Origin of the sequence: Emticicia fluvialis, assembly GCF_024793945.1 — a bacterium.
GTDB lineage: Bacteria > Bacteroidota > Bacteroidia > Cytophagales > Spirosomataceae > Emticicia > Emticicia fluvialis.
In genome coordinates this window covers 1-57,671 of the sequence record NZ_JANUSD010000016.1, presented here as the reverse complement: position 1 = coordinate 57,671, position 57,671 = coordinate 1, and the positions used below count along the sequence as shown (strand labels likewise).

The window sequence follows — 57,671 nt, the reverse complement described above, 5'->3', positions numbered from 1 at the left end:
ACCGCTCCGTTTTTGCCAATGGCGGTCAATACGGTTTTGTCAATTTCAGTACCCAGGCCAATGGTAAACATTGATATCTTCGGGTTGGCTCCGTTTACTTTGTTGATTGCCGCCTGCTTGCTGTACCGCGCGGCCTGGTCGGTGCCGTCGGTGAAAATCACTATCGAAAAGGCTGATATATAACTTTCTTTCTGCAGGTCTTTCAGGCGTTGTTCGGCTTTGTCGACCGACTTGATAACGGCTCCGTAGAGGTCGGTCGAGGGGTCGTTCGTGATACCGGCATTGATGTTCTGCACGGCATTGATGAGCTTGTTTTTGTCTGACGTAAAGTCAACCAGGGTGTTCAGCTTGTCTTCGCCGTCAAACCACGACACGCCCACCAGATACGAGTTGTCGCCGTTGCTGGTGATAATATTGTTAATAAAACTGGTGGTTGAGCTTTTCAGCTGCGACAACGTGCTGCTGGTTACGCTGGCGCTGAGGTCTAGTACGATGAGGGTGTTGTGGCGGAATTTCTGCGGACTGGGCGAAAACTGCTTGTTGGCCTCGCTCTCCGAAATCGGGTTGGGGCAGTCGTCGTTGGGGCCTTTTTCGTAAACCTTAAAGTTGCCGGTGGTAAGGCCAGATACCGGCAGAAACTTGTTAAAGTTTTCGTCTACCTTGAGTATCATGCTTAGTTTGCTGCTGCCGGGTATAATTTTCGGCTCTTGCACAACGCTGATTTTCAGGTCGCTGTATGATATATTGGGGCAGTTGTTTTCAATGCTGCTTCCGCAGGAATTAAAAAACAATACAATCAGCATCAGCGTTACGTTTAAAAATGTCTTACGGGTCATGTTAAATATGGATTTTTTAAAGTACTTGCACGTTTGGGGCTGCAAATTAACCAATCATTCAGTTTACCATCTGCATTTGTAACGAAAAAAAATCCCGAATCTGATTCAGTGCGCACAAAAATCATTTTTTAAGGCGGCGCAGGCTGGGTTGCGTATAGGCCAGCCGTTATTTCGGCAGGTGGGTACAGGCTTGCTATTAATGTTTTTTTAATTGGTTTTGTGGGCCTGATTGAATAAGTTTGAAAAACAATAGCGTAGAAATGCGCCATCTGAGGCAAAATGCAAGCCCCGCAGGGGTTAGAATATAGATGTGGCGTAAGACCAGCCACCCGGCAAAAATCTTAATAAACGTATGCTTATTAGGGCTGTTCCATAGGACAGTTAAATTGTTAATTGTTTGATTAAGGAAATACCTCTGCTGATGGCGGAGGTATTTTTAGTTTAAACGGTATTAAACGTAAAGCCCGGCATTGCGATATAACTTACGCAACAACCGGGCTAAAAATACGATTTTATTAAATTTAATTCTTCTACCGCCTCAGCTTATTAACCGGATTGCTTTTTTGGGCGGCTTCGTTTACTACTACGTTCTGGCCTGCGGTCAGCAGCCATTTGCCGTTCTTTTTCACATACAGTAGCATCAGCAGGTTTTGTGCTTTGGGGTAAACCGTGCCAGAAGGGCTTTTATAGGCTCCTATGGTTTTGTAAACCCGGGCCAGTATCACGTCAGGGGTTATTACACGGGTTTTCACGCTGTCCAGCTTCAGGGTTACGTCTCTGAACATCCCCTTATGAAAAACCTCATGCGCATATTCTACCTCTTTGCGGTTTTGCCACCACATACCTACAATATTCACCCAGTCGCAGTCTTCGGTGGCATAGGTGGGCATATCGCTGTAATCGTGGCGATTCCAGCTGTTAATAATGGCCTCCACCTGTTTTTCAACGGCGGCCTGGTCTTTGGTTCTGGTTTGGGCTGCAAGGGTGCAGGGCAGCCATAAGCCCAGCATTAAAATCATGTATTTCATTGTTTGCCTTATGTTTGGTTGCTGGCAAAACTATAAACTGCGGCAGGGCATAAATAGTACAAATCCGACATTGTCAGCCGGGCAGGCGGTTTTTCAGCAAAAAAGGTGTCTGCCTGAACTCCTCTTCTATCATGCGCGGCGACACCCCGCAGAAAGCCTTGAAGTCGCGGATGAGGTGCATCTGGTCAAAATACCCGCATTGGTGGGCAATGGTGGTCCAGTTCAGGTACTGTTGGTTTTCTTTCAGCACCCAGGCGTTGGCAAAGCGGGTCAGGCGAGCAAAAAACTTGGGCCCCAGCCCCACCCGCTGCATAAACTGCCTTTCCAGCTGGCGCGTGCTGACACAGGCCAGGTGCGCCATGGTATCAACGTTCATCAGCCCTCCCTGCCTGATGAGCAGCGGCAAGGCGCGGTCTATCGGTAGGGCAGGCCGTAGCAGCCTCAATTTTTGAAGCAGAAATTGTTCTACCAGCGCAATGGCATCTGCCGCATCGGGCGTTTCGGCCAGTTGGTCGGCCAGCGAGCCGGTGTAGGCATCCAATACGTAGGTACTGTCGAGCGACTCATCCATCGGAAACTCACTCATCGGAATCCCCAGCAGCCTGTAAAGTCCGCCGGGTTGAAAACCCACCTTTACTGTGTAGTTCGACTGCCGCATGTGTAGCCTGATACGCGTTGCCTGCGGCCCCACTACAATGCTGCGGGGCAGGTTGACAGATTTTTGCAGATGGGGGTATTCGCCCACAGGCGCGCCAAACGGATAAAAATACAGGCATTGCTCGGGCAGGGGTGGGAACGACAAAACCGGTGCAGGCACAGAGCCGGGGAGGTGGAGCCTGAAAACCATGATATTGTTCACAAATGCCCGTAGGGCAGGGTGAGGCTGATGGTAAATGTGTATCATGGCTGATTAACAGGTTGGTACGGCAAACGCAGAGCAATATATTAAAAAAATTAACAGCTTAAAGCGGTATTATGAGTTTTATCATTGATTTTGATGGCGGCGGGGCATAATTTGTGGCCTATGTATTACCTGATGAAGAAATACCTGCTCAACTGTGTGCTGTTCCTGCTGCCTGTGATGCTATGGGACGGCCTGTTTACCAGTCGACTTCCTGCGGCTTTTCAGCCCGGTGTTTTCAGGAGCCATATTCCCGTCTGGTTGCAATACGCCGAAAACGCTACAAGAATACTGGTATTTGCACTACCCTTGTTCATGCCGCTGCCCATCAGTAAGCTACACCGGAAAGCCGGTTTTAAAATCTATCTGGCAGGGCTGGCGCTCTATTTTGCAGCTTGGATAGCCCAGATTGACTACCCCCAAAGCCCCTGGAGCCAAAGCCTGTGGGGTTTCATGGCCCCGGCCTACACGCCCATTATCTGGCTGGCAGGCATAGCCCTTATAGCTGATTCTTTCTATTTCAACCTGCCTTACCGTCGGGTTTATTACTTACTCATTTCGGCATTGTTTGTAGGCTTCCATTGCTGGCATGCTTGGCTTGTTTGGGGTAGGGTGGGGTGAGAGGAGAAAAAGATGTATGTTCCTAAAATGGGTTTACACAAATCAGTTAAACTCAAAATTCAAAATACCGTTCAAAGAACGCTTTACGCACCTGCTAATTATGCTACATTTAACGGGCAGAGTGAATATCCATTTCCTTATTTAAGTATCTCTAGTGTTCGGGTTCTATAAAGCTTAATATAATCTTTGTGTCATGAATTTTCTGAAGTAAAGGGGGATCGGCATTGGTTTTGAATGAATTAATTATTTGATACACACTCGAAATCTGGTGTTTTTCAATAAAACTATTTCTTGCTAGTGTATCATATCCAATTAGAATTGAATAGTGTGTATACAATTGTTTTGCGTATTGTGCAATTTGATTGAGCATATTTACACCGTCTTTTTCCGGTTGAAGTTGAACGGAATATGTAATAGCCATTAACATGCCTTCAGATTTATTTTCAAGCAATAGTTGTTCTTTGGATAAATTATTTCTAATTATAATCTCACCCATTTTACGCCCAAGCTCGGCTTTTAGCTTTATTCTTTCCGAATAAATAGGAATACTGGTTTTTTCCACATAACTGTTCGCAAATTCTTCAAGTGTAATTTTAGATGAAGCATCTGAAGGGGTAGCTGTTGTGTTTTTGAGGTCAAGCGCGAGTTTTACATCTTCAATTCTTTCCTTAGCAGAAGTTAATTCAAGATGAGTACTCTCTATTTTTAGTTTATTTTCGTTTGCAGTAATTTGTGCATTTTTAGCGGCCTCGAGAATCTTATCGCCAATTGTTAATATAAATCGTCTTGAAAAAATTGCTGCAATAATGCAGAAACCTGCAAAAATTAAATAATCTTCATTGTTTTTGTTGGTAATCAGATTGCTTGAAATCATTTTTAAAAAAGCTGGAACCAAAAGAGAAGCCCCAATACCTAATAAAATATACTTCATTGCAACCTTCTTGTCTAATTCGCTTTCATTTTTGGTTGTATCAAAGTTATGAAGGTAATTTAGGAAACCACCAAAAGCTCCGCATAATATCATTATACAGATGATAATAGAAATATGATAATCCACCATACAGTACATATAGTTTTATAAAATCAAGATTTTTGGAAGATATACAATTAAGGGTTTAAGAGTTTTGATTACTTAAAGCAAACAATTTTATAATAATCATATTATGACTATGTATTACCAAAGATTATATAAAGTTACTTCCGAAGCAAAAAAAGTTATTTTAAGGTATCTTTAAGACTGCAGTCACATTAAATGATAGTATAATATGTAAGATATTATCACCCTTATCAACAAATTTTTAGGCACAAAAAGAGTCTCCCATGTGCATTGGCCTTGCCAAAAAGCTAAGGAACTCTGCGTTGGATAAATCGGTTATATCAATCCATATAAAACCGAAAAATCAAATATGCTTTCTAATAAAATATTACGCAATGACTAAACATTGAACATTTAACCGAACCAGAGAGTAGGATTTTAGTAAGAACTTAAAGAGTCGTAGCATGTAGCATACAGAGCCGTTATTTCATTTCATAGATACTTAATAATATCGAATTTTTCAATATTAATCGGTGGGTTTAGTTGCTTTGTTCTTTTAGTTGTTTTCTCCGGTTCATGAATGTAATTGGTAAGCTTTAAAGTAGTGAGATAAAACCTTTTATCCTTAAACGTAAAGTAAAATTCTCTTTCAAAAAAATAGTTTCCGCCGCCCCAGTCTACCACTATTTTAAAACCACTATTGATTTCTTCTATCTTGCTCACAGAAAAATTTCTAACTTCTACATCCGCCACAGGAAACTTAATTGATGCTATGGTTTTATGTTGCTGAGTTAATTCAATTCTACAAGTTGATTTTATATGGTATCCATCGTTATCCGCGGTACCAGCAAAGTCTCCTGCGCGCTGGCCTTGTGAAATGCGAGGGGACTCTGCGTTGGATAAATTGGTTAAATTATATCAATCCAATAAAACCAAAAATCAAAAATGCGTTCAGAGAACGCCTGACACACCGACTAAATTTAGATATTTAGCCGAACAGGGGGGCATATCATGTCCTGAAATACATTATAACCCTAAGAAATAATGGACAGTTAGCCGGATACTGGATTATTTACTTCTCTTAAATATATACTTTTTAGCCAACTGCGCGTTAGGCTTTATCCATTTGCCATTGACTAGTTCTTCATTGCTAATAGGATATAATTCATTATCACCAAGATGATATTTCAATCTTGCATATTCTGGTTTACCTTCGCGAGACTCATCTTTCACGGAAATTGTTACTACGTTTTTAGAGATATCAAAAGTACTCTTGAAAGTATAATTCATTTGACAACTATAGTGTGTTACACGATTATTACTTTCAAATTTTAATGTGTCTGTACATCTATCATCGATGGTGCATATCCAAACGGAATTAGTCAGGTCAGGACTAGCGCAACTTGCTGTTAAAAGAAATAAAATAGAGATTAAAAGTGCTTTCATGAATTGTTTATTGGTAAAATTGGTATTTGAAAATTAATTGATGGTCTTTACTAAAATCTCGTTTAGATCAATATCCAGTTGCGATTTCAAGGTATTCGATAAATTACCTATATATTCTTTAAATCCTTGGCCTTGCAAAAAGCGAGGAGACTCTGCTTGCGGTGGGTGGAATTAATTTACTCCATTATAGGATATTATTTTTTCAAAAAAGCATAGATACTGGGAAAGATATCTTGTAATTCCGTACCCATTACTTTTGGATTATTTCCATAGCTTAAACCAATATCTAAATAGGTCTTTATTAAATATTTTTGCTCTTGATTTGTTGATAAAATAGATCCTAAATACTTTTGTTCCCCTATCTGGAGAATTAAATCTACAATAACAGCTCCGTGAACATATCTAACAGCATCATCAAATTCTAATAATGATAATTTTTTAATTGAATCTATATCTCCCGATAAAGCAGATTCCAATAATTCACAATAATCTATTCACTGATCTTTAGCTACTGTACTTAATAATTCACTAACTTCTATATCGGCAACAACGCATTTATTAGTACAGGAATTTATAAATATTTGTAGACTTATAAAGGTAATTGTCTTTAAAATATATATCATTACTTTTCTTCTTTTTTATTTAGCCGAACAGAGGTGAGTGCGTTACCAATCTAACTAATTTCAGAAAGTGGCAGGAAGAAGCCTTTGACTTGAAAACTTTCAGAATCATTCATTCGGAATAAATCCTTGTAATTTTCATGAGTGCTTTGTAAAATATGTGCAGAGGTATCAGCAGAGTCTCCCGTGTGTGATGGCCTTGTGAAATGCGAGGGGACTCTGCGTTGGATAAATTGGTTAAATCATATCAATTCAATAAAACCAAAAATGCGTTCAGAGAACGCCTGACCCACCGACTAAATTTAGATATTTAGCCGAACAGAGGTGAGTGCGTTACCAATCTAACGAATTTCAGAAAGTGGCAGGAAAAAGCCTTTGACTTGAAAACTTTCAGAATCTTTCATTCGGAATAAATCCTTGTAATTTTCATGAGTGCTATGTAAAATATGTGCAGAGGTATCAGCAGAGTCTCCCGTGCGCGCTGGCCTTGTGAAATGCGAGGGGACTCTGCGTTGGAAAAATTGGTTAAATTATATCAATCCAATAAAACCAAAAATCAGAAATGCGTTTTAAAAGCAATTATGCAACTAATAAATGATGAACATTCAGTCGAATGTATTTTATTTTTATCCAACTTACTTGTCCCAAATTTCCATAAGTTGAGTAATATAGGCCATCGGATATATCAACTTTTGGCGCATAAAGTCAAAAGCTGTTAACATCATTTCTTGCAATTTTTGCCCGGTCTCATTTTCAGGGATGAACTTTCTTTTAAAGACAGCCACCTGAATATTTGTCATATAGTGAAAAATTATCAAAGCGATACTGAAAAAAGACAGGTTGAAAAAATCCTCGAAGCTTTTAAGAAAGCCTTTATTTAAAATCTCTATATGAGCCAGTGAAATTATGACGATTAAAATATATATTAATTTTGGAAACTTTAACTTAAACTTCTTTTCAAGCTTTAAATAAATCAGCAAGTTTACCATGCCGAAGAATACGCTGTAAAATAAATTCAATATCATTTTGTAAGCAGTGTTTTTAATAGTAAAACTTTTGAGTGAGGTAGTTTATACAACAATTTCAAGAATCACACTCATACTGTATATAAGGTTTGTTTCATAGATACTTAATAATATCGAATTTTTCAATATTAATCGGTGGGTTTAGTTGCTGTGTTCTTTTAGTTGTTTTCTCCGGTTCATGAATGTAATTGGTAAGCTTTAAAGTAGTGAGATAAAACCTTTTATCCTTAAACGTAAAGTAAAATTCTCTTTCGAAAAAATAGTTTCCGCCGCCCCAGTCTACCACTATTTTAAAACCACTATTGATTTCTTCTATCTTGCTCACAGAAAAATTTCTAACTTCTACATCCGCCACAGGCAACTTAATTGATGCTATGGTTTTATGTTGCTGAGTTAATTCAATTCTACAAGTCGATTTTATATGATATCCTTCGTTATCCAAATCACATACTTTCAAAACCTTGTAATTAAGACTTGTATATTGTTTATTACGGAGTGATAATACCGACAATGTATCTTTTAGCGGCAACTCTTTAGTATTAGAATGTTGCTTCCTCATGGTTTGGCTAAAGCAATGCAGGCTTATAAAAAAGAGTAGGAAGTAAAGTATTGCTTTCATTTTCAGTCTGTAGCAAAAAGTAATTTATATTAATCCGATTAAAGTAAAAATTCAAATAAACGTTCTAAGAACTCTATAAACACGATTGAATAAAGAACATATAGTCTTACGGTGATTTATATAGAATCAAATTAATTACTTTCCTCGGCTGGAAGCTCATTTAGGTCAATATCCAATTTCGATTTTAAGGTATTTGATAAATTACCTAAATATTCTTCAAATCCATTAATTATCTCTTCTTTGGGTAATTGCTCTATTATTTCTAAATCCTGCCAAATCGACTTAATTTGAAAAGATCCCGACTTTAGATGAATCATTTCTAAAAGAGGTTCGTCATGGTCCATTGTATTATAGATATAATCAACGTTATTCCCACCTTCTGCTGAATTTAACCACTCTTTGATAGAGATAGCTAACTCGATTAATAGAATGTATGGTTGATTAAAAAACAATTTACCCCCAATGTAGATTTGAAGAACACCTTCTAAGTAGGCAATTAAAGAAGTTTTATCTTTCTTTTGTGGTATGTCAGTTATTTCAAAACGAAAGGTCATATAAAATTTATCTTATACAATTTTTTGCTTATTTAGTATTGTGACTTATATGGTATTGAATAGTTAACGTAACATTGAAGTAATCTCAGAGTTATTTCACTTGATTGTTACCATTCGGCCGTCCATACATTTAACTATGAAATAGCTCTCACTTTCTTCTTCAATACCTGTATAAATATCAGGAAGAGCGAAGGTTTCAACGACATCCAGATTTTTAATATTGATTTTGAAAATATCAAACTCTGAAATGACGTACAAAAAACCATTGAATATTCTAGTAAAATAGAAGTAATTGCTCAGTGAGAGTTTTAGCCTTATCCTGCCTGTGTTAAATTCAAATATAATGAATACCAAATCTATACCAATCGTACAAATATTTATGTCAATCAGTTTTATCTCTGGTTGTGTATAACCATCAGTCCACCAACCTATTTTGTACTCATTTTCACCGTTTGATACTACACCAAAAGCTCGGTCATATACAATATCTTCAAATAGGGTAGGGGTCTTTATATTTTTAAACTCCGCTTTTGATATTTTTCTTAATTCTATGTTCATGAATTTTTCACATTACTTAAATGGACATACAGCCGAGTATTAATAAAAATCTAGTTTCCATCACCCCAACAAACATAACACATCACTCCCTTTACCGATGCGCTACTTTATAAAAGAAAAAACCCAACGTAATAGCAAAATAAATAGTGGTAATCAGCAAAGTTGTTCGCTTTGACAGTGGGGGGTAGTCAGAATAAATACTCTCCCGAATGTCAAAAATGTAGGTATTAATAAGCCATATAATTGAACCTGCCACCATTCTTACTATCCATTCGTATTTCGTTCCAAAGACATCAGTAGTCGGAATCCTGAAATTAAAAATGATGGATATATCCAGTGCCAAAAAAATTTGCATAACCATTATGCAAAACATTACTCCTATATCAGGGTCAGGGTTACCGATGTGGTGAAAAAGATTATATAGCCCATGCAAATATCTGTTGCGGAGTTCTTTCATTTTTGTTTGGCTGAAACCAATGTAGCCTCTTTGGGTATCTTAAGTCAGCCGCGCCTAAATTACTACATTTCATGCGCTAAGTAATAGGGTTGCTATAAAATTATTCTCCGGTATCGGTTATCTTCAAGAAATCTTTTGCATGGCAAATGCATCTTCTACACAACAAGCCTATATAGGTTAACGTTTATTAACTTTAGCTACACAGGCAGCTTTCTGCCGGCACTCAATTAATTGTTTATAAACTAAACGTATCCACCATGACAAAATCCAGATTTATCGCAACGCTTGCCTTGTTTTTTGTGGCTTCTGCCGGCTTCGCTCAATCCATAGACGACATCCCCCTGAAAGACCTTAAGGCTGAGTACATGACCATCACGGGCTTTAACCGGGTTCCGCAAACCAGAATGGTAATTGACTTTGACTACGGACAAAAGAGCCGTGTCATTGACCCCAAACAGGCCGTGGTACGCGACGAAAACGACAAAAAAATCAAGTTCGAGTCGATGGTAGATGCCCTCAATTTCATGAGCCGGAACGGCTATGATTTTGTACAGGCGTATGCTTTTACACTTGGAGAGCAAGGCGTGCAGCATTACCTGCTCCGGAAACGCAAGCCTTCTGCCAATAACCAGTAGTCTGGCCGGTTCTGCTGCCCCAAATACCCAGCCCGGCTTGCCTGCCGCCTGTATGCAGAGGCCAACCGGGCGTGTTAGTGTCAGCCCGGGTGTATGGCCTATTGTACTTCGGGCTTTTTGATACGTGCCAGGAGGGGGTCTGAAAAATCCGAAATTTTTTCAAACAGCCTTGAATGGGTAGCGGCGTCTGCAATCCGCGATATAACGGGGCTCAGCACCTTGTCAATCAGCACACAAGCCAAAATAACCACCACGCCCAGCAGTACCAATACCAGCATCAGCAGTGCCGGTTGCTGTATGTACGCTTTCAGGCTACCTACAAAGTCGTAAAGATAATGGCTCAGGTACTTGTTTTCGTGGAGCAGATAAACCGGAAAAACCGAAGCAGCCACGCGGTTCACAAAGCCTGAATTGAATTGAAAACTAAGAAAACAAAGAAAAAACAATATACCGCTTATAATAAGCCCGGGGCTGTTGTAAGAGAAAAACAGGCTGCGAAACACCTGGTCGCGCAGGGTAGGGTAGGCGTTCAGGGCCAGCACCGAGAAGAAAACCGCCACATTATAAGCCAGATAAATGAGTACTATGCGGCGCGGAATAACCCGCAGATGATGTCTGATATAATGCCCCACGTAATAGAGAAATATAAAATTGACCACGTTTTTTCCGTCGGCCAGCACACCCGTAAACTGCCCCAGTATGCACGATACCACACCCAACAGGGCAATGTAAAGCAGTTTTCGGCGTCTGGTAGCCGTCTGGAGCGGTATATTAATGAGCGGCGCCAGCAGGTACAGGCCTACATATACCCGCACGTACCACCATTGCAGCGGCAGCAACGAAAACGGCAGACTTCTGAAACCGAATAAATCGGGCTTGATGAGGCACGCCACCAGATAAATAAGCGTAGAGTAAACCGAGCAAAGAATCAGGAGTTTCACGAGGTTTTTCAGCGAAAAGCTGATGCCCGCATAGCCGGAAATGAGCACAAAACAGATAACCCCAATGTGCAGCACCCCAATTATGGGCCTGATGAGGTAGTCGAGTTCTGGAGAAGTAGGGATAACCGAGTGTAGAATAAAGTGATAAACTACAATGTACAGCATGGCGAATAGTCGCAGCAGCTCAATATTAGATGAGCGATTGGTCTTTTTTAGCATTTTTGGGTTTCGTAATGTTGCAAAATCGGGATTAACAAATGTATCTAATAAACCTATACAATGCTAGTAGTCAGCAGGTTGCGGGTAGCTCAAAAGGGCAGGCAGCAGAAGTAATAAGTAGGCAGAAAACGCCTTAAAGGCCCATCCGGAGCCAATAAAACACCTCAAAAGCGCCGATTAAAAAAATGTAACCGTTAAATAAGTTTTTTTGAAAGTGGGGGGGATAATAATGAAATTGGGGGGATTAAATGAAATTCGCCATTTAAAAAACATGATACCCAAAAGCAGGAAAGTGTTATTACCGTTAATTTTATTGCTGGCAATGGCGGCATGCAACGACCCGGCCAGGCTGAATAGTAAAGGAAACAAGGCAACCCCGGTTAATACCTTAACCGCAAACAAGGTTGTAGAAAATGACTCAATTATCTTTGACGATTTTCATTATCCTGTTGATAGCGCTTTTACAACCAAAGTGCTGCCAACCGGAATTTTTCATGGTGACGAAGTATGGAATAATGCAAGCGTGCTGCAATGGTTTGGCTTGTTTAAAGGTCAGGATGGTTACTATTTAAAACAGACAGAAATCAAGACAGAAAGAGTTAACGATGCTATTGTTGACGAAAATGAAAGTGATAAAACAGGATGGCGCGTGCAGGCATTAAACAAGGATAGCTGCCTTATTTTGATTGAATCATTACCGTTTCTTACAGACAGAAACATTCAATCAGTAAAGCTTTCAAATGAATTTATTTATCCTGGCGATACTGTCTCTATAAAATATTCAGGAATTAATTACAAAATATATGCTAAAGGAGGCAAAAAGCAAATTCCGAACCAGCCTGATTGGTTCGAGGTCTGGAATTACAGGCTTTATATAACAGCAACAATTAAGGGCCAGGAACGTAAAACCCTGCTTATAGCCCAACCAAATGGCGATGACAGGATGATAAACATCATTTTTGCAGGAGACATTGACGGTGACGGTATTCTGGATTTGTTAATAGATACTACAGACGATTACAACGTATCAATACCAACCATTTACCTGTCAAAACCAGCTGCGAACGGAGAGGTTGTAAAACCCATTGGAGGGCATAAGAGTGTTGGGTGTTGATGGGTCGTAGCCTCTAATAAACAGTCTTACAATTAAGTTTCAGTCAATTCCAAAATTGACTAACACAAATGTGTTTAATAATTTATTTATCAAGAACAATTAATTGTTTTCAATAGGTTTCTGTTCCATAGGTTTTTGTGGTATCATAGGTAGTGGTATTATCATTACGTAATACTTATTCATAGCATTTAGACAAATGTCCTTTAGTTTAATTGATGAAAACGTTAGGTGCTGTTCATTCCATTTTGGGATTTTATTTCTATAAAGATATGTTTCATAGCGTAAATAATGATTTTGATTCTTAAATTTCAGGTTGAAGTCAAATTCGTTGTATTGATTAGTATTTTTTATAGTTACAATTCCCTGAGAAGATTTAAATTTCGTTTGAGAGTCAATATCTATTAGAAAATCTACCCGATTTTCAAAATAATCTGCAAGCATAATTTTACACTTTTGAGCATTAATGCTTAGGCAATTGACTAGAGCTAGAAATAGGAATAGCACTGTTGTTTTCATGTTTTATTTGATTTTAAAATCTGAAAATAAATGATTATTAAGATAAACCAGATTACAAATAGAATTATATTAATCAAAATCTGATTTTTTATTAATACTACTAGCAGGTCTGTTTCTATTAGCCTAACATCATCTGATGAATTTATATACAGCTTAGGATATTCTTTGATTGAAATATTCTGTTTGGTTGTTAATTTTAATATATACTTTGCATTCGGTTGAAGCACAGGGATTATATATTTGTTTCGGTCTTCATCAATATTAATACTATTAGTACCAGAGATAATCATAGATGGTGAAATCGGAACAATCGTAGGATTATAGACTTTGTGCGGTTCTTGAAGAATAGTGCGGAAAGCAATAACAATTTCTAAGCTCCTAAAAGCCTTCTTATAGTTTATATTTTCTATTTCGCATTCTATTGCCCTTTCAACAATTGTTGAATTTACCTTATTCTCTTCGATTGTTTTAAAACTGAATGCTAAAATAGGAGATTCGATTTGTATAGTGACAACATTGTTTAATTGATAGGCGGCGAGTCCAATTAAAATTGTAAATAAATAGGGCACATTATCATCTAATAAAAATTTCTTCATTTTTATCAATATTAAACGGAATGAGAAAAGCTATTTCAATTTTACTTGTATTGAACATTAATTGGAACCGAAATTTGAAGGTTAATTTTCCATACTTTTCTAGAATTATATTATGTCGATTCTAAGATAATATCTGCTGATGTAAAGAAGAATAAAATCAAAGTGTTTTTATTTTACGGCTAAGCAAAAACAAAAAAAGCCAGAAGAAATCTCCTGGCACCTTTCTGAATAATTAAAATTAAAATTTTAATTATTCCTTAAAATCCGGATTTCGGGCTTTAATTTCTGTAATAAGCATATTTATCTGACTTTCTTTCTGGTTTAAATCATTACCGAAAGATTGTAAACTTCCTGATGGCGATTGAGCTGATTTGCTAAGTTCAATAACGTTTGTATATAATGCCATGAGTTTGTCATAAGATTCGTTCTTTTTGTCTGATATGGCCTCCATATCTTTTGTTACTTCTTTTGAAAGCGCATCAATCTTCTTATTTATATCTTTAATGGTTGGTTCCTGCTCCAAGCGATAGATAGCATCGTTAAAGTCAGAAACATAAACGTAGGCACTGCTATAAGTATATTTACCAGCATCAATAGCTGTTGACCACACTTTCTGGGTCGTCTCACATTTAAAGCTTGAAAGTTCCACTGGCCCCGGGCAGCGGCTCATCTGCCGTGCCAATAAAAGTATTTTTCTATATTACCACTAATCTTTTTTTATTGCCATGCTTAACAAAATTTCCTTTTAACCTGACTATGGCAAACCACCAAGAAGTATCTTCCTTTATATGGAATGTGTGTGACGATGTGCTCAGAGGCCTTTTCAAACAGCATGAATACGGCGATATTATCCTCCCTTTTGTTGTTTTAAGACGCCTGGACTGCGTGCTTGAACCCCACAAAGACAAAGTTTTTAACCTCTACAACACCTACAAAGACCAGATTAATAACCTGGACCCCATTATTGAAAACGCAATCAACCTTAAGTTTTATAACCATTCGCAATACGATTTATCGACGCTTACAGCCAATAGCCTGAAAATCAATTTTCAGAATTACCTCAATGGTTATTCTAAAAATGTGTTTGAAATCATAGACAGCTTTCAGCTCGAAAAGCCTGTTGAAAAGCTCATTAAAAACAACCGCTTATACCTGCTTATTGCCAAGTTTAAAGAAATAGACCTCCACCCCGATGTGGTGTCTAACCATGTAATGGGCCAGATTTTTGAAGAGCTGCTCCGCAAGTTTTCAGAGATGAGCAACGAAACCAGTGGGGAACACTACACCCCGCGCGATGTGGTTAAGCTATTGGTAGGGCTGGTGTTCTCTGAAAACAAGGAAGATTTGCAGGGCGATGGAAAAATCAGGTCTATATTCGACCCCTGCTGTGGCACCGGTGGTATGCTCACGGTGGGCAAAGACTGGATTCTGGAGAACATCAACCCGAATATTGATATCCGGCTGTATGGGCAGGAGCTCAACCCCCAGACCTACTCTATCTGTAAATCTGATATGCTCATTACAGGCCAGAACCCCGATAACATTCATTTAGGTTCGTCATTGTCTGAAGACAAACTACAGCGTAATACCTTCGACTACATGATTTCCAATCCGCCTTATGGGGTGTCGTGGAAATCGGAGCAGGAGTTTGTAGAAACAGAGGCCAAAAACCCGCAGGGCCGGTTTGTGGCAGGAACACCCAGAAGCTCTGATGGGGCTTTGCTTTTTCTGCAACACATGATATCAAAAATGGAAGACCGGGGCAGCCGCATAGGTATTGTACTCAATGGGTCTCCGCTGTTTACGGGTGATGCGGGCTCGGGGGAGTCTGACATAAGAAAATGGATTATTGAAAACGACTGGCTGGAAACCATCATTGCCCTGCCCGACCAGCTCTTTTTTAATACGGGTATCAGCACCTATATCTGGATAGTTACCAACCAAAAGAAACCCCACCGAAAAGGTAAGGTGCAGTTGATTAATGCCGCCGAGCTGCACCAGACCATGAAGAAATCGTTAGGCAGTAAAAGAAAATACATTACCGATGCCCAAAGAGAAGAAATACTGCAAACCTACCTCTCATTTGAAGAAAACGCTTACAGCAAGATTTTTGCAAACTCCTATTTTGGATACACAAAAGTAACCATTGAGCAACCGCTGGTTGACGAGAATGGCCTGCCGGTTATTGACAAAAAAACAAAGCTACCTAAAGTAGATGGCAGCCTGAGAGACTTTGAGAGAATACCCTTGGCAACCGATATTGATGCCTACTTTGAAACCGAGGTAAAACCGCACCTGCCCCAAGCCTGGATGGATAGAAGCAAAGACAAAGTAGGGTATGAGATTAACTTTACCAAGTATTTTTACCAGTATAAGCCCCTCAGAACATTGCAGGAAATTACAGCTGATTTACTGAAACTGGAAGAAGAAAGTGATGGACTACTTAAAATGATTTTGGAAGATGAAATATCAAAATAAATAACCTGAAGCCTTGTTTGCCTTAGGGCAAATGTTAAAAAGAATTAAACCATACCCTGTAAAGATACTTAAACATAGAAACACCGATGCTGACTAAAAATAACGAAACCCTTGATGTTGAAGTCTTACTAAATAACGCTGTTTTATTCAAAGCAGAAGAAGTATATGAACCCAATATTTTAGAGCTGGCCAAAGTCAATAATAAGGAATTACCTGTTAGTAATTTATATGCTTATTTTCTGAACCCTAAAGAAAGTCATGATTTGGGAAGCATTTTTATAGATACACTTCTTGAAATTATTAAGCAAAAGGGCTTTCATTTATCCTTAGAATTGCCTAAGCTAAATATTAGAAGGGAAGTACCAACAGGCATAGAAGAAAAAACAATTGAGGTGAATGGAAATCCACCAGACAATCATAAGTATATTGATTTATTGGTTAGTGATTCAACCAATTATCTGATTATAGAAAATAAAATTTTTGCTAATGTTTATAACGATTTAGAGAAATACTACAGTTCAATAAAAGTAAAGCCGGAAAATAAAGTGGGAGTTGTACTATGTCTTAAAAAGGTCTATAACCTGCATCCATGTTTTCTTGAAATTACACATCAGGAGTTATATGAAGAAATTGAAAAGAGATTTACACAAAGTATAGTGTCTTTAAAACCAAGGCAATCGTATAACTATTACAGTTTTTTAGAAATCTTAAAAACCCATTATACTATCATGGAAAACGCCCAGGAAAGAATTAACTTCTTTACCGCCAACGAACAAAAAATTGTACAGTTAAACACCCAACTGCATGAACTGAGGAATTACTTTATAAAAAGAATAAAGCAGATTGGGCAAAATGCTTTTGTTGAATCAGGAATTGACAGTAATAACAAAGACTATGAATTTGAATTCAGCATACTCAACAGTTGCCTAAAGGGGCGTGTTTACCTGCATGATTACACCATAAACCCTATCAGAGTAGGTATTTTTATTGTGAATAATAAAGAACTAAGCCAACAATGGTTTAATAAAATTAAATTTCAGAGTTTTATAGATAGTTGTGCTAAAAAAGAAATTTATGCTGCTTATACGCCAGGCGATGAAAATACAAACTGGACGCTGACTATCTGGAAAGAATACTGGCTGAATCAGGGGAACCACGAGCAAACCTTTGAAGAATTGGCAGTATCATTAAAGAACGACTGGGTGAAGGCTTATAAGGCACTTCAAGATTTGTTTTATCCTGCCAACAAAGTAAATTGATAAAAATATAAGTTTTGAAATATATGCAAACCTACACTTCATACAAACCCTCAAATATTGAATGGATTGGAGAGATACCGAGTCATTGGAGAATTTTGCGAATGAAATTTTTATGCCAAATAACAACTGGAAATAAAGACACAAAAGATAGAAAAGATGAAGGTGAATATCCATTTTATGTTCGTTCTCAAACAGTAGAAAGGATTGATTCTTATTCATTTGAAGGTGAAGGTATTTTAACAGCTGGAGATGGGGTTGGCGTTGGCAAAGTATATCATCATGTAAATGGAAAATTTGCATTTCATCAAAGAGTTTATCTTTTGTATAATTTTAACAATGTCCTTGGAAAATACCTCTTTGAATATTTCAAGAATAATTTTTCAATTACTGTAGAAGATCAAAATGCAAAATCGACAGTAGATTCATTAAGATTGAATATGTTACAAGATTTTCCCGTTGCTATTCCATCAATATCTGAACAACAAGCAATAGTAAATTACCTAGACCACAAAACAGCCTTAATTGATGAATTAATCACCAAAAAAGAAAGAAAAATAGAGCTTTTAAAAGAACAAAGAAGTGCCCTGATAAACCACGTTGTAACCAAAGGCCTCAACCCCAATGCCCCCATGAAAGATTCTGGTATTGATTGGATTGGGGAAATACCTGAGCATTGGGAGGTGAAATTATTGAAATATGTTGCTGATAAGATAGATGAGGCACCTATATCTAATGAATTATTATTCGCAGTTGAAAATATAGAGAGCTATACCGGAAAATTAATTGGACTAGACAAAGTTATTGAGTATGAAGGGTCAATTGCCGGTTTTAGAAAAGGCGATACAATTTTTAATAAATTAAGACCTTATTTATCGAAAGTTTATTTTGCTGAATGTGAAGGGGGATATTTTGGAGAACTTTTGACAATAAGAGGAAAGAAGGGAGTTTATCCTAAGTTCCTATATCATATTTTAAGTTCAAAAGGGTTTCTTGAAATTGTTAATAGTTCTTCAGAAGGAACAAAGATGCCAAGAGCTAATTGGGAGACTTCTATAAAGTTAATAAGTGTTCCGAAACCACAATTTCAAGAACAGAAAGAAATAGTTATCTTCTTAGACAACCAAACAACCATAATAGATAAAAGCATTGAAATTGAAACCCAAAAAATAGAAAAGCTCAAAGAGTATCGTCAAAGCCTGATTTCTAATGTGGTTACGGGTAAGATAAAAGTATTTTAAATGTTTTAAAAAATTAAAACAAGAAGGTTGGTTATTTTAGTTTTTTGTAATTTTCTTTAATAAGCATCAATCAACTGAAACCATCAAATGTTTTAGTTCAGATTCGGTATCGTCAAAATACCTCCATATCGGCAGAAATAATTAATTTAGTTATAAGTAAATAGAAAAAACCTGCACCATACCCAGACACTAAACATAAGGGCTTTCAGCCTGATTAGATAGAACAACTTGATAATTATCTGACAATGACTGAAAAAAGATTTGAAGAATACATAGAAAAATATCTCACATCAACCGATGATAATGGTCTGGTGTATACCGCATTGCATTTTAGTAATTATGATAGAACCCTCTGCCTGCTACCCGCTGAGGTACTGGCGTTTCTTCAATCTTCACAGCCTGAAAGCTATGAGCGCTGGCAGGTACAGTTTGGCGAGAAAGCAGATGAAAAGCTGCTGCAGCGGTTATCTACCCAGATTGAGAAAGACGGCCTTATAAAAGTACTCAGAGAGGGCATCAGAGATAGAGGCGTGTATTTTGATATGACCTACTTTGAACCCAAAAGCGGGCTGAATCCTGAGCATCAGGCTAAGTATTTGTGTAATAGGTTAAGTATTGTGAGGCAATTACATTACTCAAAGGCCAATGAAAAATCGATAGATATGGTATTGTTTATCAATGGCATACCCATTATTGGCATTGAGCTGAAGAATCAGCTATCGGGGCAAGACATCAGCCACGCAAGCCGGCAGTATCAGTTTGACAGAGACCCTAAAAATGAGCCATTGTTGCAGTTTAAGCGTATGCTGGTGCATTTTATAGTAGATAACGACACGGTGGGCATGGCGTCAAAACTGGATGGTACAGACACCCGGTTTTTGCCCTATAACCGAGACATCGTAAACCCCATTGTTGCCAACGATTACAAAGTCTCTTACCTCTGGAAAGAAGTACTTAGCCCCAATTCAGTTTTAGATATCATAGAAAACTTTGTGTTGGAAACCACCGAAACTGAAAAAGAATGGGATGAAAAACTGGGCAGGGTAGTAGAGAAGAAAAAAGATTTATTGATTTTCCCGAGGTACCACCAGTTGGATGTTATCCGTAAACTAAAAACACAAATTAAAGCAGAAGGGGCAGGGCATTATTATCTTATTCAGCATACAACAGGGTCGGGCAAAAGCTATAGCATTGGCTGGCTGGCACATACGCTTACTTCTCTTTACCAGAACTCAACCCAAAAAACTAGGCTGTTTGATACCATTGTAGTAGTAACCGATAGAAAAGTTTTAGACAAACAGCTACAGAAAACCCTCAGAGATTTAGAACAGACTGCGGGGGTTGTAAAGGCAATAGATAAAAACTCAGAGCAACTGAAAGATGCCCTTGCCAAAGGGAATGATATTGTAGTTACCACCATTCAGAAATTTGGGGTAATTGCCGATGCCATGTCTAAACTAAAGGGCAGAACCTTCGGGGTTATCATAGACGAAGTACACTCGTCGCAAACAGGCGAGACGGCAAAGAAATTAAAGAAGTCGCTGTCATTCAATGAATTTGACGAAGACGAGGAAGAAGACTATGAAGATATACTAACAAAAGAGCTATTGAGCCGCGGGCGGCAAAAGCACATATCTTTTTTTGGTTTTACAGGCACCCCCAAAAACAAAACCCTTGAGTTGTTTGGTAGAAAAAATGAGCTTGGCCAGTTTGTGCCGTTCCATTCGTACAGCATGAAGCAATCAATTTTTGAGGGCTACACATTAGACGTGCTGGCGCATTATATGCCCTACAAAAGATGGTTTAAACTGAAGCAGGAAGATGGTAAGGATGATTTGGAACTACCGGAAGGAAAAGTAAAAAGAGAATTAATGAATTTTGTTGATTCTCACCCTGAAACCATCAGACAAAAAGTTTCAATTATACTCAACCAGTTTATGCACCATACCCAAAAGCAAATCAGGGGTAAGGCCAGGGCTATGGTAGTGGTGCGGTCAAGAAAACACTGTGTATTGTATCAGCAGGAAATGCTTAAGCAAATGAAGGCGCTCCGGCTACCCTTCTCTTGTCTGGTGGCATTCAGTGGCAGCATTCAAAAAGATGGAAAAGAACACACGGAGGGTTCATTAAATACCGAAAACGGGCTGCAAGGAGGGGTTTCTATTCCTGACGGACTGAAAGACCCCCGGTTCAGGATATTAATTGTCTCTAACAAGTATCAGACAGGGTTTGACGAACCTTTAATCCATACCATGTTTGTCGACAAACGGCTGGGCGGCGTGCAATGTGTACAAACGTTATCCAGACTAAACAGAAAAGCCACCGGCAAGACAGATACCTTTGTGCTTGATTTTGTAAACCAGCCGGAAGAAATAATTGAGGCATTTCAGCCTTTTTATACCTCAACCATCCTCACTGGTGAAACAGACTCCTACAAATTGTATGAATTAGACTCTGAGATAAAGTCGTTTCATTTGTTTACTAAATATGAGTTAGACGAGTTCTGTCAATTATTCTTTTCAGAAAGAAAATCAGATGAGGCCTTCCAGCCGTACCTAAACAGGGTAGTAGAAAAATGGCAGGAAATAGAGCCAACAGATAAGCGCGAAGAATACAGGTCTTTGATAAACTCCTACTGCAGGTTGTACAGCTATATTTCTCAGATTATGGATTTTCAGGATGCTGAATTAGAAAAGCTTTTTATTTTCCTGAAATACCTGAAGAAGAAACTACCCAAACGTATAGGTACCACTGTTGATATAACAGATGCGATTGATTTAGAGTCCCTGAGGTTACAGAAGCAGGAAGAAATGAAGCTTAAACTGGACGACAAAGCGGGCGAACTGGACCCAATGGCAGAAAGCGGAGCCAAAGGTAAAGACGCAGAAGAGAACAGTTTACTGTCTGAAATTATCAGGAAGATAAATGAGGTGCACGGAGTAAACCTGAAAGAGGAAGACAGGATACATCTGAACAATGTTTATATTCGGATGAGCCAGAGTGCAGAAATCAGGAAAGTAATGGAAGGAGATAACTCAGAGGCCAACAAAAGGCAATACTGGAACGAAATGATGAGCAAAATCTTTCTGGAGTACATTAATGATAACTTTGATTTCTACAAAACCGTAGAATCACCCGGAATCAAACCCAATATTGCCGATTTGATGTATCGGCAGTATATGGGAATGAAATAAGATTTTTGTGGTTGTATACGCTATTGATAACCTATTTATCTAACCCTAAACTATTTTTGTATGTCGACTACTAATGCTGTATCTTCTAAAGTTAATAATAATTCTACTGAGGAACTAATTGACTCATTATCGCAAAAATTAGCCCTAAATTATTTAGCGAATTCATTTAATAGAGGTGATTCTGGCCATTTAGAATCAATTAATTTATTACAAGAAACTAACTCAATAATATTTAAAGAAAATTCGATTCATCCAGAAGATGAAATTGCAGACAAGAAAATTAGAAATGTGTTAATTATTGGTGCTGGAGCAATATATAATTCCTTTAATGGGATTCCCATGGGCGCGGAGATTAAAAGAGGTTTAATAGAAAGTAAGTTGGTATGGTTAAAGGACTTCATAGCCTTAAAGCCGGAAGAGGCAGAAAAGAAAAGAAATATTTTGGAGACTTTAGATTATACGAAGAAAAAAATCCTGGAAGAATATGAAAACTTAACTCTTTTAACTGACAAAGATGATTTAAGTTTTGAGAATTTATTGTTTTTGTTATCGAAGTTTATGACCGAGGAAGAATTGAGAAAAGAGATAAAGAAAATTATCGGCTTTAGTAACTGCAATAATTTATTCTATGAAATAGTAGCGCATTTGTTTAAACACTCTTTTATTGATGTTATTGTTAACTTTAATTTTGAAGAAATACTAGATAATGTAATTAAAGAAGAAGTAGGAGAGGGTAATTATTATTCAATAATTTCAGACGGCCACACTGTTAAAAGAGAAAATCTTTTTGTAGAGGGTAGAATTAAGTTTCCTGTTTATATTAAGCCACATGGTACTTTTAGTCATAGCTCATCTTTAAGATTTACAAATCAACACTATCTTGATAGCCCTTCGGATATAAAGTCAATGTTAACAGATATTTTTTCTCCATATAGTAAAGAAGAAAAATTAAATCTGAATATTATTTGTGTTGGGTTTAAACTATTTGAAAGCGTTGAATTTAAAAATATATTAAAAAATTCATTAAGTAAAGTAACAAACCCAGCCTTTTATATTATAACAAACAGTGCCGACAGAGATAGGCAACTTCAGGAGATCAGTATTAACTTATCTAAAGAAATTAGCAGAGATAACGTATTTACCTGTAGCTTAAGAGATTATGAAAATACTCTGGTTAATAATATATCTCCATCATTGGGTGTGTTATTCTCTCAGATATTTAGAAAAGCCACTAAAAAATTCAATTCAAATTTCACTCCTAGGAGTATAGCAAAGCATGAAGTATATTCATACTTCTTATATAACAAGACCGTATTCCAAACGGAGATAAATAGGGAAAAATTAGATAATTATTATGAAAGTTCTAATTATTATAAGGATAAGATATTAGTTGAAATTGCTTTTACTTTTGTTAGAAACTTAGGAGTAATTAACATTTTAGATCTTTTGAATGGAAGGGTAGGCTTATATCTAGAATCTTACAATAATAAATTTAAATCTGAAAATAGCTCAGAAAACATTGAAACAATTTATAGCTTAATTTCAGAATTCTCAGCAAATGGTGATTCCTCGTTAAGTTTTGGAGAAGAAAAAGAATATCAATATTCGAAGAATTATTTCAAATTGCCTTTAATAAATAATAAGAAGGAGTTAAAAGATATTTGTAAGCAAATAAGCCTTCTATTTACTACCAGAACAAACAAACATACAGAATTTCTTAGTCAATTATACGAATTTTTAGCCATTGATAATACTCTGACGCTTGGAAAAACATCATTACTTTATCTTTTACGAAGTAATAAGTTGTCAGCAGAAACCAGAAACAATCTAATTGAGAATTGTATTCTTGAGGTTAATTCTGGAGCGTTTTCTCATCCTAAAAAATTTGTTCCTGAACTATTTAGATTATTTCAAAAATCACCAAATCAAAACTTCTTTTTTATTCAAAATAGAATAAACAATAGTCAATATCATTACTGGGAAAGCTTTTCAAGACATAAACTATTGCAAACTAATCTTTCAATTAGTTATAATTTCCATCGACTGTTTTCGGAAGATAAGTGGAATACATTGTTAGCCGTTTTGGAATCAGGTATGGTGATTAAAGATTGTTTAAAAGAAAAATTTAATACATTTCGTGAAGCCTCTGAATTTTTTGACTGGTTTAATGAAAAAAGAATTTTAATTACCCTTAGTTATCAGGTTGCTTATGAATTAATATATTTAAGAGACGAAGAATTCAAAAATAAGGTTGATAATCAGGATACTAAAAGTAATCCTTCATTTAACCTGGTTTATGAACTCGAAATGAGTTTTAAGAAATTTCTGTTAGATGAAATCTTTGAGAATAGAAAAGGTCAAATTGAAGAAAAGTTTACTAACCTTTTTTTTACACATATCGGCATAATATTTATTCCTTATTGGGAGCATAACCACCATGTTTCTTTGTTTTTAAATTTTAAGGAGAATCCAAAAGATAAGAACTACGAAATTTTGCTGAAATCAAAAAGAGGTAATAATTTTAGTGTTAATGCCTTTGGAGGATTTCATATGTACAGAAAAGGAAATTCTAATTCAATTAACCCAATTCATATAAGATTTGAAAATAATTTAGAAGACAATAAAATTATAGCAAGAGATTTCGAGAAATTATTTCTTTTATATTTTTTAAATGTATGTAGAGGAATAATGTTTCAAGTACAGATTTCACCCAAACTGTGTTATAATAAAAAGTTTATAGTAGATGAATTAACAACTTACAAAGATTGGACTTCTGAAGAATTTTATATTCAAATGGTTAGTTTCATGAAGAATGTAAAAGACTTTGAATCTGAGAAAAAGTTAAGGAATTTTTATTATCTTAAAGAAAAAGCAGCTATAGGTGAGAACCATTTAAATAAACTGCGATCACTCATTAAAAAAATAGAACAGGAGGCAGAATGTACAGATAAAACTTTTGAAGAATTTCAGGAGGTTTTAATGGAAATAAGATAGTTGAATGTAACCACTTAAATCTGAGGTGGTGCTATAAATCGTTACACTTTATTGCTTAAAAAAAGCAGAAAATGGAAAGAGAAAGGAAAGGGAGTAGCCGACAATATTATGCGGCTGATTTCAAGGAAGAAATTATCAGAGTGCCAGTTCACAATTTTTACAGGCAATTTTTTTTGCAGTACTCATCATACGCTTGTAAGGTTTTTATGTCGGTAATTTTCATGGCATATACCAGGCTGTCTGAAAAATCAATAGGGCGCGTCCCTTTTTCAATCACCACGTTTTTTGAGCCGGTTCCAATCACCCAGTCGCCTACCCGGGCAGTTCTTCTGATTACCGGTTTACAAATAGTTAGGGTACATATTCCGCCAAAAGGGTTGGGGGCAGAGCCATCGTCTAATCGCAGCACGTAGGAGTAAATTTTAGTCATTGGGTTGTTTTTTTGGGTGCGTTACTAATACATACCAGCTTAGTGAAGCGTAGAGTATTTTGTCGGTTATTCACGGCCTAAAAATAAACAAAAAAACCTCACAATCAATTTGATTATGAGGTTTTAAATTTCTGTGAGCCCCCAGCCGGGATCAAACCAGCGACCTACTGATTACAAGTCAGTTGACTTTGTATTTGTTTGTTTTTTGATGGTTATTTTTATTTTCATAAAATGCTTATAGTTAATAAGTTAATTGTTTTTGTTAATATTTGCTTTTCGTTGTTTATCAACGAATTTGTATATTTGTAGTGATACTTGTAGTGATACTAACACTAGTATCATTGCAAAATCACTATTAAAACATGGCTACAGTAACACATTTTTTAGATACCCGCAGGACTGATATTGGTTCTGGAATAGTCAAACTGAGAATAACTCATAACAGAATTCAAAAGGATTATTCTACTAAAATTAAGATAGATACTACCCTTTATGAGAAGATAAAGAAACAAGGCTCTGAGATTAATGGACGTATAAAGGATAGAGAATTAATAAATTACCATAATAAGCTCTATGGTGTCAAGGATGATATTAATATCTATGCTGATGGATTTATTGTGAGAGCAAAAACCATCATCAAGAAACTTGGTGACAACTTTGATTTCGATGTTTTTAAAGACGAGTTTGATAATTATGGCAAGGAAATCAAGGTAAAGGATTCCAAAACTGATGTGATAAAAGCACTGCTAGATAAAGGTGCTAGTCTGGTATCTAATGGACAGTTTACTCATGGTAAAAACTTTGAATTTGCTGCCAAGTCCCTGAATAGATTTATTGAGTATCAGAAAATTCATTACCCTAATAAAATTATTCCTAAAAAGAATTTTGTATTACAATATGAACATATAGATAAGGATTTCTTAAATGCCTGGAGTAACTGGATGAAGCAATTTGGCAAAGCTCCACAAAAGAAAGATGGGACACCTTCGCCTGCATCAGAAACCACCATAGGTATTTACAGCAGGACATTGCGTATATTGTTCAACGATGCCATTGCAGAGAAGACTATTAATGAAGATAATTACCCTTTTGGAGCTAAGAAATATATTCCTCCTGCTGGAAGAAATATCAAAAAAGCACTTACTTCACAGGAGCTAACTAAAATCAAAGAGTATTTACCTGAAAGTAATACTTTAGAGCAGAGGAGCCACGATTTATGGTTGTTTTCTTACTATGGTAATGGAATGAATTTTACAGACATACTCTATCTTAAGTGGGAGAATATAATAGAAAGTAAGTATATATTATTTCAGAGGCGAAAGACAAGGGGTACACCTAGCACAATCAGAGTAAAATTGAATGAAACAATGATTGCAACTATAGAGAGATGGGGTACAGAAAATAAAAGCAAAAGCAGTTATGTTTTTCCTATTTTGCAGGATATTACAAAACCTGATAAACAGAAGGCTGAAATTAAACAGACTATAAAGCTGACAAATAAGTATATGAACAGGATTGCTGAGAAGTTAGAAATCAGTGGAGGTTTAAATACTTATCATGCCCGGCACTCATTTGCAACACAGCTGATGAGAAGTAACGCCCCGTTGTCAATGATTAAAGATATGCTAGGACACCAGAAAATTACAACAACTGAAAACTACTTAGGTAGCTTTGAGGAGGAGGTGGAGAATGAGTATTTGAGTATGTTGTAAAGTAGTTTAGTCTTTTCAATAATCATTAAGCGCATCATAGGCAAATCTCAAGAGGCGAAGAGTTTTTTGCAGGTGGGTTGAAAAAGTTTGAAAAATCAAATATTTAAAATTTAGCAGAAATGAAGATGGATTTGCAATCTATACTAAAGCACACTCTTTTCTCTCCTACAGACATTACTTTCAGAAAAATGAAAGAGTTCTGTGAAACCCCAACAGACGCCATTGAAATTATTGAGTTTGACAACTTACTTCTTCATGAATTAAATAACGTTCTTCCTGTACTAAAAATAAAAATAAGGCTAGGGGATAAATTCGAAAATAAAAATAAACTGGCTATAACAAAGTCTGTGATGGAAAAAATTAGAAATTTAGTAAAAGGTAGGTATTCACGCTTGGCAATGTATCAGACCCAAATCGCGCTGATAGTTTGTAACGGTATGTCTTCTACTAATAAACCCTTATTCCATGATGGAGGGAAAGGAATAAAAGTAAAAAGCGAATTATCAAGACTGAAAAAATTACTTCAAGAGAAAACGGAAATAGACTTAGGCTTTATAAATCCTGAAGAATCAGATGTTGAAACGGTTAAAGAGTTCTCTCCAAAATATCATATTGACAGGATTATCGTGAAGTTAAAAGATGATAATGGCAATACTGAGTCGATGAATATGAAAATTTATGACGGCAGTATTGAGGAGAGTGATTATAATTACCCTATATCAGAAAAGGTACAACTTGATTTTCTATTTGTTGAAGCCCTTGAAAATATCTTCGAGAAGTTTTATGTGAATGATAGTTATAAGAAAGAAAACACTAATCATGCCTTTTGTCAGCAGTTCTTCGACTATATTAATAGACAAACCCCACTTTCAACACACAACGGTATTTCTGAAAGAGAAATATTAACATTTTTTACTGAAATTTATGAATTGACAGGGCATAAGTTTCCAAAAACCTCTGATAAGGTGGAATTAGTTGAAAAATGGCTGAAGCCTGTACGTAAATAGTTGATAATCAATGGGATAAAAAACATCTAAAACCCCAAAAAAACCTCCCATTTTTCTACTTCACTATTGTTTTTTATTGTATTTGTTTTGCATTGTCATTTGAGAATAAACATTAGCCAAATGACAAAACAAGATGAAAAACGGTGTCATTATCACCACCCCCAAAGAACTCCAGACACTCATACAAGATGCAGTGAATGTTGCAGTTCAACAGTTCTCACTTCCTCTAAAGGTTGACCCTTTGCCTCTACGAGATTACCTGAGTATAGAGCAGACATGCAGGTTTCTGAACCTTGCTAAGCCTACCCTATATGCCTATACGAGCAAGAAGCAAATACCTTACATCAAGAAAGGTAAACAGCTTTACTTTGTCAAGTCCGAACTTGAAAAGTGGCTTGAAGAAGGTAGCATAAAAACCAGTAAAATTTTAACAAACAAAAAAAACAAGTAGATGGCTATTGAAAGTAAAGTAACGTTTTCGATGGAAGAGGTGGCATTTGATTTGAATATCAGTAGAAAGCAGTTGTTCTGTATTTTAAGAAAATACAGAATTATAATAGACCGCTCTGTTGAGCCAGAGTTTCTGTTCATGGGATATTTTGAAGAGAGCATAGTTAAGATTCACAATGGTACATTTAAAAAAGATGTAAAACTAGTGAGAGTAACTGCCAAGGGTAAGAGTTGGTTGAAACGAATAATTCCACTGTTAATACCGAAATTTTAGAATGGAGTCCGCAAGAGTTAAACTCAGTAAGGAGCATATTTTGCAGAAGACAAATACTGGCTATGATGTTTTCAAGTACTATATACTAGATTTTAAAGAGCCAAAGAAAGCCTTTCCAGCAGTAAATAGAAGCGATAAACATCCATCAGCAAATGTCTTTCAAACAGGTACCGGTGAGTTTTTGTACAAAGATTTTGCAGATGAAAAGGCAATGGATTGCATAGCTTTGGTAATGAAATTACATGGTTTAGATTACAGTGGAGCATTACAAACCATATGGCAAGATTTAAAATTGGGTCAGATAACACAGTTATTTGAGGGTGGCGGTTCTTTTGATTATTGGTCTCAATATGTAGAAAAAGAGCAGGTAGCCGAAATCTTCAAGGAGTATGATATTGAATCACTAAAAAGCTATACAACAAACAATGGGCGTATGGTCAAGGTACAAGATAATAGCCCAGTTTTTGCCTTTAAAATTAGTGAAAGCTGTTATAAATTATACAAGCCGTGCGAGACAGATAAAAGATATAAACATCAATGGATTGGGCATAAGCCTCATGACTATATTGATATATATGGGTTTCAGCAACTTCCCGAGCATTGCCCTACAATATTGATTACAGAAGGTTTAAAAGATTGTGTGGTGGCCAATGCAAACTTGAATAGTGAAGGTATATGGGCAGTGGGGATTGATAATGTGTCTACAGTAATACGGCCAGAGCTTGTATTGCAATTGCAGAATAAATGTGATAATCTAATATTATGCCTCGATATTGATGACAGAGGCATAGAGGGCAGTAATAAGAAGGCTGAAGCATTAGGTTTGAGAAATTTTATTTTACCTCACACATTACGTGATAACAATGGCAAAGATATTTCAGATTGGTTTGCATTAGGCTTGGGTAAAGACGGTCTTCTTGAGGCGTTAGATAAGGTTCTGGTACTTCCAGAACCATCTACTCCTAATCAGAGTAGCTTCTTGGGTGGTTCATTGTTAATGGGGCTTCTTGAAAAAGAAAAGGCCATTGCTGATGCAGCTTTAAACGAGATAGTCTCTTTACCCACATTATTTGCAATAAACGGGATACCAGCTATAAAGAAGAATACAATCAACTGTATTCAAGGTAAGCAGGGTTGTCATAAAAGTAGGCTAGGAGAAGGATTGATGGCTTTGGCACTCTCAAACAACGGTAATGATGAATACTTAGGTTTTAAGAAGGTTATAGGGGATTCAATAACAAGCTGTTATATAGATTCAGAAAGAAACATTTCTGACGAATTTCCTTTAGCTATTAAAAGTATTCAATCCCAAGCAGGTGCAGATAAAGGTACTCTTCACCCTGATTTTAGATTTACAAGCATTAAACAAGTGTGCAGAAAACAAAGGCTTGAGGCTGTAAAGCAATTTCTAGAAGAAATCAGGCGAAGTACTAATAAACACCTATTCGTAGTACTAGATGTTCTAACAGACTGTATTAGCAACTTCAATGACGTTTCTGAATCAATGGAATTATTGGACTATTTGGGAAATCTGTGTGAAAATAGTGATGCTACGTTTTTACTAATTATTCATGAAAATCCAAATTCAGATAAAGGACGGGGACATTTAGGTACAGAGTTAGCAAATAAGGCCTCTACTGTGCTGAGTATAGGTTTTGAAAAGAATAAAAGTACTGATGATACTGATTTGATAAATCTAAAGTTTCTGAAGCTCAGAAGTGCCAAAAGACCACAAAAAATTTACTTGGAGTATAATGAGCAAGCAAAAGGATTAGTATTAGCCAGTCAGAGTTTAATTAATGAAGTTACATCAGAGAGAAAACAAAAGGCTGATATTGGTCTAATTGCAGAGTTTTTAGGTGGTTACATGGAAGTCGATGGTAAGTATAGCCAACAACATTTAGTCGATAAGCTGACAGCTGAATTTAGTAGTTCAGTCAATACAATCAAACTAAGGTTGGACGAGATTGAGAGCCAGAAAAAAGAAGTTTTTTATATTAATGGAAATTCTTACACAATAAAGAAGCTCTCAGACAATGGTAAAGCAACTTTTTATATACTGGATCAAATTGTTGGTGAAGAAATCAATTAATAACACACCTAACCAAGCCAAAGGTCTTATACAGTATTTTTGGTTTGGTTGGGTTAAACAATATCAAAAATGTTTTTTACTGGAAAAATCGAAGAAATAATACCTGAAATATCTATAGAAAGTATACAAGGTGTACAGAGAAAAATTGAAGTTTTAATTAATGTTGAAGATGGAAAATATCCTAAGTATGTCTGTGTGGATGTTTGGAATGATAAGATTGATAATCCGGATATAGTCATAGGCAAGACTGTGAAAATCCAGTGCAATCTGCAGGCAAGAAAAAAAGGTGACAGGTATTTTAATAATATTACCGCTTTGCAGATAGAGCCAATCAGCTAAAAACAGCGACTAATTTTGACCCAACCAAGATATAAATCTATATAGTAGGATTGTTTTGGTTGGGTTGAATTTTAGTATTACAGGTGTTATAGATGATAGTTTCTGATACTACTATAGTGCTGTAAAACAACAGCAGGATTAACTTTTGACCAACAAAATTTAGAGAATGAAAAATCACTTATCCTGCAATTTTTCAATAATCTTTCTCAGATTCTCAATCTCTTCTTTCTGTTGAGAGATGATTAGCTCGTACAGGCTTTTTTCATTTTCAGAGGTGCTAATATGGTTTACAACATAACCATTTCCAGTCTGATTATGCATCACGTTAAAAACCATGCTCTCATTAAAATTGATAATATCTTCCACTTTAATTCCCAGAACCTCTGCTATCTTTTCTAATTTGTGATAGCTTACCTCTGTTTCATTTCTTTCAATTTTACCATATCCTGATGGAGTCATACTTAAAGAATTAGCCACATGCTCTTGTGTGAAATTCTTTAGCTCTCTTAATTTTTTGATTTTAGTGCCTATTTCCATTGGTTAGATATTTACCTCCTCCAAAGTTGTAAATAAATCGTGACAGTAACAAAATGAGCCTTGAAAATTTATGGCTAGTAGATAGCTTTGTTAGTTAAAAACAACCAATTATTTCTTTATATCATTAAAAATTTCCACAATGAAACGTCAATTCTTAAAACAGACAATTTTTCTGTTTTTGTTCCTTACAACATATTCAAACCGTGGTTTTAGCCAATCAAATAGTCCTGAACAAAACACGACAGAATACCCAATTCCGTACATCGCTCCACAACAAATTGAGCCGGTTATTCCTATCAATATTCCTAATAGTCGAGTTGAGCCTGTTACTCGAACTAAACCTGAAATTTCTTTAGAAGAGCTTATTGAACAATCTGCTGCAAAAATAAGACTCCCTGAAGACCCTCATCCTTATGCACCTAAAGAAATATTTAGAAGTCCAGAATTAGAACCTTACATTAAAGAAGGGATGTCTTTTAATACAGATCAAATTAAATCAGGTTCATTACAATTGCGCTATGAAAGCCATATGAATGAGAAAAGGAAACAAACTATGATACTTTTTGGAATTATAGTAATTGCCTCTCTTTTATTAGCTTGTAGTTACTTAATACTTAAAGATACTGAAGACACTTTAATCGGAGTCTCTAGCAATATAAAGAATGTTGACGAAGAGGCACTGAAGCAAAATTTGAACATTTCGAAAACAACAGAAATTGATGAAGAGACTTTGAAGCAAAAACTCGGGTTGTGATAATATCTACCTTCAAAACATATTTATTATAATGAACATTTTCTCAAAAATATCAACCTTCCTTAGTAGAATTGTTGATGTTATTACGCAAGGAAATCTTGAAAGAGTAAGAATCTTAAAAGAGTTTAATACCTTGTTCAAACAGGCTTTTTTGCAGGGTGAAATTGATAGACTGTGTACAGTTATAACATCAATGGGAAACCCCAAGTTTACCCATTCTCTCAGTTCCATCTACCTTAGAAGTGGTTTTAAGATTACTATTGAGAATGATGAAGATTTAAGTGAGAATAATTTCTGGGAGATAGCCAAATATGTTCTCGACAGCGCCCCATTTATAAGGCAATTAATGGCATTGGGATACGATACTCTAATTATTGTAGGCAAAACCAATACTGCTGGTATTCAAATTTCATTAAAACAAGTGGTTGATTTGCAAAAATTTATGTTAGAGCAAGCCAAATGATTATGAGAAATAATATCATATATATTGGGTCCATAATTATGGTAGTATGTGTTTTTTTCTTAGTAAGGAGATACCTTATACGTAAAAAATTAAGAAATCTAATGCTTAAGGATATGGACAGAGATTTCGGGAATACAACTCAAAACATTATTCTTAGTATTTCAAAAAGCCATGATTTATATAAAAACCTGATTAAGCAAACTCACCCTGACAGATTTCAAGATAATAAAAGAGAAATGGCAACAGAACTTTCCATGAGAATAACTAAGGCGAAAAGAAATTATTCTGAGCTTGTCAAATTACAAGAAGAAGTAGAGAACTTTAAAAGTAGTTGACGTATTTTCTTAATGACATTTTTCATAGTTCTGCTATTAGTAAAAAACACAACTTTCACAGGCAAACTATGATTTTTAACCAATTGTATTATTGCAACCCAATTTTAAATTTTACCCACTGAGTTTTTCAGCATTGTTACCCAAATTTTTTTCTTCTCACCCCCCCATATATCAATATGTATCTTAGAGGCTTCATTCCCTTGACCCCCCATACTAAAAGATAGGAGGTAACGCCCGGCATTTTCAAAATTGAAATAAAATAATGAACCAATGTAGATACTGACATTTACATTGGTTTTTTATTGTCTGTAATCTCACAGCTATAAATTGCATATAGCTTAATCTTCAAAAGTTGCCTCTCCTCTCTGCAAATTTATTTCTTTCACTTTAATTCCTTAATTCAATGGTAACTGTAACTGCTTATCAGCAAAGAACCTCAGTAGAGGGTAAAGACTATTTTGCTCTTGAACTCCAATCTGATGACATGGAGTTTGTTATTTCTCAAAACACAGGAAGGCACTACATCACAACAAGAAAATGCTGGATTTCTTCTACTTTCAATGAATCTATGTGCCTGAAAATGTTAGGTAAAACAATGGCAGGTTCCATCACTAAGACTGAGTGTGAACCTTATGAATTTACAATTCCTGAAACAGGAGAGGTCATAACAAGGCAACACAGATATGATTATTCACCTGTTGAACAAAGTAGCATGGAACAGGTGGTGATGCAGAAGGATGAGTTAGTGTTTGCCTAAGTGTTCATTAAAACTATTATGGGAGTAGAGCTAATTGGCTTTACTCCTTTTTTATTTCACTTTAAACCAATGCCTAAATGCAATTACAATTAGCACAAAGAAAAAATGTAAAAATCAAACTCGGATTACAAGGTTCAAGCGGTTCTGGTAAAACTTATTCAGCACTGTTAATTGCTTATGGAATTACCCATGATTGGACTAAAGTAGCAGTAATTGATACTGAGAATCATTCAGCAGAATTATATGCACACTTAGGTTCTTTTTATGTACTGAATCTTCAACCATTATTCTCTCCTGAGAAATACAGAGAAGCATTAGACATCTGTTTAAAAGCAGGGGTGGAGGTAATCATTATTGATTCCATTTCTCATGAATGGGATTACATCATTGATCAGCATGGAGCGCTATCTGGTAATTCGTATACTAACTGGAGTAAGTTCACACCCAGACACCAAAGATTCATTCAATCCATGCTACAAGCAGATGTACACATTATCTGTACCATGAGAGCTAAACAAGATTATGTACTGAATGAAAAGAATGGAAAACAAGTTCCTGAGAAAGTTGGATTACGTGCAATTCAAAGAGATGGTTTAGATTATGAACTAACCATTGTGTTTGAAATTGATATTAAGCACTATGCAGTTGCCTCTAAGGATAGAACAGAACTATTTGTTAATAAAAAACAGAGTTTCAGATAACTATTGAAACAGGTAGGATACTCTTGGATTGGTGCATGCAGGGAGTAGCAGCAGAAAAGCTACCTAAGAGTTCTCCAATCATTATTGAACATATTAATTCCTGCAGCAATATAGATGAGTTAAGGGAGCTGTATAATAACACTGCTCCTGAAGAACAAACAGATTTTCGTAAAGAATTCAATCTCAGAAAATCACAACTGCAATCACCGGTAAATTAATCACTAGCAAAACATCCTATTGATATGGAAAACCAATTATTAGCTGATATTCAGCAGCATAAAACCATTGAATCAGTTATTTCAACTGATAACCTCTTTATTCAAGCAAATACTATTCCTGTAACCTTAACAGAGGTACAAGAAACACATCTGATTCCTGTATATGTAAAAGATAATGAACCGGTTATTTCTCATCAGGAGTTTATCCATTCAGCATTAGAAGTGGTTCATCAAATCTATAAAGAAGAGCAGATTCTATCTCCGGCCATTAGAGTATCACATCCTATTAAGGGTAGAATACCTGATGCAAAAGATAAACCAGCTAAAGATTTACTGGAACATGAGAAAACTATCTACTTTGAAAGAATGGCTTTTGTAATAGAGATACCCACTATCAGAGATACCATTAATGGAAATGAAATTACCTTAACAATAGGAGGGGTAAAGAGCTATAGTTTAGATAATCTCTACAACAAAAAAGGAGTAGATGAACACTTCAAGATTTTCATCGGATTTCAGAATAAAGTATGCTGTAATCTATGTGTCTGGTCTGATGGATATGTAGGTGATTTAAGAGTTAAGAATGTATCTCAACTCATGAAGGGAATCTATGATTTAGTGCTTCGTTTCAATGCAGAAAAGCAGGTTTACCTCATGCAGAATATGCTAAACTATAACTTAACTGAGCATGAATTTGCTACGCTGATAGGTAGAGCTAAGTTGTACAGTTATTTACCTCATCAGGAGAAGAAAATGATACCTCCATTGGTTTTTGGAGATAATCAGATAAGCATGGTTGCAAAGGATTATTACAATGATCAATCATTCTGCAGACAGGAGGATGGAAGTATCAACTTGTGGAATCTGTATAATCTGTTTACCGGAGTCAACAAGCAATCATACATTGATACCTTTCTGGATAGGGGAGTAAATGCTTATTCATTTATTCAAGGATTGGTGTATTCAATGGAGAGTAAAGAAAAATGTTGGTTTTTATCGTAGCACTCTAACAGGTTAGTTTCAGTAACTGACCTGTTTTTTAATAAGAACTTATGAATAACAAATACGATCCCAGAATTGTAATAGATCCTTTTTCACTACTGGTGGTAAACACCAAAGGAGAGTTAAGAAGAATCTATTGTCCGTTTTTAGTGAGGTGTGTTGTACCTATTGATGATTTGATACTGAATCACATATATACTGTAGATATGGTTAGTATTGATTTATCAGAATACATCTTCTTCTCCCTCAGAGGGAAAGGATATGTGTATAAGAGGTTTGAAATATTGATTAATTAAACATTTACTCATATTTATCTCAATTAAATATAACCACATCAGATTTAAATTAGGCATTTGTTTTTTTGGGAGTTATAATTTTTACATTTCTTATTCTAAAACTGCAAGCTTTTGTATTTAAACAAGGGAATTAATTCAATAACAATTTTTTTGGCTTTAAAGGATCCCATTTTATAAATTAATATTGCTTATTAATATAATATTTAGTACCATTGTACACTTAACCTTGACAAGCTATTCTATAAATTGAATACTTCTGATTTAATATATCTTGACTATAATGCAACTACTCCACTGGATGAAAGAGTACTTGATTCAATGCTCCCCTTTTTTAAAGGGTACTTTGGTAATTCATCAAGTAATCATCATTTTGGTAAAAATATAAAAAAAGCTGTCGAGAAAGCTAGAGAGCAAGTATCTAACTTACTAAATTCTGAACCTAGAGAAATTATTTTCACTTCTGGAGCTACAGAAGCTGTCAATTTAGCGATAAAGGGAACATTGATTGCCAATCAATCTAAAGGCAAACACGTCATTACCTGTAAAACTGAACATAAAGCTGTTCTAGATACTTGTAAATACCTTGAGCAAGTTGGTTTTGATGTATCATACATTTCTGTAACAAATGATGGAATAATTAATATTGAGGAATTCAAAAGTGCTCTAAGACCTGATACTGTTTTAGTTTCAATTATGTGGGTAAATAATGAGACTGGAGTAATCCAACCGATGAAAGAGTTAATTGATATTACTCATGAGAACAACTCATTATTTTTTACAGATGCTACACAGGCAGTTGGGAAAATCCCCATTGATGTTTATGGACTAGACTTAGACTTGCTTTGCTTTTCTGCACATAAATTCTACGGACCGAAAGGAACAGGAGGACTATTTGTAAAAAAGGGAATAAAAATTGAAACACAAACTCATGGAGGTGGGCATGAAATAGGCTTAAGAAGTGGAACAAGCAATGTGCCGACAATTGTTGGGATGGGAATAGCTTGTGAAATTGCTTTAAAGGAGATGGATTCTAATTCTAAAAAGATTTTAAGTTTAAAAAGTATGTTGGAAACAACTTTACTTGAAATTGAGGGCGCATTTATTAATGGAAATTTGGAACAGAGACTTTATAATACACTAAATATCTCTCTTCCATCATTTGACGCTAATTTCTTTATAGATAGATACAGAAATATCGCAGTTAGTAATGGTTCTGCCTGTACCTCAGCACTAGTTCAACCTTCTCATGTATTGATCGCAATGGGATTGAATGAAGAAGAGGCTATGGGAAGCTTGAGATTATCATTAGGGAAATTTAATACTATTGAGGAGATTGAAAAGTTCGTTGAAATTATTTGTTTAAAATCATAACTATTAAAAAGTAGTAAGATGTTAAATAGTGTTGAATGGTCTGTTGATAGAGATTATAAGACAGGAAGTGAAAATGAGCCTATTCAATTTTATATTGATGCACTATGCAATAGTAAATCATTTGACCTTTTGTTAGGCTACTTTAGTTCTTCTGCAATAAATGTTTTATCTATTGGATTTGCTAGTTTTTTATATTGTGGGGGTACTATGCGGATGGTTATTAACAATATCCTTTCTGAGCAAGATAAAGATGCTATAAAAAAAGGACTAGAAGGAAACATAGATCCTACATATATTAAATTAGATGAAATTAAAAGCTTAAGAAAAACACTTGATGAATATGGAAAACACTTTTTTGAATGTTTTTCGTGGTTAATTGCGAACAAAAGAATTCAAGTTAAGATAATTCAACCCAAAAGTGGTAAAGGCATCTCTCATTATAAATCAGGTATTTTTAATGATGGGATAAATAAAGTGGGTTTTAAAGCATCATGTAACTTTACAGCTTATGGTTTGTTAGAAAACCTTGAAGAATTAGATAGTTTCCTCACATGGGAAAATGGAAGGTCTAATAAATGGATTAACGCACAAAGCCGCTATTTTAATGAAATTTTTGAAGGGCGTGCAGATTTCGTTGAGTACTTAGAAATTGATACAGTATTAATTGCAATTCGAAGTGAGTTTGGTGATAAATCATTAAATGAATTATTAGCGCAAGAAAAATATCTCATTGAAAAAAGGAATAAGCTGCCAATAAACGAGAGATTAAAAAGGTCTTTAAAAGCGGCTTACAAAAAAGTTGAGAAGTTTGAAGAAATAGAATTGCTTCCTAAATTTCCTTTTGGAGGAAGACCACGTGAATACCAAACCCATGCCTATAACAATTGGGTTAATAATGATTTCAAGGGTATTTTTGCAATGGCAACAGGTACGGGAAAAACTATTACCTCTCTGAATTGTTTGTTGCAAGAAATGAATAGGAATAATATGTCTATTTATCACTGTTTGATTTTAGTTCCTACAATTACACTTGTTAATCAGTGGGAAGATGAAGCAAGGAAATTCAATTTTTTTGAGGTTGTAAAAGTATCTTCAAAAGTAGATTGGGAGAGTGAATTAGCTACAACTTTATCTACTGCTAAGCGAATTCCAACCTCTTTTGTAATTATAACCACTTATGCATCCTTTGTAAAAGAGAGATTTTTAAAATATTTAAAAGAATTACCCAGTGATACTTTATTTATAGCTGATGAAGCTCATAATATTGGTTCCAAAAGTGTTTTAAATAGCTTGGAAAGGGTAAATCTCCCCAAAAGAATAGGTTTATCTGCAACACCTAAGAGAATTTATGATTTAGAGGGTAGTATTGCTATGGAAAGGTTTTTCAACGATAAAGAGCCATATACTTATTCATTCTCAATGGAGCGTGCAATTGAAGAAGGAATACTTTGTAAATACTATTATTATCCTCATATCATATCTCTTACTGATGAAGAATTGATTGAATACATTGAAATAACAAAAAAGCTAGCTAAATTTTATAATAATAAATCAGGGAATTTAGAAGAAAATGACATTGTCGAAAAATTACTATTGAAAAGAAAGAGAATAATACATAAAGCAATAAATAAGTTATCAAAAACAAGAGAGATTTTAGAAGCTCGATTTAAAAAGGAAGGTAATCTTAATTATACTTTTATTTACGTTCCAGAGGGTAATACTCAAGAAATAACGGAGGATGATAATAGTGATGAGGAAAGTATTAAAATAATTAATCAATATACTAGAGAAGTTGGTAAAATAGACAAATCAATTAAAGTAAACCAGTTTGTTAGTGGAATGGTAAATAGAAATGATATTTTAGACCAATTTAAAGCAGGTAAAATTCATGTGATTGCTTCTATGAAATGTTTAGATGAAGGCGTTGATATTCCAAGGGCTGAACACGCAATCTTTTGCTCAAGTACTGGAAATCCTAGACAATTCATTCAAAGAAGAGGCAGAGTTTTACGAACTCATTCTCAAAAGTATATTGCTATTATTCATGACCTCATAGTAGTACCTGATTTATCCTCATCAAACAAGGAATCTGATACATTTAGAGTTGAAAGAAGTTTAGTAGAAAAAGAGCTAGAAAGGGTAATGTATTTTGCTTCATTGGCTATTAACCCTTTTGAAACAGAAAATGTATTTTCGGAGATTTGTAAGCATTATGATTTGAATATTTATACAATACACAATAAATTAAAAAACAATGACTAAAGAAGATATATTGAGAGCCTATTTAGAGGATGATTTATTTATTGAAAAAGGATATTTAAAAGAAGGGGAAGCGAACAAATCTAAATGGTCGTCCACAACTAACAATAATTTAATTAATGTAATCAAATTAGCAATTGAAGGCGAATTGACTAAGGAGAGTCCAAATGTCACAGAAAAGAAAATTAATACATTAATGAATAGGCAATCATGATACTAGAAAGCATAGAATTAACCAATTTCATGTGTTATGCTGGCACGAATAAATTTGAATTTACTGAAGGCATAAATGTTATCATTGGCGATAATGGTTATGGCAAGTCAAAGTTATACGATGCATTCTATTGGGTAATGTATAATAGATGCTTTGATACTTCTATAAAGAAATTTGCTGAAACTAGTACACTTAAACGGCTTATAGTTTCAGATAAAGCTATAAAAGAACAGGAAGATGGTAGTATAACTGCATCTGTAATACTTACTTTTCGGAATACTGAAAAAGATAGCGTTTATATCTTAGAAAGACGATACACTGTCAATAAATCAGGGGAAACCATTAAAGAAGATCAGGATAGTGAAGAAATAATATGGTTTAAAGAACTTTCTTTTTTAACTGCAAGAGAAGTAATAGAGAAAGAAGAAGTCAAAAGAATCAAAGATAATATTTTGCCTGACAACATTAAACCATATATGTGGTTTCAAGGAGAACAAGTCGAATCTATTATTGACTTTAATAAAAGTGATACATTAACACAAGCAATTAATACTTTATCAAATATAACTCGATTTGATAAAATTATTGACATTGCACAAGGTTTAAAAGAATCATCCTCCAGGGAATTTAATAAAAAACAACGTGATTTAAGTAGTAATAAAGGTGAAAGTGAAAGATTAGAAGTAGAAAGACAAAATCTCTTGGGAAGAATAAAAGCACTCGAACTTCTAGAACTTCAGATAAAAGATAATTTAGCAACAGCTGAAGAAAAATCAGAAACTCTGTTAAATCAACTAACAGATGCAAAAAATATACGTGAGATAGAAGCAAGAAGAAACTCGATTGAAAAAAACTTGATTGAGGTTCAGGAAGAATATAATGATGAACAAAAGAGTTTACATAAACGCATGTTTACAGATAAATGGATCTTAAAAGGAACCGAAAAACTCTTTGAGGATTATAGCAAAATTTATGGTGAATTCGAAAGGAAAAAGTTGCAAAATGAAGCTAGTATTCAAGCCAAATTAGATGCTGAAAATGCTTTACTAGTAGAATTACAAGCAAGGTTGCCAATAGATGTTCCAGAGCCAATACATCTTGAACACATGTTAAGTATTGAAAAATGTTTAGTTTGTGATAGAGAAGCTTTAAAAGAATCAGAGCCTTGGCTGAAAATCAAAGAGCTTATGGACCGTTCTAAAATGAAAATAAAGACATTAGAGGATACGGAAATAACGACACATAACTTTAGTGGTGATTTGAAAAAACTATATCATAATGGACTTGGGTTGAGTCATAATATTAAAGATATTGATGATAATATCGCATCAATTTTTAGGAGGCTGAAAAGACTTGATAAAAGGAGAAAATCGCTATCAGAAGAGTTGAGTAAAATAGAATCCGAAAAAAATAGCTTAATAGTAAATGCTTCATTGAATGTTAGTCAAGCAAATAATTTATTGAATGAGTATCTTGCCCAGAATGAATTGGTTAAGCGTTCAATTGCTGAAATTACTTCAAACGCAAATATTGTATCAAAAAAAAGGGAAGATTTGGCGAAAATAGAAGCAGAGTTAAATAAGCTAGTAATAGGAGAAATCCCTGCATATTTATTAGAAAAGGTTAAAGTCTTAGAAGAGTTTTACCAAGTAGCACATTCAACTAGGAAACGAGTATTCAGTAAGTTGGTGAAAATGTTGGAAGTAGAGGCGAACAAGCATTACATGGAAATGACACAAGAAAATATGTCTTCCAGAGGAGTTATAAAGTTAAAAGAGTTAAGTAATGGAAAAAATTATATGCCAGAATTAGTAGATGAGAAAGGAAATGTACTGCTGCAACTTAATACAGGTAATATTATTCTTATTAAACTTGCAACAATTATGGCTATTATCTCAGCCCGTCAGGGTTCAAGAGATACAGATTTATATACATTAATTACAGATGCACCTATGTCTGTTTTTGGAGAAGATTATACAATTGGGTTTTGTAAAACTGTAAGTAAGGTGTACAGACAAAGTATAATAATGAGCAAAGAGTTTTATAAAAACCTATCTCTTAGAAAACAATTGCTTACTGATACTGAAATTAAACTCGGCAAGGTGTATTTGATTACCCCATCAATACAAGAAAATATAAGAAGTAATAGAAATAGCTTATCTACTAATATTGAAAAGTTAAACTGAAATGGAATTACTTAAACGTATAAAAGATAGAGCTCCAGAATATGATAACCAATATTATCAATTGATACTGGATTTTACTATAGAACAAGGTGGGAAAGCAGGAACAAGTAGTGAGGAAACAAGATGGAAACAAGGAAAGTATTTCTCTACTCGCTACGAAATGTATATGTATGCTGCTTTACTAGGATTGAAGAAAGACTATAAAGTGCCAATTGCTTATGGCACAGAAAAAAGTAAATTTATAGAAATGAGAGCTTGGCAACCACAAGATATAACTGATTATGTAATAATGGGAGTATTGAGTAAATCAGGGGTTGATTTCCATGAGTTAGAAAATCTCGAAGAAGAAAAAATAGAGAAAAAAATTACTGAGTTACGTAGTTTATTGGAAGACTATGCCAATGGAGGTTTTGATATAATTAGAGCGAAAAGAGAGGAAGAACCTTCTTTTTTCTTACAAAATGAGAATTGCTTTATTGATTTACTTGACTAATTATGTATTTTTTGTTTAAGAAATGAAACAAACTGCTTTCGAACTTGGAGAACATCTTTTGCTGAGAAATATTTCTTATTATCCTTCGCCTATCTTATGGGAAAAATGGGATATAGATAGTTTGGATATAAAATTCAACAAGTGGAAAGTAATAAAGTACCTGAATGATGATGGAGATGATCTTAATATTGATATAAGTAAGGTACCTAATGACAAAGGAGGTTTGTATTTATTTTATGTAAATTGTAATCAAATTTCTGGCATTTCTGAGTTGCCTTTTTACGTAGGGAGAGCCCAATTAACAGAGGGTCAAAATCTAAGGAAAAGAGTACGAGAATATTTTACAAAGTTTTCTAAGGATGATGAAAGGCCAAAAATTACTAGAATGTTTAAATATTGGAGTAAAGAATTATATTTAGCATTTTTAGTTTTAGAAAATAATATATGTATTGTTGATTTAGAAAAGAAATTAATAAATTCATTATTGCTCCCTATGAATGATGAAATACCAGATAAAGAAACAAAAGAAGCAGTTAAAGCATTTAATTTATGAAAATTCCCGCAATCAGAGGTAAAATTGGTAATTGGGAGTATTATATTTCAACTCTAACTTTTCAACAAGTTAATGATCATGTCTCTAGAGTAGATGATGAATTGCATAAATCTGAAAGTTTGAGAGAACTTATACAAAGAAGTATATCAAAGAATTTTGTAAGTATAAAGACATATATTTTGAATCAGTCAGAATTCTTCTTTAATTCTTTGGTATTGGCTGTATATAATGATTATCCTGAATGGATTGAGATAGAAGTTAAATACGATAACTTTGAGACTTATCAAATTGGTTTATTAGATTTTCCTTCACAACATAAAATTTTCCCTGTTGATGGACAGCATAGAGTTGAAGGCATAAAAGCAGCGTTAGCAGAAAACCCATCTTTGGCCAATATGAAAGTTTCAGTTATTTTCATTGGGCATAAAAATGATGAGAATGGTTTAAAAAGGACAAGAAGGCTTTTTTCTACTCTAAATAGATATGCAAAACCAGTTACTATGGATGATATAATAGCTTTAGATGAGGATGATTCTATAGCAATAGTAACAAGAGATTTGCTAGAATTACATCCTTTGTTTACCGGTAAAAAAGTAACAAAAAGTAAAAATAAAGCTATTGCCAATGATGATAAAGATTCTTTTACTTCAATTATTACACTATATGAGTGTAATAGGGAGTTATTAAAATGTTTTAGAAAAATTCAAAAATCTTATAGACCTAAGCCATCTAGAGATTCAAAATCATTCGAAGAATTTTTGAAAATAAGACCTGATGAAGAAGACGTACAAGCTTTTTTAGATTTCTGTTTCTACTTTTGGAATAAGCTTTTAGATTCATCTGAAATATTAACGAATTTCGCTAGCGATAAATCATTACGTCCTGCAGAGAAATATAGAAATAATATAAATGGTGGAAATCTTCTTTTTAGACCTGTTGGTCTTTTCCCTTTTATTCAATCCGTTATTGAAATCAATAAACGAACTGAGAAACCTTTTGAATGGATATTTAATAAATTTTCCAAACTTGATTTTACTATAAACCAAATACCCTGGCGACAGGTTTTATGGAATGATTATAATAAAACAATGATAATGGGTAATAAAACACTCACAAAACAAATTTTAATTTATATATATCAGCAGGATTTACTGAAAGCCACTGAAAAAGAATCATTAATTCAAAAATACGCACATGCAATAAATTTTGATGGTCAAAATGTCTCTGACGTTTTAATGGAGATAAAATGAGTTAACAGGAAAACAATCCATACTCTTAGACTAAAAACCTTTTTAGATATTCAATACCTTCATTAAGACTATTAATTACTACTCCAGAAGGTCTATACGTAATTTTAAAATATCTTTCAAATAATACATCAGAACTAGATTTCTCATCAATAAGAATTATTGTTTTGTTGAGAGCATAAGCCATACCTAACTCAAATGCTAGTCCGTATCCTGAAGGATTTGTTGCTTCCATGTAAGCAAATATTATATCGCATTCTTTTATGAAGTGAATATCCCAAGTTGAATAATAATCAGGTTTTTCTAATCTGTGCTCACGTGGATTAAAAAATATGGCTTTATCTCCTATTGAGGATTTAACATTAGATTGCCAATCACTACTTAATCCTCCGGATAAAAATATTTTTGGTAAATAACTCATTTTTTTATTTCTGAGGCTGTGTATATTGAAAATGGTAATTCTAAAGAGATTTTATAAAATCTATTCCTAGTTTGCCTAAAGAATAAGTACGAACATATCAAGCATATATATAATATTACATGAATTACATCACTTTGAAACAGTTGGAAAAAACTAAAAGAGTTATTTAAAATGCTAAATAGAATACCAAATATTCCAATTAGGAAAGAAATATTTCCTGCCTGATTTGAAAGTTCTGATCTAAATGTAAATGAATAAACTTTTTGGTTATATTCTGGATAGTAACTCATGATAATATTTCTTATATCTTTTACTGTTGCCGAGTCAAAATTTTCATCTAGACCGTTTTCCGTTAGATTTTTAACAATAAGTTTTTTAGCTATTAAGAAGGGTTTTTTATGAGAGACTGTTTCTTCAATTTTCTCCTTATATGTAATATATGAACAGCGCCTAAGTATTTCTTCTTTAATTAGTCCTAGACCATAAGCACCATGACCTAGTATATATGCTAAAATGATAAAAGAATATGAGTGAAAATTTGGAATCAAATTATTTAGTTTATTAACTTCAATTAAATAAATGGGATAAATTACATATTGAAGTAAGATAAGAAGATAACTACCTGGAAGGAGATAACCTATTATATCCCAAATAAATTCTTTGAATGAATCAAAAAAGCTTTTGACTTGGTCCATTTTAGTTTATATAAAACAACTTGCACAGCCTTCTTCCTCTGCATCTGCGAGAATGTCAAGCAAGTAATGAGATTGTGATTTATTCTTTCTTTGAGTTCTTTTAATGTACTCTTCTTTAATCCTTTCTATTCTTTCAGGCTTTATAAGTTCTGACAAGGGTTCATCTTGAATCCAAGTATATCCATCTCGTTCATATGCCATAGCTTTTGAAAATAGTTCTGGATGTTGTTCATACAACCACACCCATTCTATTTTTTGTTGGTAAAAGCAAAAGAAGCATCCAGACCGACTTCTAGCATACGAACCTTTTTTTTCATTTACTTCAAATGCTACTTCTTTATAATATTGAGGTACACCAACCCCACTTGTTTCTAGTATTCTGAATATATCATCTCTAATTAATACTTCTTCATTATCAAGTAAAGGGAAGAAAGATTCTGTGGCTAATGGATACTCTGTAGATTGAATGTAAGTAAATACTATTTTGTTAAAATCTTTAATACTTATATCTAATAATTGATTTAGTTTTTGATGTAAATTATAAGATAATGAGAGAGGGGTTCCTACAATCTCTTTCAAACGTAATGTTTTTTCATTTGACGGAAGTGTCTTTAGTATTGCTAAGACTTTATTAATATGATTGTTGGAAAGTACTTTTGAAATTACATCTTCACTCCATATATTTTTGCGAAAAGGGAAAATTGACTGTATGTTACTTTTTTTTGAAATATAGCCTTCTCTATCTTCATCGCCTCTTATTCCAACATAAGAAATTACAGGGTCATTACCTACAAATTTTTCAAATGGTTCTAACTTTAATTTTTTTGTACACCATCTTGAATTAGATGATGGCAAATAACCCCCATACATTTTCAGGAAATGGTCAAATGGTAATTCAGGACTATTTTCAGCTCCTGCTAATCGTATGATTTTTTTTCCTAAATATATTTCAAGATTATCAATGAGTTTATATGTTTCATCAAGCTCTTTTCCTGTATCGGCAGTGTAATATTCAATATCTAGTTCAGGATGTTTTTTTTTCATGTATATCGCCAAAGCTGCGCTATCTTTTCCCCCAGATATACCAAGCACATGTCTTACTTTACTCATTTTTTAATAGTTCTTTTAAAATGTTTGTCAATGCAGCAATATTGGCAGATTTATCATTAGATAATGCAACGAGTATTGTTTCCTCTAAATGCTTTATCACTGTATTTTTACTTTTAGGCAATCTAATCAATTTTTTACTATTACCATCGCTGAAAGAATTTATCTCAACACTTACAATTTCTTCTTTTTCTTCAGAGAAATCTGATTTAGAGATTTTTGTTAAACTATCAATATCCAAAATCATGGATTTGAATTTTTCATATAGTAATTCTTCTTCTGGGTCTTTCAATTTTTCCAAAGAATTCCCAATCAATGCCTGAGTTATAGAGTTTAACCAGGCTTTTTTATCATCAAGTTGAGAATCAATTCTTTGAATAAAGGTTTTTTGGTTATGTAATAATAAATGTTTTTTTAATTTTTGATACCTCCCTTGTAATAACGATTTATAAATTTCAAACTCTACTTTCTCACCAATAATTTCATCTTGAATAAATACTTCTAATCTATTTACTAGTGCTTCATAGGATGTTCTCAATTCACGAATTGCATTTTGAAGTTTAGAAGTATAATCCTGTAAATCTTCATTTGAATTCTGTAATTTTTCTAAACTATATCCCAGTGCTGTTGGAAAGTCAGCAAAAAAAGTTTGCTCAGGGTCTTTAGAATTTGCAATAGCATTTCTTATTGCTAAGGTTTCTTTTTCAAGCCTCTTTGTATTCTTTGAATAATCTGGTAAATTTTTATAAAAAGTTAAGAAGGGCCTAATAGTTTCAATAAAAGTATCATTTGAAATTTCCTCTTGAGTTGTTTGATTTAATAATATTCGGTAACTATTAAAAATATCAAGTTTTATTCCATCTACTGAAAATGCTTTTAATTCATATTTATCAGGATACTTGGTTATTAATTCAAGTACTTCTTCATTTAACATTGGAATATATCCATTTTCGCTAAATAAAGCGTAATCAGTTCTTGTCATAAATAGAAAACTAGGTATCCAAAAATCAATTAAACCTTGTTTAATTTTAAATGGCCTTTTACCTAGATTAGTACTTAACTCTGATATCTTTCTCTTAGAAACCTTTGATGTTTCTAAAAAATCAATTGAGTATTCCCACAATGGTAAAAAATTATTCTCTGTATTTATTGATACATCATCTAACCTTTTTAAAGTTGTATCAATTCCATTATTTTTCAACAAAGTTAAGTAAATCGTTTTTTCTGGAGGAAACTTATCTTTTGAAAACCCCAAATCTAATTCACTCCAATTATTTACAAGTGCTTTAAAGTAGTTCTTTTTAGCAGAGTGAATTGAAGCTGAAATCTTATGTCGATTAACTAATTCATTTTTAAATAATGGAGTAGCAGTATAAACTGTTAGACAAGCGTAAGATACTAGCTTATTTAACTCTTTTTGACTCTTTATTTTTCTTTCGTGACCTTTAAAAACCCAAGTTACTTCTCCATTATAATGTCCATCAATTATGTAATGATTTAAGAGGTTCTTATGATGAAGTAATACATTCTGTAGTTCTCTCCATGCTACCTTATCCTCTTTGTTTTCTTCTATTACTTTTTGTGTCTTCTCAATTTCAAATAGCTGTTCTTTAATTTTCTTTGCATTATGGTAATAACCATAAATTATTGCTTCCTCTTGTAATAGAGATTTTTGTTTAACCTCGAATATTGTCAGTTTCTCATTGAAAATTAGATTAATAAATCCATCAATTTCGCCTGTAGGAATAATGTTAATAGGGGTATCTGATATATTATAATCAAATATCCTAGGGGTACCATTTGCATAAGAATACATCTTTGCAAATATTGAAGGTAACTGATAATATTTTTTTATCAGTGTCACAACATCACCAATATTGTTAACTTTATTTCCAGCTTCATTTAGTGCTAATTGTATATCAAGGTCTGTACCTTCAAAAAGTATAAAGCGTGTATTGTAATTCCTATATAGAATAAGTTTTTTTTGCTCTAAATCATGTATCAGAAGCCCAGGTGTTTTAACTCCTAAACAAGTTTTTGAATAATTGGTCAAGAAATCCTCATCCAAAATAGAGCCCTTTGGCGCTAGAAGTGCTAGTAAACCAATCGCTTTAATTAGTTTATCATAATCTTCTAAATTATTATCAAATGAACGTTCTATATTATCTAATGCATTCCTAATACTTGTCCAAGCTAAAAAATCAGGATTATTTTTACTATTAATGAATGAATAAAAATTGAATATTAAATAATCGTAAATGTTAGCTATATTGTAAAAAGGGTTCTTTGCTGAAATTCTAACTTTTGTTAAACTTGTATGGTCAGTAGATTCTAAAAAAGAGAATAATGACCTCTCATTTTGTCCATATCTCTGAAGGCACATCGTAAGTACACTAGCTGCCAATAAATCTAATGGATGTAATTTATTAGCGATTTTAACAGCTAAATCATTATCTAAGTTGAATGCTTTTGTACTTTTAGCAACTTTAAGTGCCTTTTTGACTTCTTCAATAACAGTCTCATCATTTGTTTGACTATTTATATGTTCAGCAGCCAAAAATAATAATTGTTCAACTGGTTCATTAAATGTGATTTCTCTAAATCTACCCTTAACTTTTGTCCATTCAAGCCTTTGAGTACTTGTCAGAGAAAATGCATAACCGTCAAAGTTTTGATGTAGGGTAGTAAGTAGGCAAATGTTAAAATCAGAATTGTTTACAAATTCTGTTAGTTGTTGTATGAAATATAGCTCTTTTTCAGGTTCATGCTGAGCTGCGTACTCTAAGAATTTGCCTAATTCATCAATAACTAGTATTAATAATGGATTCTTTTTGCCTAAATCATGGTATTGATTGTATATCTCTGATAAAATGTGTTGTGGTTTGCTTTGAACTTCAACTACATTAAAATATTCGGCAAATGACTCTGTAATAGATTTATATTCACCTATAAAGTTTATAATTTTAACTGATGGACTTGAAACTAAATTAATATTAAAAAAAGGTTTTTTTTTATTTAAGCTTTGTTCGAAAGCCCATAAAAATGAAGATTTTCCAGTACCATAAGCACCAATCACATTAAAAGAACGTAAACCTTTTTTGAAGTCATTGCCAATTTGATTTACTACTCTTATTGAATTAGGAGTAGGGTGATAGATGAGGTCTCTATTCTCATCTCTAATAATATTTGTAGATATTGTATATTGATTATTCTGTGGCATAATACATTTCTAAGACTTCAAAGGGTGTTAGCCTTGATTTAAATTGTAATTCTCTAATACCAGCATGGTCACTATAAATAACATTAAGTCTACTAATTGCTAGTAGTTCTATTTTACCTATTAATTCAGAGCGATTTAAAGCAAAAACACTAGATACACTGTTTGGTTCCTGCTCCATATAATTAAGACTTACTGACATTTCTATATTTGGGTCAGACAGGATATTATAAAGTACAGCAAATTCTGACAAGCTAGGTCTATCACTATTTTCAATTACAAAGTACTGTTCTGTCTTTTTTAAATTTTTTTCTTTTTCAGTACTGTAATACTCAACCTCTCTTGTATAGGATTTAATAATTTCTAGCTCATTGAGAAGTCCAGAAAATGAATCTTCTTTATCTTTTGAAGCTTGTCTGCAATACAATTTTATCATCACGTCAAAATCATCACTAGCAGTTTTTTCATTAATGTTTAATTTCAATAGTTCGGCCTTACGTTTAATAAAACCTAAAAAGTTCTCCTTTGTGAATTCAATTTTCTCTCGTCGTAATTCATTAAATATCAATCCATAAATGGTAGCATAACCTTTTGTAACTAAATGATAATGCAACAGCCAAAGACTTATTTCATCTTCTAAATATGGGTCCCATCCAGTATCTGATAATAGCTTGTGTGCAAACTCTGTGAGGACATCATCTGAATCTAATAAATCAAAAGCTTTCATCCAATAGCGAATTGATGCAACCATATTTTTACCAACTCCTAAAATTACTACAGCATCTTCATCACTAAAAGATTTACCACTTTTTACATAATCATAGCCTTTTTTTAACCATAAATTACGGCATTGAAAGGACTCATGCCCTGAGAAGGAAAATCGCTTATTGTCTATATGAACCATTTACATTAGAATAAATATAGGGTAAAGTTACACAAAATGAAGTCAAGATAGATTAACAATTTTCTATATTTTCTATAAGAAACCTTACTGAAAAAATTATGACTTAATGGAGAGTACAAAATACATTTTATTGGTAGGTTCTGGGGATATGAAAAAAGCGTAGTTTAAATCTCAAGAGAATCCATTACCCAAATTTGCAATGATACTTGCAATGATACTAAAATATCAGTAAAACAAAAAAGCACTCAACTGGTGTGTTAAGTGCTTGATTATTAGTGATTTATCTAGAGCCCCCAGCCGGGATCAAACCAGCGACCTACTGATTACAAGTCAGTTGCTCTATCAGCTGAGCTATGGAGGCTTTTATTTCTGATTTCGTTACCGTTGTTCTGAAATCGTGGTGCAAAATTAATGGTTTCAGATATACAACGCAAGCCCTTTTTTGAAATATTTTTTAACAATTTCTTAACTCGCTGATGCCCAACGAGTTAAGAAATAAAAAATTTTCAGTTGGCTGCCACTATTATTTTCAGCTTCTGTTTTAGGTCGGCCAGTTCTTTTTCTGCGCCTTGTATCTTGGCTTCGTATTCGGCACGAACCGCATTGGCGTTTTTAGAACGGGCAAAGAATTCGATATTGTTCTGCCACAGGCTGATGTCGTCTTCCAGCTTTTTCATCTTCCGGCGTATATCGTTTTCTTTTTTGTCTAGCTCTTTTGAGTTGCCTCTGTCGTTTTTCAGGGTTACTTCTACCTCGTTCTGCAACAGCATTTTCTCTTTTTCAGGGCCGCTTACACCCGAGCTGGCCTTTACATAGGCATTAATGGCATCTACAAAGCGGCGCTGAATGTTCTGCATCTCTTTGCGTGGCACAAAGCCGATTTCGTTATAACGGGCCTTGTAACCGGCAAGTTTGTTCAGGTCTGCTTCGCCTGCTTCTGCGGCTTTTTCAATTTCATCGCATAGCGCCTGTTTTTGTTTCAGGTTGGCTTCGTATTCCTGCTCTACTTCATTGCCTTTGGCACGTTTGCCGTTAAAGAAGGTATCGCAGGCTTTCTTGAAACGGTCATATATTTTATCCTTGAATTTCTCAGGCACGTGGCCAATTGTCTTCCAGGTTTTTTGTAGTTCTACTACTTTATCGGTGTTGGCCGGCGAGTAATCGCCTGCTTCCAGAAGTGCTTCCACCTGCTCGCACAAAGACGTTTTCGATTTCAGGTTGCCTTCGCGTTCGGTTTCCAGACGGTTAAAGAAGTCGCCCTTGTTACGGAAGAAAGTCTTTAACGACGACCAGAACTCGCGGCTCAGCTCTTTGCCTTTGTCTTTCGGCATGGCGCCTTTTATGGCATTCCATTGGTCTTGCACTGCCAGCACTTCTTTGGTTTTGGCGTTCCATTCGTTAATGCTGTCGGTATTAAACTGCACATAGGCTTTCAGGTTGTCTACCAGGCGTTGTTTGGCCTGGAAAATCTCTTCCTGCAAAGCCCCGGCTTGCGACGACTGCTCTCTGCGTTTGTTGTGTATCACATCAAAGGCGGCTTTCAGGCGTTTCCAGAGTTCTTCCTGGGCTTCGCGCTGTGCCGGGCCAATGTGTTTGTACTCTTCCAGCAGGTCGTTTGCCTGGCGCAGGGTAGCATTGCTCAGGCCGCCTTCTTCAAGGGTAGCGGCAATGGCTTCAATGCGCTCAACAATTTCGCTTTTGGCTGTCAGGTTTTTCTTGCGGTCCAGGTCTTTCAGTTCGTTCTGGATATGGCGGATACTGAAGTATCTGTCAACTAAGGCATTATAGGCCGACCACAGCGAGGTATTATGCGGAGAATTGACATTCCCGGCGGTTTTCCACTCTTCCTGTAGTTTCTTGAAATCCTGCCAGTTGCTTTTGGTGCCGCCTTGTTCTTCCTGCTCTACTATGTCGCGCAGGCGTTGCAGCAGGTTGGTTTTGCGCTCAAAGTAATCTTCTTTCAGGCGCTCTATTTTCTGGAAGAAACTGTTTTTTGCATCACGTATCTGCGCACTCAGAGACTCAAAACGCACCACAAAGTTGTCGTTTCTGAACTCAAAGCCTTCGTTACTTCCGTTGTCTGCAATATATTTTTTCAATGCCTCCGATTTCTCGCGTGCTTTCAGGTCGTCAAACAAAGGTTTAATTTCCTTCATTACGTTGTCGGCATTTCTTACGTCAGATACACTTACGCCCTCAGCTTTAATTGAACCCAGCAGTTTTTCGCCCAGGTCTACAAAATCCTTTTTACCAAAATTGCTGTAATCAACTTCTTCGGCTGGTTGCCCGGCTGTTTCTTCTTCTGCCAGCTCGAACGACTGCGGCAGCTCTTCAACAGCGGCCTCTACAGTCTCAACCGGTTTGGGCGATACCTCAACCATTACAGTCGGGTCGTTGCTTACCACAATTTCTTCCAATGGGCTTTCGTCGGCACCCAGCACAGGGGCTTCGGCTTCACCGTCAGTAGTAATGGCAACCACCTCAATGGGGGCTTCTGTTTGTTCCGTTGCCGGAGTTTCTGCATTTTCGGCAACAGGGGCTGCATCTTTCACCTCTTTTTTGCTTGCTTCAACAGGTTCGTCGGTCGAAGTGTCGATGGAATCATTCAGTTCGTTCATAATTTCTTTAGAGTCTACTTGTGTAATGGCCGGAGCCTCTGCCTCTTTCAAAGTTGAATCCTTCTGTTCGGCAGCATCAGTAACGGGTTCTTGTAAATCTGAGTCTATGGGCGTCATTGGTAATTAAAACGATTCGTAGTAAGGCAGAATGTTTTTATTAGATTTGCAAATGTAATAAATATAAAAATACTTTTGCCTAACAAACCACAGTGTGAAATTATATTTTTACTAACCGGTAAAAAATCTGCGGTTTTGTATCTGAAAAAACAAAATTTAATGCAATTAAGTTACTACAAAACCCGAAATTTGTGCCGCCACCTGCACCATTGGAAGGCCCGGCTGATGTTTCTGCTACAGCCGGCAACCCTGCAAAAACAGGTGGTTCTATATAATTAAAAACGAAAAAAAAGCCCAAAACGTTGCAAGAAATGAATAAAAAAACTGATGTGGCCTCGCTTCGGCTTAACTATGTACTCAACGAATTGCTTGAAGAAAATGTTTTGAAAAACCCCTTCAAACAATTCGAAAAATGGTTTCATGAAGCTCTGGAAAACAATGTGGCAGAGCCAAACGCCATGCACCTGGCTACGGTGTCTGGCGGTAAGCCCCATGGCCGGATTGTTTTGCTGAAAGGCTTTGACGACACCGGCTTTGTGTTTTATACCAATTATGAAAGTAACAAGGGCCGCGAACTGGCCGAGGTGCCTTATGCCTCGCTTACGTTTTTCTGGACAGCCATGGAACGGCAGGTGCGCATTGAGGGGCGGATTGAAAAAACGAGTGCGGCGGAGTCGGACGAGTATTTTCAGCAGCGCCCGCGGGGTAGCCAGATAGGCGCGTGGGTGTCGCGGCAGTCGAGCATAGTAACCAGAGAAAGCCTTGAAGAACGCACCAAAGAACTGGAAGAATGGTATGGCGATGACGTTATCCCGCGGCCTCCGCACTGGGGAGGTTACCGGGTAATACCCGAAAGCATTGAGTTCTGGCAGGGCCGCCCCAACCGCCTGCACGACCGCCTGTTATTTACAAATGAAGGTGAAGATTGGAAAATTGAGCGTTTAAGCCCGTGATTTTTGAATTGATATTTCGAATGAATTTGGTAGAGCCGCATTGCATGCGGCTTTTTTTGCCTTTAAAGTTAGGTGGATTTTTATTGGCGATGATTGAAAAATGTAATCAAATCCGTTGTAAATATTTAATTCGATATCCTAATTCTACGCTAAGCCGCACTCATTGAAGTTATATTAGCATTTATGAATCATTTTTAAATAATGTAATTAAATTGAATTTCGTAGAGCCGCATTGCATGCGGCTTGTGGCCTATAAAGCACGGTAGATTTTTATTGGAGGAAAGTTGAAAAATACCAATAATTCCGGTTTAAATAATTGTGTCAACAGCCTGATTCTACGTTAAGCCGCACGGAGTGCAGCTTAACGAAAATTATCAAAACAATGAATCTTCATTCCATTTAAACGGATTATCAATAATATATTGTCTGATTTTCAAATATTCTGTTTCTGATCGAATAATATGTTCATAATATCTGGATTGCCATTCAAATTCGATACTATTCTTCCTGGCATAGCTTGTTACCGCCCCTTTAAAACCTCTGATTATAGATGCCAGATTTTTTGATTGTACTGAAAACTGATTTTTGGTCTCAGCGTTAGGAATTGATTTATTAAAATCGTTTCTACCAATGATTATTATGCCATGAATATGGTTAGGCATTATTACAAATTCACCTAATTCAATATTCATGTCAGGTCTTAATTCCTGTATCTTAAACCATTCAGCATGAGCAATATTGGCTATTTCAGTTGATGTTAATTGACCTAATGCTATATTGCCAAAATAATATTTTTTATTTTTTGTGCAGATAGTTACAAAGTAAAACCCCTCAAATGAATAATTCCATGATTTTAGCCTCACTGTGGGTATTCGATATTTGTTGTTATATAATTCGCTCATGATATTAGTAGTTGTCCCTAAAAATAACAAAAAAATTAATTTAATAAATTACAGATTATTTTTAATTTGGTAGAGCCGCATTGTATGCGGCTTTTTGCCTTTAAAGTTAGGTGGATTTTTATTAGAGGATAATTGAAAAATGTAATCAAATCCGTTGTAAATATTTAATTCGATATCCTAATTCTACGCTAAGCCGCACGCAGTGCGGCTCTACGAAAGCTATTGATTCATACTTTTCATTCCTTTTTCTTGGTACCCGAACCGTCAACGCTGGCCTAAGCCGCCAACGTAAAGCCGCATACTAACAACAGCAAAGCCCAGATTTTAAAAATAGGTTTGTGGATATACTTCATTTTATAGGTTTTTCTCTTTAAATAGAACAGTGGGGGTGGTAATGAGTATGTGTTTAATGTTCATTGGTTAGGAGTTGTAATTATTAGTCTCAAGTTTCATGCTTATTTCACTAAAGAACCAAACCAAAAGTAGAACTTTTAATTTATCTTTAATCAGAATTATAAATTATCACCCTTCAATTTTTTCTGTCTTTCAAGTTGATGAAGTGCATATTCCTTGATAGTTTCATCTTCCGAATCACTTAATTTTTCTAATGCTATAGTACTTTCTGGTTTTGGCATGGCTGCAATAGCGTACATACATTTCTTTATTAAAGGATATTGTATGTCTTCATCTATTTTATAGAAATCGGGCAAATCATGGATTAAGTCAACGAGTATTTTAATATTTTTGACATTTGTATTGAATTTTTGCTGAAATCTATCTACAAAAACATCATGGGTTTGATGCCACTTTTCCTTTATAAAAATTTGATATAAGTTTTCTAACTCAGCATCATTCATGGAATGAGGGAAATGCCAAATCAATGCATCAAAATCTCTCATTGTATTTTCACGATATCTTGTTGAGAATAACAAATCTTTTATTTCTTCGAAATTTGCTCTTTTATTTATAACCAAGTAAAAATCTTCGGCTCTAAGGTCATAGTAATTGTGTATCAATTCCCAGTCTGTTTCTGTTAATTCCATCATACATTATTACATTATGTGATTTATTTTACTAATTCAAATTCATCAATTCTACGGTTAAATTCCTTTAATAACTCACCTTTCCTTATACCAACATTTACCTGTCCATCTTCTGTTTTAAATAGAGCATAGTTAACTTTAGTCCAAGTTTTTTTTTCTCGAACATACGGAGGAAGATTATTTCCTAATAATTGTCTAATTTTGTTTGAGTCATCATTGATTATAGCATGACTTTTAAGCATATCTAATCGCAAAAGGATAGAATCATTCTTTATATCATGTCTAATCAAAAAGCTATGAATTTAAAGTATCCTTAAAATCTTCCTCTCTATTAAAGTCTTTCTATCACAAAATACAATTTTACGATTTAATTCAGTAACCCTTGTTAATGATTCATTATATAGACTGTAACAGTTTTTACATTCATAGAAAATACTCTCATCAGTTTTAAATACAAAGAGCTCTCCTAATTCACAACATGAACAAGTTAATAGTGATTTATAGGATAAAAAAAATTCTAAAAAGTATTGATACTCCGCTATGAAGTATTCATAATTATTTAAGTCCTGTATAAAAAAAGAGGTAATCTCTTCTTCAATATTTCCCCAATCTATATTGAACTTATACTTTTCAAAATCAAGATTAGCTAATTCATACAATAAATAATCATCCAAAACTTTTTTGAATTTTAAATCTTTTTGTGTTTCTACCCATGAGATTATTTCACTCAAAAAAAGTTTATGTGCTTGCAAATAAGGCCAGTTGGAATTATTTTCATTTTTTATTTTAGAAAATGATTTTTTATGTTCATTCCTAATTCTTTCAAGACCAGTCAATTCTCCTTTCATTTTTTATAAAGGTTTTTGAATTATCGTCCCGACCGAGTCTCCTGTGCGCGCAGGCACTAAACGGCAAAGGGACTCTGTCGCGGTGGGAGAGGCAAATGCAAAGAAAAATCCTCCCACACTTACCTTGATTGAATTTTACTCAATAACTTGTCCCGTCCTGAAATAGCGATACACAAAAAAAGTATCAAAAATGGAAGGACAAAACAGTTATGTCAAACGTACCCAAAAAGACTATTCATTATCTTTTAAGTTACAGATAGTTCAGGAAATT

The 57,671-nt window shown here is 34.8% G+C and carries 56 protein-coding genes and 1 tRNA gene (1 of these 57 running past the window's edge); 28 read left to right on the top strand and 29 right to left on the bottom strand.

What is annotated here, in order from left to right; genetic code table 11:
* The 3 genes from NZ848_RS17625 to NZ848_RS17615 form a co-directional block, all read right to left on the bottom strand.
* Window positions 1–836: the 5' portion of a vWA domain-containing protein gene (locus NZ848_RS17625; RefSeq protein WP_259016622.1), read on the bottom strand. 211 nt of this gene lie to the left of the window's left edge; the window shows 836 of its 1,047 coding nt (coding positions 1–836); it begins with the start codon at window positions 834–836; its stop codon lies beyond the left edge, outside the window.
* A 530-nt stretch (window positions 837–1,366) separates the two neighbouring features.
* Window positions 1,367–1,864, bottom strand: a complete 498-nt coding sequence (locus tag NZ848_RS17620) for an SgcJ/EcaC family oxidoreductase (protein ID WP_259016621.1) — start codon at window positions 1,862–1,864, stop codon at window positions 1,367–1,369.
* A gap of 73 nt (window positions 1,865–1,937) precedes the next feature.
* Complete coding sequence (locus NZ848_RS17615; RefSeq protein ID WP_259016620.1) at window positions 1,938–2,768, bottom strand: helix-turn-helix domain-containing protein; 831 nt, start codon at window positions 2,766–2,768, stop codon at window positions 1,938–1,940.
* A gap of 132 nt (window positions 2,769–2,900) precedes the next feature.
* Between NZ848_RS17615 and NZ848_RS17610 the strand changes: the two genes are divergently transcribed.
* On the top strand, window positions 2,901–3,386 hold the full coding sequence (locus NZ848_RS17610) for a hypothetical protein (RefSeq protein ID WP_259016619.1): 486 nt from the start codon (window positions 2,901–2,903) through the stop codon (window positions 3,384–3,386).
* 151 nt (window positions 3,387–3,537) lie between these two features.
* Here the strand turns inward: NZ848_RS17610 and NZ848_RS17605 are convergent, their stop codons facing one another.
* The 9 genes from NZ848_RS17605 to NZ848_RS17565 form a co-directional block, all read right to left on the bottom strand.
* Entirely contained in the window at window positions 3,538–4,446 is a 909-nt protein-coding gene (locus tag NZ848_RS17605) for a YEATS-associated helix-containing protein (RefSeq protein ID WP_259016618.1), read from the bottom strand.
* A gap of 468 nt (window positions 4,447–4,914) precedes the next feature.
* Window positions 4,915–5,145: a hypothetical protein gene (locus NZ848_RS17600; RefSeq protein WP_259016617.1), complete on the bottom strand. Its 231-nt coding sequence runs from the start codon at window positions 5,143–5,145 to the stop codon at window positions 4,915–4,917.
* A 345-nt stretch (window positions 5,146–5,490) separates the two neighbouring features.
* Window positions 5,491–5,868, bottom strand: a complete 378-nt coding sequence (locus NZ848_RS17595; RefSeq protein ID WP_259016616.1) for a hypothetical protein — start codon at window positions 5,866–5,868, stop codon at window positions 5,491–5,493.
* A 194-nt stretch (window positions 5,869–6,062) separates the two neighbouring features.
* Window positions 6,063–6,344, bottom strand: coding sequence for a hypothetical protein (locus tag NZ848_RS17590; protein ID WP_259016615.1), 282 nt, complete (start codon window positions 6,342–6,344; stop codon window positions 6,063–6,065).
* Window positions 6,345–7,123: 779 nt separating this feature from the next.
* Complete coding sequence (locus tag NZ848_RS17585) at window positions 7,124–7,288, bottom strand: hypothetical protein (protein ID WP_259016614.1); 165 nt, start codon at window positions 7,286–7,288, stop codon at window positions 7,124–7,126.
* Window positions 7,289–7,607: 319 nt separating this feature from the next.
* The gene (locus NZ848_RS17580; protein WP_259016613.1) at window positions 7,608–8,072 is read right to left on the bottom strand and encodes a hypothetical protein; all 465 of its coding nucleotides are present in this window, start codon (window positions 8,070–8,072) and stop codon (window positions 7,608–7,610) included.
* 191 nt (window positions 8,073–8,263) lie between these two features.
* Entirely contained in the window at window positions 8,264–8,686 is a 423-nt protein-coding gene (locus NZ848_RS17575) for a DUF7878 domain-containing protein (protein ID WP_259016612.1), read from the bottom strand.
* 96 nt (window positions 8,687–8,782) lie between these two features.
* A complete protein-coding gene (locus NZ848_RS17570) occupies window positions 8,783–9,244 on the bottom strand; it encodes a hypothetical protein (RefSeq protein ID WP_259016611.1) in 462 nt (153 codons plus the stop codon).
* A gap of 91 nt (window positions 9,245–9,335) precedes the next feature.
* Complete coding sequence (locus NZ848_RS17565; RefSeq protein WP_259016609.1) at window positions 9,336–9,701, bottom strand: hypothetical protein; 366 nt, start codon at window positions 9,699–9,701, stop codon at window positions 9,336–9,338.
* A gap of 257 nt (window positions 9,702–9,958) precedes the next feature.
* Between NZ848_RS17565 and NZ848_RS17560 the strand changes: the two genes are divergently transcribed.
* Complete coding sequence (locus tag NZ848_RS17560; RefSeq protein ID WP_259016608.1) at window positions 9,959–10,336, top strand: hypothetical protein; 378 nt, start codon at window positions 9,959–9,961, stop codon at window positions 10,334–10,336.
* A gap of 98 nt (window positions 10,337–10,434) precedes the next feature.
* Here the strand turns inward: NZ848_RS17560 and NZ848_RS17555 are convergent, their stop codons facing one another.
* Window positions 10,435–11,496 (bottom strand): acyltransferase family protein, encoded by a 1,062-nt coding sequence (locus NZ848_RS17555; protein ID WP_259016607.1) that lies wholly within the window; start codon window positions 11,494–11,496, stop codon window positions 10,435–10,437.
* A gap of 271 nt (window positions 11,497–11,767) precedes the next feature.
* Between NZ848_RS17555 and NZ848_RS17550 the strand changes: the two genes are divergently transcribed.
* Entirely contained in the window at window positions 11,768–12,610 is an 843-nt protein-coding gene (locus NZ848_RS17550; RefSeq protein ID WP_259016606.1) for a hypothetical protein, read from the top strand.
* A gap of 99 nt (window positions 12,611–12,709) precedes the next feature.
* Here the strand turns inward: NZ848_RS17550 and NZ848_RS17545 are convergent, their stop codons facing one another.
* The 3 genes from NZ848_RS17545 to NZ848_RS17535 form a co-directional block, all read right to left on the bottom strand.
* The gene (locus tag NZ848_RS17545) at window positions 12,710–13,126 is read right to left on the bottom strand and encodes a hypothetical protein (protein WP_259016605.1); all 417 of its coding nucleotides are present in this window, start codon (window positions 13,124–13,126) and stop codon (window positions 12,710–12,712) included.
* The gene (locus NZ848_RS17540) at window positions 13,123–13,722 is read right to left on the bottom strand and encodes a hypothetical protein (protein WP_259016604.1); all 600 of its coding nucleotides are present in this window, start codon (window positions 13,720–13,722) and stop codon (window positions 13,123–13,125) included. The genes NZ848_RS17545 and NZ848_RS17540 overlap by 4 nt, the downstream gene beginning before the upstream one ends.
* 250 nt (window positions 13,723–13,972) lie before the next feature.
* Complete coding sequence (locus tag NZ848_RS17535) at window positions 13,973–14,371, bottom strand: hypothetical protein (protein WP_259016603.1); 399 nt, start codon at window positions 14,369–14,371, stop codon at window positions 13,973–13,975.
* Between the two features lie 107 nt (window positions 14,372–14,478).
* Between NZ848_RS17535 and NZ848_RS17530 the strand changes: the two genes are divergently transcribed.
* The 5 genes from NZ848_RS17530 to NZ848_RS17510 all read left to right on the top strand — a co-directional run bounded on the left by NZ848_RS17530 (window position 14,479) and on the right by NZ848_RS17510 (window position 24,885).
* On the top strand, window positions 14,479–16,200 hold the full coding sequence (locus NZ848_RS17530; RefSeq protein WP_259016602.1) for a type I restriction-modification system subunit M: 1,722 nt from the start codon (window positions 14,479–14,481) through the stop codon (window positions 16,198–16,200).
* A gap of 86 nt (window positions 16,201–16,286) precedes the next feature.
* Window positions 16,287–17,459 carry a PD-(D/E)XK nuclease family protein gene (locus tag NZ848_RS17525; RefSeq protein ID WP_259016601.1) on the top strand — a complete coding sequence of 391 codons (1,173 nt, stop codon included), beginning with the start codon at window positions 16,287–16,289 and terminating at the stop codon, window positions 17,457–17,459.
* 23 nt (window positions 17,460–17,482) lie between these two features.
* The gene (locus NZ848_RS17520) at window positions 17,483–18,697 is read left to right on the top strand and encodes a restriction endonuclease subunit S (protein ID WP_259016600.1); all 1,215 of its coding nucleotides are present in this window, start codon (window positions 17,483–17,485) and stop codon (window positions 18,695–18,697) included.
* 245 nt (window positions 18,698–18,942) lie between these two features.
* The gene (locus NZ848_RS17515; RefSeq protein ID WP_259016599.1) at window positions 18,943–21,891 is read left to right on the top strand and encodes a type I restriction endonuclease subunit R; all 2,949 of its coding nucleotides are present in this window, start codon (window positions 18,943–18,945) and stop codon (window positions 21,889–21,891) included.
* A gap of 60 nt (window positions 21,892–21,951) precedes the next feature.
* Window positions 21,952–24,885 carry a hypothetical protein gene (locus tag NZ848_RS17510; RefSeq protein WP_259016598.1) on the top strand — a complete coding sequence of 978 codons (2,934 nt, stop codon included), beginning with the start codon at window positions 21,952–21,954 and terminating at the stop codon, window positions 24,883–24,885.
* 157 nt (window positions 24,886–25,042) lie between these two features.
* Here NZ848_RS17510 and NZ848_RS17505 read toward each other — a convergent pair whose 3' ends face one another.
* On the bottom strand, window positions 25,043–25,315 hold the full coding sequence (locus NZ848_RS17505) for an Nmad2 family putative nucleotide modification protein (RefSeq protein WP_259016597.1): 273 nt from the start codon (window positions 25,313–25,315) through the stop codon (window positions 25,043–25,045).
* Between the two features lie 362 nt (window positions 25,316–25,677).
* On the opposite strand from NZ848_RS17505, the gene NZ848_RS17500 reads away from it, so the two are divergent.
* The 6 genes from NZ848_RS17500 to NZ848_RS17475 all read left to right on the top strand — a co-directional run bounded on the left by NZ848_RS17500 (window position 25,678) and on the right by NZ848_RS17475 (window position 31,189).
* Window positions 25,678–27,027: a tyrosine-type recombinase/integrase gene (locus NZ848_RS17500; protein WP_259016596.1), complete on the top strand. Its 1,350-nt coding sequence runs from the start codon at window positions 25,678–25,680 to the stop codon at window positions 27,025–27,027.
* Window positions 27,028–27,146: 119 nt separating this feature from the next.
* Window positions 27,147–28,034, top strand: coding sequence for a hypothetical protein (locus NZ848_RS17495; RefSeq protein WP_259016595.1), 888 nt, complete (start codon window positions 27,147–27,149; stop codon window positions 28,032–28,034).
* 133 nt (window positions 28,035–28,167) lie between these two features.
* Complete coding sequence (locus NZ848_RS17490) at window positions 28,168–28,485, top strand: helix-turn-helix domain-containing protein (protein ID WP_259016593.1); 318 nt, start codon at window positions 28,168–28,170, stop codon at window positions 28,483–28,485.
* A complete protein-coding gene (locus NZ848_RS17485) occupies window positions 28,486–28,758 on the top strand; it encodes a phage antirepressor KilAC domain-containing protein (RefSeq protein WP_259016592.1) in 273 nt (90 codons plus the stop codon). It abuts the gene before it with no gap.
* Between the two features lies 1 nt (window position 28,759).
* Entirely contained in the window at window positions 28,760–30,850 is a 2,091-nt protein-coding gene (locus NZ848_RS17480; RefSeq protein ID WP_259016589.1) for a toprim domain-containing protein, read from the top strand.
* A gap of 69 nt (window positions 30,851–30,919) precedes the next feature.
* Window positions 30,920–31,189 carry a DUF3127 domain-containing protein gene (locus NZ848_RS17475; RefSeq protein ID WP_259016588.1) on the top strand — a complete coding sequence of 90 codons (270 nt, stop codon included), beginning with the start codon at window positions 30,920–30,922 and terminating at the stop codon, window positions 31,187–31,189.
* 174 nt (window positions 31,190–31,363) lie between these two features.
* Here the strand turns inward: NZ848_RS17475 and NZ848_RS17470 are convergent, their stop codons facing one another.
* Window positions 31,364–31,726 (bottom strand): helix-turn-helix domain-containing protein, encoded by a 363-nt coding sequence (locus NZ848_RS17470; RefSeq protein ID WP_259016587.1) that lies wholly within the window; start codon window positions 31,724–31,726, stop codon window positions 31,364–31,366.
* Between the two features lie 139 nt (window positions 31,727–31,865).
* Between NZ848_RS17470 and NZ848_RS17465 the strand changes: the two genes are divergently transcribed.
* The 13 genes from NZ848_RS17465 (at window position 31,866) to NZ848_RS17405 (ending at window position 44,578) form a co-directional block, all read left to right on the top strand.
* Entirely contained in the window at window positions 31,866–32,480 is a 615-nt protein-coding gene (locus NZ848_RS17465; protein ID WP_259016586.1) for a hypothetical protein, read from the top strand.
* A 31-nt stretch (window positions 32,481–32,511) separates the two neighbouring features.
* Entirely contained in the window at window positions 32,512–32,943 is a 432-nt protein-coding gene (locus NZ848_RS17460) for a hypothetical protein (protein WP_259016585.1), read from the top strand.
* Window positions 32,944–33,044: 101 nt separating this feature from the next.
* Window positions 33,045–33,278, top strand: coding sequence for a J domain-containing protein (locus NZ848_RS17455; protein ID WP_259016583.1), 234 nt, complete (start codon window positions 33,045–33,047; stop codon window positions 33,276–33,278).
* Between the two features lie 403 nt (window positions 33,279–33,681).
* A complete protein-coding gene (locus NZ848_RS17450; RefSeq protein WP_259016581.1) occupies window positions 33,682–34,035 on the top strand; it encodes a hypothetical protein in 354 nt (117 codons plus the stop codon).
* 77 nt (window positions 34,036–34,112) lie between these two features.
* Entirely contained in the window at window positions 34,113–34,736 is a 624-nt protein-coding gene (locus NZ848_RS17445; protein WP_259016580.1) for an ATP-binding protein, read from the top strand.
* A 242-nt stretch (window positions 34,737–34,978) separates the two neighbouring features.
* On the top strand, window positions 34,979–35,956 hold the full coding sequence (locus tag NZ848_RS17440) for a DUF3871 family protein (protein WP_259016579.1): 978 nt from the start codon (window positions 34,979–34,981) through the stop codon (window positions 35,954–35,956).
* Between the two features lie 542 nt (window positions 35,957–36,498).
* Window positions 36,499–37,623: a cysteine desulfurase family protein gene (locus NZ848_RS17435; protein ID WP_259016577.1), complete on the top strand. Its 1,125-nt coding sequence runs from the start codon at window positions 36,499–36,501 to the stop codon at window positions 37,621–37,623.
* Between the two features lie 18 nt (window positions 37,624–37,641).
* Window positions 37,642–39,885: a DEAD/DEAH box helicase family protein gene (locus NZ848_RS17430; protein WP_259016576.1), complete on the top strand. Its 2,244-nt coding sequence runs from the start codon at window positions 37,642–37,644 to the stop codon at window positions 39,883–39,885.
* Window positions 39,878–40,096: a hypothetical protein gene (locus tag NZ848_RS17425; protein WP_259016575.1), complete on the top strand. Its 219-nt coding sequence runs from the start codon at window positions 39,878–39,880 to the stop codon at window positions 40,094–40,096. Before NZ848_RS17430 ends, NZ848_RS17425 begins: the two co-directional genes overlap by 8 nt.
* Window positions 40,093–42,282, top strand: coding sequence for an AAA family ATPase (locus NZ848_RS17420; RefSeq protein WP_259016574.1), 2,190 nt, complete (start codon window positions 40,093–40,095; stop codon window positions 42,280–42,282). The genes NZ848_RS17425 and NZ848_RS17420 overlap by 4 nt, the downstream gene beginning before the upstream one ends.
* A 1-nt stretch (window position 42,283) precedes the next feature.
* A complete protein-coding gene (locus NZ848_RS17415; protein WP_259016573.1) occupies window positions 42,284–42,775 on the top strand; it encodes a hypothetical protein in 492 nt (163 codons plus the stop codon).
* 22 nt (window positions 42,776–42,797) lie between these two features.
* Complete coding sequence (locus NZ848_RS17410; protein WP_259016572.1) at window positions 42,798–43,328, top strand: hypothetical protein; 531 nt, start codon at window positions 42,798–42,800, stop codon at window positions 43,326–43,328.
* A complete protein-coding gene (locus NZ848_RS17405) occupies window positions 43,325–44,578 on the top strand; it encodes a DGQHR domain-containing protein (protein ID WP_259016571.1) in 1,254 nt (417 codons plus the stop codon). The genes NZ848_RS17410 and NZ848_RS17405 overlap by 4 nt, the downstream gene beginning before the upstream one ends.
* 25 nt (window positions 44,579–44,603) lie before the next feature.
* On the opposite strand, the gene NZ848_RS17400 is transcribed toward NZ848_RS17405, so the two are convergent.
* The 7 genes from NZ848_RS17400 to NZ848_RS17370 form a co-directional block, all read right to left on the bottom strand.
* Window positions 44,604–44,996, bottom strand: a complete 393-nt coding sequence (locus NZ848_RS17400; protein WP_259016570.1) for a nucleoside 2-deoxyribosyltransferase — start codon at window positions 44,994–44,996, stop codon at window positions 44,604–44,606.
* On the bottom strand, window positions 44,993–45,691 hold the full coding sequence (locus NZ848_RS17395) for a hypothetical protein (RefSeq protein ID WP_259016569.1): 699 nt from the start codon (window positions 45,689–45,691) through the stop codon (window positions 44,993–44,995). Before NZ848_RS17395 ends, NZ848_RS17400 begins: the two co-directional genes overlap by 4 nt.
* 6 nt (window positions 45,692–45,697) lie before the next feature.
* A complete protein-coding gene (locus NZ848_RS17390; protein ID WP_259016568.1) occupies window positions 45,698–46,801 on the bottom strand; it encodes a phosphoadenosine phosphosulfate reductase family protein in 1,104 nt (367 codons plus the stop codon).
* Window positions 46,794–50,018, bottom strand: coding sequence for a hypothetical protein (locus tag NZ848_RS17385; protein WP_259016567.1), 3,225 nt, complete (start codon window positions 50,016–50,018; stop codon window positions 46,794–46,796). Before NZ848_RS17385 ends, NZ848_RS17390 begins: the two co-directional genes overlap by 8 nt.
* Entirely contained in the window at window positions 50,005–50,919 is a 915-nt protein-coding gene (locus tag NZ848_RS17380; protein WP_259016566.1) for a DUF4007 family protein, read from the bottom strand. The genes NZ848_RS17385 and NZ848_RS17380 overlap by 14 nt, the downstream gene beginning before the upstream one ends.
* 288 nt (window positions 50,920–51,207) lie before the next feature.
* A tRNA-Thr gene (locus tag NZ848_RS17375) sits at window positions 51,208–51,280 on the bottom strand.
* A 145-nt stretch (window positions 51,281–51,425) separates the two neighbouring features.
* Complete coding sequence (locus tag NZ848_RS17370; RefSeq protein ID WP_259016565.1) at window positions 51,426–53,654, bottom strand: DUF349 domain-containing protein; 2,229 nt, start codon at window positions 53,652–53,654, stop codon at window positions 51,426–51,428.
* A gap of 311 nt (window positions 53,655–53,965) precedes the next feature.
* Between NZ848_RS17370 and pdxH the strand changes: the two genes are divergently transcribed.
* Window positions 53,966–54,607, top strand: coding sequence for a pyridoxamine 5'-phosphate oxidase (gene pdxH, locus NZ848_RS17365; RefSeq protein ID WP_259016564.1), 642 nt, complete (start codon window positions 53,966–53,968; stop codon window positions 54,605–54,607).
* Window positions 54,608–54,981: 374 nt separating this feature from the next.
* On the opposite strand, the gene NZ848_RS17360 is transcribed toward pdxH, so the two are convergent.
* The 4 genes from NZ848_RS17360 to NZ848_RS17345 all read right to left on the bottom strand — a co-directional run bounded on the left by NZ848_RS17360 (window position 54,982) and on the right by NZ848_RS17345 (window position 57,400).
* Complete coding sequence (locus tag NZ848_RS17360) at window positions 54,982–55,509, bottom strand: transposase (protein ID WP_259016563.1); 528 nt, start codon at window positions 55,507–55,509, stop codon at window positions 54,982–54,984.
* Between the two features lie 512 nt (window positions 55,510–56,021).
* Window positions 56,022–56,555: a hypothetical protein gene (locus NZ848_RS17355; RefSeq protein WP_259016562.1), complete on the bottom strand. Its 534-nt coding sequence runs from the start codon at window positions 56,553–56,555 to the stop codon at window positions 56,022–56,024.
* A gap of 20 nt (window positions 56,556–56,575) precedes the next feature.
* Entirely contained in the window at window positions 56,576–56,842 is a 267-nt protein-coding gene (locus NZ848_RS17350; protein WP_259016561.1) for a hypothetical protein, read from the bottom strand.
* 12 nt (window positions 56,843–56,854) lie between these two features.
* Entirely contained in the window at window positions 56,855–57,400 is a 546-nt protein-coding gene (locus NZ848_RS17345) for a hypothetical protein (RefSeq protein WP_259016560.1), read from the bottom strand.
* Between the last annotated feature and the right edge of the window lie 271 nt (window positions 57,401–57,671).

Bases quoted from the DNA above. Each gene is read 5' to 3' on its own strand.
- NZ848_RS17620 (WP_259016621.1), bottom strand. From the start codon at position 1,864: ATGAAATACATGATTTTAATGCTGGGCTTATGGCTGCCCTGCACCCTT.
- NZ848_RS17615 (WP_259016620.1), bottom strand. From the start codon at position 2,768: ATGATACACATTTACCATCAGCCTCACCCTGCCCTACGGGCATTTGTG.
- NZ848_RS17610 (WP_259016619.1), top strand. From the start codon at position 2,901: ATGAAGAAATACCTGCTCAACTGTGTGCTGTTCCTGCTGCCTGTGATG.
- NZ848_RS17605 (WP_259016618.1), bottom strand. From the start codon at position 4,446: ATGGTGGATTATCATATTTCTATTATCATCTGTATAATGATATTATGC.
- NZ848_RS17595 (WP_259016616.1), bottom strand. From the start codon at position 5,868: ATGAAAGCACTTTTAATCTCTATTTTATTTCTTTTAACAGCAAGTTGC.
- NZ848_RS17585 (WP_259016614.1), bottom strand. From the start codon at position 7,288: ATGACAAATATTCAGGTGGCTGTCTTTAAAAGAAAGTTCATCCCTGAA.
- NZ848_RS17580 (WP_259016613.1), bottom strand. From the start codon at position 8,072: ATGAGGAAGCAACATTCTAATACTAAAGAGTTGCCGCTAAAAGATACA.
- NZ848_RS17575 (WP_259016612.1), bottom strand. From the start codon at position 8,686: ATGACCTTTCGTTTTGAAATAACTGACATACCACAAAAGAAAGATAAA.
- NZ848_RS17570 (WP_259016611.1), bottom strand. From the start codon at position 9,244: ATGAACATAGAATTAAGAAAAATATCAAAAGCGGAGTTTAAAAATATA.
- NZ848_RS17565 (WP_259016609.1), bottom strand. From the start codon at position 9,701: ATGAAAGAACTCCGCAACAGATATTTGCATGGGCTATATAATCTTTTT.
- NZ848_RS17560 (WP_259016608.1), top strand. From the start codon at position 9,959: ATGACAAAATCCAGATTTATCGCAACGCTTGCCTTGTTTTTTGTGGCT.
- NZ848_RS17555 (WP_259016607.1), bottom strand. From the start codon at position 11,496: ATGCTAAAAAAGACCAATCGCTCATCTAATATTGAGCTGCTGCGACTA.
- NZ848_RS17550 (WP_259016606.1), top strand. From the start codon at position 11,768: ATGATACCCAAAAGCAGGAAAGTGTTATTACCGTTAATTTTATTGCTG.
- NZ848_RS17545 (WP_259016605.1), bottom strand. From the start codon at position 13,126: ATGAAAACAACAGTGCTATTCCTATTTCTAGCTCTAGTCAATTGCCTA.
- NZ848_RS17540 (WP_259016604.1), bottom strand. From the start codon at position 13,722: ATGAAGAAATTTTTATTAGATGATAATGTGCCCTATTTATTTACAATT.
- NZ848_RS17530 (WP_259016602.1), top strand. From the start codon at position 14,479: ATGGCAAACCACCAAGAAGTATCTTCCTTTATATGGAATGTGTGTGAC.
- NZ848_RS17525 (WP_259016601.1), top strand. From the start codon at position 16,287: ATGCTGACTAAAAATAACGAAACCCTTGATGTTGAAGTCTTACTAAAT.
- NZ848_RS17520 (WP_259016600.1), top strand. From the start codon at position 17,483: ATGCAAACCTACACTTCATACAAACCCTCAAATATTGAATGGATTGGA.
- NZ848_RS17515 (WP_259016599.1), top strand. From the start codon at position 18,943: ATGACTGAAAAAAGATTTGAAGAATACATAGAAAAATATCTCACATCA.
- NZ848_RS17510 (WP_259016598.1), top strand. From the start codon at position 21,952: ATGTCGACTACTAATGCTGTATCTTCTAAAGTTAATAATAATTCTACT.
- NZ848_RS17505 (WP_259016597.1), bottom strand. From the start codon at position 25,315: ATGACTAAAATTTACTCCTACGTGCTGCGATTAGACGATGGCTCTGCC.
- NZ848_RS17500 (WP_259016596.1), top strand. From the start codon at position 25,678: ATGGCTACAGTAACACATTTTTTAGATACCCGCAGGACTGATATTGGT.
- NZ848_RS17495 (WP_259016595.1), top strand. From the start codon at position 27,147: ATGAAGATGGATTTGCAATCTATACTAAAGCACACTCTTTTCTCTCCT.
- NZ848_RS17490 (WP_259016593.1), top strand. From the start codon at position 28,168: ATGAAAAACGGTGTCATTATCACCACCCCCAAAGAACTCCAGACACTC.
- NZ848_RS17485 (WP_259016592.1), top strand. From the start codon at position 28,486: ATGGCTATTGAAAGTAAAGTAACGTTTTCGATGGAAGAGGTGGCATTT.
- NZ848_RS17480 (WP_259016589.1), top strand. From the start codon at position 28,760: ATGGAGTCCGCAAGAGTTAAACTCAGTAAGGAGCATATTTTGCAGAAG.
- NZ848_RS17475 (WP_259016588.1), top strand. From the start codon at position 30,920: ATGTTTTTTACTGGAAAAATCGAAGAAATAATACCTGAAATATCTATA.
- NZ848_RS17470 (WP_259016587.1), bottom strand. From the start codon at position 31,726: ATGGAAATAGGCACTAAAATCAAAAAATTAAGAGAGCTAAAGAATTTC.
- NZ848_RS17465 (WP_259016586.1), top strand. From the start codon at position 31,866: ATGAAACGTCAATTCTTAAAACAGACAATTTTTCTGTTTTTGTTCCTT.
- NZ848_RS17460 (WP_259016585.1), top strand. From the start codon at position 32,512: ATGAACATTTTCTCAAAAATATCAACCTTCCTTAGTAGAATTGTTGAT.
- NZ848_RS17455 (WP_259016583.1), top strand. From the start codon at position 33,045: ATGCTTAAGGATATGGACAGAGATTTCGGGAATACAACTCAAAACATT.
- NZ848_RS17450 (WP_259016581.1), top strand. From the start codon at position 33,682: ATGGTAACTGTAACTGCTTATCAGCAAAGAACCTCAGTAGAGGGTAAA.
- NZ848_RS17445 (WP_259016580.1), top strand. From the start codon at position 34,113: ATGCAATTACAATTAGCACAAAGAAAAAATGTAAAAATCAAACTCGGA.
- NZ848_RS17440 (WP_259016579.1), top strand. From the start codon at position 34,979: ATGGAAAACCAATTATTAGCTGATATTCAGCAGCATAAAACCATTGAA.
- NZ848_RS17430 (WP_259016576.1), top strand. From the start codon at position 37,642: ATGTTAAATAGTGTTGAATGGTCTGTTGATAGAGATTATAAGACAGGA.
- NZ848_RS17425 (WP_259016575.1), top strand. From the start codon at position 39,878: ATGACTAAAGAAGATATATTGAGAGCCTATTTAGAGGATGATTTATTT.
- NZ848_RS17420 (WP_259016574.1), top strand. From the start codon at position 40,093: ATGATACTAGAAAGCATAGAATTAACCAATTTCATGTGTTATGCTGGC.
- NZ848_RS17415 (WP_259016573.1), top strand. From the start codon at position 42,284: ATGGAATTACTTAAACGTATAAAAGATAGAGCTCCAGAATATGATAAC.
- NZ848_RS17410 (WP_259016572.1), top strand. From the start codon at position 42,798: ATGAAACAAACTGCTTTCGAACTTGGAGAACATCTTTTGCTGAGAAAT.
- NZ848_RS17405 (WP_259016571.1), top strand. From the start codon at position 43,325: ATGAAAATTCCCGCAATCAGAGGTAAAATTGGTAATTGGGAGTATTAT.
- NZ848_RS17400 (WP_259016570.1), bottom strand. From the start codon at position 44,996: ATGAGTTATTTACCAAAAATATTTTTATCCGGAGGATTAAGTAGTGAT.
- NZ848_RS17395 (WP_259016569.1), bottom strand. From the start codon at position 45,691: ATGGACCAAGTCAAAAGCTTTTTTGATTCATTCAAAGAATTTATTTGG.
- NZ848_RS17390 (WP_259016568.1), bottom strand. From the start codon at position 46,801: ATGAGTAAAGTAAGACATGTGCTTGGTATATCTGGGGGAAAAGATAGC.
- NZ848_RS17385 (WP_259016567.1), bottom strand. From the start codon at position 50,018: ATGCCACAGAATAATCAATATACAATATCTACAAATATTATTAGAGAT.
- NZ848_RS17380 (WP_259016566.1), bottom strand. From the start codon at position 50,919: ATGGTTCATATAGACAATAAGCGATTTTCCTTCTCAGGGCATGAGTCC.
- NZ848_RS17370 (WP_259016565.1), bottom strand. From the start codon at position 53,654: ATGACGCCCATAGACTCAGATTTACAAGAACCCGTTACTGATGCTGCC.
- pdxH (WP_259016564.1), top strand. From the start codon at position 53,966: ATGAATAAAAAAACTGATGTGGCCTCGCTTCGGCTTAACTATGTACTC.
- NZ848_RS17360 (WP_259016563.1), bottom strand. From the start codon at position 55,509: ATGAGCGAATTATATAACAACAAATATCGAATACCCACAGTGAGGCTA.
- NZ848_RS17355 (WP_259016562.1), bottom strand. From the start codon at position 56,555: ATGATGGAATTAACAGAAACAGACTGGGAATTGATACACAATTACTAT.
- NZ848_RS17345 (WP_259016560.1), bottom strand. From the start codon at position 57,400: ATGAAAGGAGAATTGACTGGTCTTGAAAGAATTAGGAATGAACATAAA.